Raw genomic sequence first — 56062 nt, 5'->3', positions numbered from 1 at the left:
TCCGCTGACTGCTTCCGCATACTTGCCGGCCACACTTCCTGCTATTATTTCAGCAGCTGTGATTATTTTTGCCTCGAGGCTTCCAAGTTGCAAAATACGGATAGTTCTTGCGTCGTTAATTTTTGCAAGTAACTCTCTTGCTGCTTCAGGGGTCAGGTTTACCTGATTTAGGCTAGCTAAAGCTATCAGATTCTCAGCCGTAAATGCACCGCAACTCGATCCGTCGTTCTGCTGATGAACTCGCAAATCAACTATTTCGGCAGTCGGTAGAATCTTTTTTATAGCCTCAATATACTGACCGCTCTCACTACTTATGCCACCAACAGAAGTACCAAATGAATCGTTGTAAAATACGATAATGTTACCGTCAGCTTTCATCCTGATTGCAATCCCCGTCCAGTGATTATTGCTTAAGTTTACCGGAATCAATGCTGGTTTTCCTGCTTGTGCCTCTGCTAAAGCTGCAGTTGCTGAGGCACTGATTAATTCAGAATTGTTTGGTATTGCAGGGGCAATATATACACTATCGCCAAGACGGCTTTTAATAACTGCTCTAATGTCATCATCCCCATACCAGTAACTGATATTGGCAATTTGCGGATTAACTCCGGCAGCAAACACCATGCCGTTGACTCCTGTAATGATCAAAGTAGGTATTACTAGAGCTACAAGAACTTGTCTGAAAAATAAAGTCATACAGTAACCTCCATTAAGCGGAAATTTTCGTTATTGCAGAACTGCTCAAGTAGATGCTGATAGTTCTGCTGTACCCAGTCCCTGATAAACAAAGTTGGAGCTCGTAGTTTTATAGTCCCTTTGGTGGTGAAAACCTCCATCTTCCAGATGGAAAAGCTTTAGCTTGTCTAATGCGCCATGATGCGGTAGCATCATAAGTCTATGACTTACTATAACAAAAGATCACATTCAGTTTTTTATCATCGTTATCATATAGTATGGATAACGAAATATCGCTATAAGGTACTTACTTACGACATAAAAAAACGTGTTCGGGAACTAGTGTTACAGGTAGCTGAGGAAATGAGTATAAAGATAGAAAATGGCGTTGTATCAAGCGACCATGTCCATATATTTGCAAATATTCCTCCGCATATTAAAATTAGTGAATTTGTTCAGAAAGCTAAGGGAAGATCATCTAAAAGAATACAGGAAGAATTTCCGATACTAAAAAAGAAATACTGGGGTAGACATTTATGGGGCAGAGGATACTTCAGTTCAACTAGCGGTAATGTTACAGATGATATGATTAACGAATATATCAACAAACACACTGACGCTCATGAGACCGACTTTACTTCAAATATTAGGCTAGAATGAGCTTTAGCTTGATAAGCGACTTCTAGTCGCAAAGATCAAACTTTCATCTCTCAGATGAAAGTGGTTGATTCTGATCAATTGACATAATAGTCGTTTTTGACGACATAATTATTTGAAGTTCATGGATATAAACTGAATCCTTATCTGTAATATGATCCTGCTCATAAATAGATCGTATTTCTTGAACAATTTGCCCTTTTTCCGCAGCAGTTATTTCTACATGAGTTGATAAATAAAGGTAAAACGTACCTTCTCTAATATCTGCTGCTTTGTATGCCCGGAGCAGATCGTAAGCTGTTTTAGGCGTAAGGCACGCTGCCAGCTTCTTCTTGAGTATCCCTTGTTGCGATGTCTGCTGGCTCTCTTCTATTTTACTTAAGTACTTTTCCCTTTCTCTATCTTCTATTTCTTCTAGGGTTAGGTTATTTCTAATTTTAAAACTATCATTATTGATTTTTACCGCATCCCTTTTTTCGTATGTCAGGGCCTTGGCCATGTAGTTTATGAAAACCTTTTTGCTTTTAAAGAAGCGATCTGTCAGGCGTTTTGACATATCAAGCAATATTTCATTCATCGCATTTAAGCTAAAACCCCGACCAGACAAGCTTTGTAACCGACTAGCATCGTCTTTATTTAATGGATAGAAGTCTTTCAATGGTTTAGCTTCATTAAAATCTAATCGAACAGGCTTTTTTACCGATTCTTCTTTTTTAAAAGAATTTTTACCAAAAATAGATTTACATTCTGTAGATCTATTTTTAAATATATTATTCTTATTTTCTTTATCTATTAAATGATCTCCTCCAAAATGAGGAGAGCCCCCCTCTCTTTTAGGCGCAGAAAAATCAGGTTTGACGGGATTGTTGATAGTTTTTAGCTCGGTAAATTTTTTATTATCGGCATAAGAACTTAAAAACTGAGGACTTAAGTGAATGAATAGCCTGTTGTTATAAGTCTGGCCTCTTAACTTAACATTGCGGAATTCTCTATAGCAAATACCCATTTGTTCTAGTTTGACAAAAATTCTCCGAAGTTTTTCCCGATTAAAGCCGAATTTTTTCTCGAAATGTTCATAAGAAGTTTGCCAGGCGTCTCCTAGAAACTTATTTACATAAGTAATATCGCCGGTTTGGTTATCTTTTACCTTTTTAGGACGATACCAATAAACAATTTCCGCAAGAACAGAAATTAAGGAAAGATCAGGCCTCCCTCGATTATTGGTAAATTTCTCGTACCAATCATGAGGCGTAATGTTCCCAGTTAATATAGGGTGATGAATAATTTTGTATTGCTTGTGTGCAACATTAGTAGCGAAAGTAGATTTACGTCCCATAATTACTCCTTATTTACGGAGTAAAACCTTGACTTTTAATCTCATTATGCCTATTATGAATAGTACTTATTTCTATTATTAGATAATGCTTGCAGGCTTATTTAATTTATAATAGGAAACATGGGGTTAAGCTTTTCTAGGTTTAACTCCTTTTTTATTATTTTTACTTGTTTTTCTTTATCATTGCTATTTTTTCCATAATTGCACTTGTAATCCAACTTGAGCGATCCTGTTTTGTTTCTTCTCTATAAGTATCTAATTCAATCAATAACCTTTCTGGGATGTTAATTGATATTTTAGTTTTTCCATCTGGGATGTTTGTTTTAGCCATAAGTTGCTATCTCTTTATACTTTACCGTTGATATGTACGCCAAAACACCGTATTGTTTAATACATATAGTAAATATAATACGAAATCAATACGTATTATTTAAAAACAACAATAAATATTATTTTTTTATCTAAATTGTATTATTTTTGTTTTATTAAAGTAATATATATTAAAAAAAAGAAATATAAGTGTATTACGTAAGTAATACATCTGTAATACATAAGTGATTAAAAAACCCTTTTATTCCAAAGAGAAAAGCTGTTTTATGAGGAACTTTTTATATAAGGCAAAAGTTTTTTAAGGTTATTGTCCATATTATCTGAGATATAATTTATTATACCCCTTATAACCTGAGAATCAGAATAACTCATTCTTTCATCACTATTATTAATTTTTGTTGTAATAGTTGATAAACTTATAAAATCAGCTTCTCTTAGTCTAAACGATTTAGTTTTAAACAAAGAAGATTTATTAGGCGATTTGATAAAACCAGTTTTTTCTATATTACTACCTTCTGTAATTTGTGTAAGTGTCTTAGAAAGTTTTGATTCTGATAGCGGATTTAATTTCTTATTAAGCATAATGGATAACCTCTTCTGTAAGGAGGTTAAAGTCTTGAGCACCTTTTGAAGAAGGGTTGAATACTTGTATAGGTAAGCTTGTTATCTGAGCCTGATTAATTGCTTCATTTTTCCTGATTGTCGTTGTAAATGTGTTGTCACTGAGCGATTTTAATTGTTCATGGATGTATCTGTTTGTTTGAGTATTTCTTTGTTCATATAAATTTTTTAAAACAAAAAAATTATATGTTTGACCTTCTTTTATTTCTTTGATTGCCCCAAGTAAGTCAGCCATTCCGTCTAGCGAATATTTACCAAAACTAGTAGGAACAATAATGGAAGTAGCGCAATATATAGCATTAATAGCTAATATCCCTAGGGTTGGTGGGCAATCAAGAATTATATAATCAAAATCATTTATAATTCTGTCAATATGATTTTTAAGAATTTTTTCTCTATAAAGAGCTCCGCTGATTTGCTCTATCACGGTTGCTAGTTTTATATTAGAAGGTATAATATTTAGTGTATCAATAGTTTGTTCTTGAACTATTGCTGGTAACATTATGTCTCTTAAGTTAAGTTTTTTATTTGTAAAAGCGGCAGAGATAGTTTTATCTGCGGGTATTGTAGGACAATAAATACAACTTGAGTGACATTGGGGATCTAAGTCAATAAGAAGAACTTTTTTCTTTTTTAAATGAAGGCCATAAGCAAGGTTTACAGAAATTGTAGATTTTCCTACCCCGCCTTTTTGGTTTATTATAGCAAGAATTTTACAGCTCATAATTTACGTTTGATTTTTTTGTGTTACATTTGTATTACTTTGGTAATGCTAATGTATTATATTAAATACTTTTTTTTACGCAAAGACTATTTTAATTTTAAATAAAAAACAAATCAAAAACAAAATAAATAAGTTAGTTAAGTAATACGAACGTATTACTTAACTAGTACAAATATACTACTGTAGTAATACTTTTTGATGTTTATAATTCAAGGGCTTATCAAAAAAAATATAAAATTTTTATATTTTACATTAGTTAAAGGTTGATCTTACAACCTTCTTAGACATTATATGGGATCTTAATATCAGCTCCTAATCCTTGAAAATCTTTGGTATTTCTAGTTATTAATAAGCTATCTGTGTATTTTGCAGTAGCCTAGATTATAGCATCTGGGATTTTTATTTTATTTTCCTTTCTTATATTAACTGCAATTTCAGCAATTTTGTCATTAAGAGGAATTATATTAAAACCATTCAAAAACTCCTTTATTATTTCTTCATTATCGGTTACCCCAACTAGTATTTCCATTTTTGTAATTATACTGATTTGAGGGGAATGATACTGCTCGATTTCTTTTTTGGCTAACAGATTACCAATTAAATAATCTATCAATATATTAGTATCAAATACAGCTTTCATGAGTCCCACTCATTCCTTAATTTTTGCTGATAGTCCAAACTGTCCAATTTTTTCCTTTTCCAAACCCCAAATGCTAATTCATAACTTTTTTTACTATTACTGTAGCTATTTATGTATTTTGTTAGAGCTTCCCTTATAAGACTTGCTCTTGATACATTTTTCTTTTTTGATACCTGATCTAGAATTTTTACTTGTGAATCAGGTATGTCAACAATAGTTCTCATATTAATACCTATTATACTTGTTATCATTATCTGATATAATATAATCTTAATTCTTTCAAGAAAAACCTACTTATTTCACCGGTCATTCTTCCCATTGCTTTATATATCTTAACTAACGCCAGTTTCGCATTAGAACATACATGAACACTAGTCTTTTCCTAGGATATCATTACTATAGGTAGGGAAATATAATATTTTATTTAGTAATACTTAAGTAATACATCTGTATTTCTTAAGTATTACAGATGTATTATAATATTTTTTATTCTAAGTTCTGATTTTGATATAGAAAATGTGGGTTCAGATTGTTATAGAATCATTTCCTCAAGTGGGGGCATTCTTGCACGCTTTTTAACAGTAGGTAATTCCTAATGTTCGTTAGTCATTAGTCATTAATTGTCAAAGTAAATGCAACAGTAACCCCTTTGTCTTGGTTCTGTTTAGCCCATATCTGACCGTTATGTGCTTCAATAACTTTTTTAGATAAGGCAAGCCCTATACCTCTTCCACCTGCAGGAGTTTTAGTATTTGAACTAACGGTAAATGGTTCAAAAACTTCAAATAGTTCATCTTTTGGAATGCCTATTCCTTCATCTTTTACACTAAAAACAATAGTGTGGTTTTGCTCCGGTTTCAGCTCAATTGTAATTGTTCCCTGCTTACAGTATTGAATAGCATTTACTATGATATTATCGATAGTACGTGAAATGTAGTACTGATCACATAAAGCGGTTAATTCATTATCTATTTGTAAGTTAAACCATAAGTCTTCTTGATCTTTATCCTGAATATACAGTTTTTTACATAGTTCTAACCTTTTATAAACTAAATCAGATAAGTTTACTTGAGACTTATTTAACTGGTAGTTAATATTATTAAGTTTTGATAAATCAATAAGATTATTTACTAAACTGGTTAATCTTTCGGAACTATCAGCAATATCTTTGGTTGCATTACGCCTTTGTTCTTCATTAAATTTATCGTAGTTAGCCCATAAAACCTGTCCGAGACTAGTAATACCGGTAATTGGGGTGCGTGTTTCATGTTCCAGGTTTCGTAAAAGCTCATTTTTAATTTCGTATAGCTTAGTTAGTTCTTTCTTCTGGTCTATTACTTTATGTTCTAGTATAGGAAATTCAAAATTTGCAACCAGAAAAATCATCAATCAGCTTTTTAAAAATTCGTTTAATAAATATGTAGTTACCAGCCACAATATTAGAAATTATCAACACTTTTACAAAAATCTCTGCCAGAATCTATCTAAAAATAGGTTCAGTTTTACAAATTATGTGGCCAAGACGTGAAAGAAGTGTTCGCCATAATGATGTTATCTAGGCGTTGATAATAATTCATTGGTTCTTATTAATAACAATGGCGGAGATAAACCGTAATAAACTTGCCGCAGATTCATACATTTATTGCAATTATAGCAAAACAGAGGATCTATTTTAAAATTCAACCAAATCATTAATCTCCAACTAATGAGCTTAGTTTTCTTATGAACGATTTGATTAATTGCCTTATATACGATAGGTAATTGTACGCCCCTAGTTCTATTAGATAAAAAACCGTAATACCTAATCATTCGAAAATAACGATCTGGTATATGCATAATCAGACTAGCTATGAACTGCATCACGGGCATAGTTATGCGATCAATTGTATTATTATAGTGATCAAGAAATTTAAACGTTACCTGCTTTCCGTCGTAATTTTCTATTCTTGTCTCGGAAATAGGGGGCGTTTTATATACCGCCCTAAATATTCTATGTTGCGTTTATGATCATCCGATGGTTTTTGTAAATAAACATACCAACTGATTTCGTATAAACTACTCATCCAGTTATTAAAATTCTCAGCATTTTGATATGCGGACGGCAACTTCAAATTACTTGAGATATATTGAAAGCGAAATAACTCAAGGACTCTATGTCTCCACATTTTTTTAATAGGTTCGGCAGGAAAAAATAATTTTTGCCACTTGCCTTTGCTATTTATACCGCCGCAAGTAACCGATAAATGGATATGAACATTGCGTTTTAAATCTCTACCGAAAGTGTGTAAGGCAGTAAATATACCAACCACAAGATTTTTCTTTGTAGCTATCTCCTTAATAATTCCTGCTGCAATACCGGAAATCAATCCAAACAGATCACGATTGAGCCAAAATATCGGCCATAAAGAGTCCGGCATTGTAAATGTAATGTGCTGCCATCGTGTTTTTGGTAGAACATTGCTAGCCTTACTCACCCATTGATCCGTTTGTTTCTTACCACAACGAGAACAAAACCTACCTTTACAGCTGAATGCTACCGATTTATTGCGGTTACAATCACGGCAGCTATAACGTTTAAATCCTAAATATTTCGTTCCACACGATATAACTTTAGTGACGTTGAAAATAATGCCGTATCTTAGCTTGCCGTATTTTTTAGCGAAATCGAGACCAATTACCACGGTCTAGAAAAATATGTTTTATAGATATTCCTTTACCGACTATTTCCATAAATTACTTATAGTTAATGTTTTCTTACCAAGGACTTCCTTTGCGTTCTAAATCAAATTCTTTACAATCAGGGCAATAGTAAACAGAATTATACTTATGATTGGGAGATATTTTTCGCAACATTATCCAGAAAGCCTTGGCTATTTCCTTATCTCCTTCGGAAAAAATCTTTTTGATCCTGCTGTAAGGAATTGCTTGCTCTTTAGAAATGGCCTTAAGAGTTTTTACCGCTAATTCATTGACCAAATGCTGCTCAGAGTGCAAGTTACTCATAACTCAATTATATATTATCTTATGTATGTCTAACATTCAGTCTTTATAACTCAAGTTATTAACCCACCAATTAAATACCCGACATAACTATTGCCAAGAAGGAAGGAATTTGTATAATGCAATAATGTCAAAAAGTGAAGATTTTAGGAAATTATCAATAAGCGCACAAGCGTCGATGAGAAAGATTGCTCTAAAACTAGTAAAAAGAGGAGAGAGTCAATCGTCGGTAGGTGAATTAATAGGAGTGAGTCGCCAGACAGTAAATGAATGGGTAAGGAGGGAAAAGAGAGGCGACAAGTACGCAATTAGTGGGAAGTTAAGAGGTAGAAAGATAGGAGAGAAAAGGCTTATAACCGAAGATCAAAGTAAAATAATACAAGGGTACGTAAATATCTCTAGACCAGAAGATCACAATATCAAATCAGCATTATGGTCAAGAAAATCAGTTAATGCACTCATCAAAAAACATTGTGGATTTTTTCTTCCCCTAAGTACAATAGGCGAATATTTAAGAAGATGGGGGTATACTGCACAAAAGCCAAAGAAGTTAGCATATGAGCAGCAACCCAAAAGGGTTCAATTTTGGTTAGATGAAGAATATCCGTCAATAGCCAAGCAAGCAGAATATGAAAAGGCAGAAATACATTGGTGCGACGAAGTAGGGATAAAACAAGAGTGTCAGGTATTACAAAGCTATTCTTTAAAAGGAAAAACCCCTGTTGTGATTCATAAATCGAAGAGATTTAGTATAAACATGATATCCACTGTTACAAATAACGGTAAGCTAAGGTTTATGCTGTACGAAGAGACACTAAAAACAAATGTATTTATAGAATTTTTACGGAGGTTGGTAAAATACTCCAAGAAAAAAATCTTCTTAATCCTAGATAATCTCAAGGTTCATCATAGCAAAAAAGTACAAATATGGACTCGGAAACATAAAAAGAAAATTTCTTTATTTTTTCTGCCTCCGTATACTCCGCAACATAATCCGGATGAATATTTAAACAACGATTTAAAAAGAAATGTAAATAGGAAACATATACCTCTTACAAAATCTGAACTCCAAGGGAATTTAAAATCTTACCTAAGGACTCTGCAAAATAACCCAGAACATATCAAAAGATTATTTCAGGCGAAAGAAGTAAAATATGCCGCCTAAGTCGGGTATTTAATTGGTGGGTTAATAAAACAAATCAAATACCAGTATTATAATCCTCCATAAATATTTATCGGTCAAGGGTATCTTCTTTTAAGCTGCCACCGATAGGTGGCTTATCTTGTAGTATAGGAATTTCAAAATTTGTAACCAGAAAAATTGTTAATCAAAACTTTGAAAATTCGTTTAATAAAATGTAGTTACAAGCCACAATATTAGAAATTATCAACACTTTTATAAAAATCTCTGCCAGAATCTATCTAAAAATAGGTTCAGTTTTACAAATTATGTGGCTAAGACGTGAAAGAAGTGTTCGCCATAATGATGTTATCTAGGCGTTGATAATAATTCATTGATTCTTATTAATAACAATGGCGGAGATAAACCGTAATAAACTTGCCGCAGATTCATACATTTATTGCAATTATAGCAAAACAGAGGATCTATTTTAAAATTCAACCAAATCATTAATCTCCAACTAATGAGCTTAGTTTTCTTATGAACGATTTGATTAATTGCCTTATATACGATAGGTAATTGTACGCCCCTAGTTCTATTAGATAAAAAACCGTAATACCTAATCATTCGAAAATAACGATCTGGTATATGCATAATCAGACTAGCTATGAACTGCATCACGGGCATAGTTATGCGATCAATTGTATTATTATAGTGATCAAGAAATTTAAACGTTACCTGCTTTCCGTCGTAATTTTCTATTCTTGTCTCGGAAATAGGGGGCGTTTTATATACCGCCCTAAATATTCTATGTTGCGTTTATGATCATCCGATGGTTTTTGTAAATAAACATACCAACTGATTTCGTATAAACTACTCATCCAGTTATTAAAATTCTCAGCATTTTGATATGCGGACGGCAACTTCAAATTACTTGAGATATATTGAAAGCGAAATAACTCAAGGACTCTATGTCTCCACATTTTTTTAATAGGTTCGGCAGGAAAAAATAATTTTTGCCACTTGCCTTTGCTATTTATACCGCCGCAAGTAACCGATAAATGGATATGAACATTGCGTTTTAAATCTCTACCGAAAGTGTGTAAGGCAGTAAATATACCAACCACAAGATTTTTCTTTGTAGCTATCTCCTTAATAATTCCTGCTGCAATACCGGAAATCAATCCAAACAGATCACGATTGAGCCAAAATATCGGCCATAAAGAGTCCGGCATTGTAAATGTAATGTGCTGCCATCGTGTTTTTGGTAGAACATTGCTAGCCTTACTCACCCATTGATCCGTTTGTTTCTTACCACAACGAGAACAAAACCTACCTTTACAGCTGAATGCTACCGATTTATTGCGGTTACAATCACGGCAGCTATAACGTTTAAATCCTAAATATTTCGTTCCACACGATATAACTTTAGTGACGTTGAAAATAATGCCGTATCTTAGCTTGCCGTATTTTTTAGCGAAATCGAGACCAATTACCACGGTCTAGAAAAATATGTTTTATAGATATTCCTTTACCGACTATTTCCATAAATTACTTATAGTTAATGTTTTCTTACCAAGGAATCTTTCTTCCTTTGCGTTCTAAATCAAATTCTTTACAATCAGGGCAATAGTAAACAGAATTATACTTATGATTGGGAGATATTTTCGCAACATTATCCAGAAAGCCTTGGCTATTTCCTTATCTCCTTCGGAAAAAATCTTTTTGATCCTGCTGTAAGGAATTGCTTGCTCTTTAGAAATGGCCTTAAGAGTTTTTACCGCTAATTCATTGACCAAATGCTGCTCAGAGTGCAAGTTACTCATAACTCAATTATATATTATCTTATGTATGTCTAACATTCAGTCTTTATAACTCAAGTTAAAACAAATCAAATACCAGTATTATAATCCTCCATAAATATTTATCGGTCAAGAGTATCTTCTTTTAAGCTGCCACCGATAGGTGGCTTATCTTGTTGATGTTTAAGGGGTTTTATAATAATTATTTTTCATAAGTTGTTAATCACTAATAGGAGATAATTTTCTGCAAATCTGATTTAGACACTTTAAGTCTGATCATCAGTGTCCACTAGCTTATATTTACCGTTAGTATTTAGCTGAATTGATAGCTTTTTCCCTTATTTCCAAGTTTTCTGCTTATTATTTTCTCTTGCAGCTTTTTTAGCCTGCCACTCTTTAAGAGATTTTCTAGCTATTTCAGCGTGTTCGGGAGTGACTTTTTCAACTTCTTCGCCTTGTAAATTAATTCTAGTACTACCTGCGGATTGCATGGCTTCTTTATATGCTACGCTACGAGTATACTTAGCAAGAAAACGTCTTACTACTTTTTGGTTTATACGTTCTTCTTCCGGTTTTGTAGCTTCTTCCGCTACTATTGCTTTATCAATACCGATAGCAAGAGGTTTGGGTGTTTCATTAAAACAATTTGGATATAGTTTACTAAAATAAGAGAAATGCTGTTTGTAAAAAGTAATAGCCTGCTCTTTCTGTTGTTTATGCAATTCAATTGCTTTGAGTTTTTTTTCTGATTCGTTTTGATTCAGTTTTGGCTTATGTGGTTTGTTGGTATTATTATTACCGGCTTTTACGTTAGTATTATCGACCTTAGGTAATTCACTTTTTGTTGTACCGGGTGTCCCTGCTAATTGTCGCAATTTGTTTTGTACCTCAGGAGATAACTTGTCGCCAAGACTTAATGTAGATTCTTCACTCATGCGGCTTCCGTCTTTATATTATTTTTAACAAGTTTATACTGTCCGCTTGTGTTATTTTCAAGCCATTTTCCCAGTTCATCCAGTGAGACATTTCTTTCAGTTGAATAGAGCCAGTTCAAAAGCATATTTTTGGGTATTGTAAAATCCTTATTGTTCATGGTAAAACAGTCCTGTTTGGTTAGTGAAACTATATATTGTCATAAGCAGTTGAGAATATAATCAAAAAGAGTTTAAAATAAATCCATACACTTGTGTTTTTGATGTGGCCTTACCAAAAACAAGTATATATAAATTACTTTGATAAAATTCCTTACAATTAGTCTCCTCTAAGTGATTTAACCTAGAGGAGTAGCTAAAATATATATGCAAAAAATTAATAATTAAATAAGAATAATATTAACTTTACAACTCTTTCTTAAAATACTAAATTTAAACCTCCTTAATAAAAATAAACTAATTAATTTGTAATGCAGGAAGAATTTGTTAATGTAATACTTGAGATATTATCGCCAATGTCTAATGTTAATGTGATAAAAAATAAAGGGCATATAGTTTTATACAAAGATGGAGCTATGTTTGGAAAGATAATTAAAAAAAGTGTTTTGTTCTTAAGTGATGGTAATAAATTTATAAAAATGGAAAGTAAACTAATATCTAGACTACTTGGGCCTAAAAATCAACTTGACCAATCAGACTTTGATACGTTTTTATTTGAAGCTAGCAAAGCGTGGTGGTTGGCTAAAGGAAAAACTATAAATATTTCAAATATGCGAAAAGTTTTAATAAAAACCTAACCGGTATTAAATTTCAATAACTCCAGCTATCTCTTCCGTAACAAGCCTAAGTTTATAGGAAATACTAAAGCTAAAAAATAGGAATTAGTTTTAACAAATAAGTTATCAACAATTTTGTTGATAAAAATGTAGAAAACCTTCGTTAACGGAATCTCTATAGTCTTTCCGTCAAAATTCTAAATTTTTGATGTAGTTTTAATAATTTTAAAAGTCAATCATCGCATTTTTATTTTTTTGGGGTATTTTTTTACCAAAAATATAAAATTTAGGTGCTATGATGGCAAAAATTCACAATTTACTCATGATTCTCTCTTGAGCAATGCTAATTGCTTAAATTATTAAGATTTTCGGAAAATTATTATGCGGTGGATTCTTTGAGAATATTAGTGATTCTACGCAAATTCAAGCCAACGGCAGAGATAAGCGGATTAACGATATCTCCAATTATTCCCTTAAGGTAGTTTCTACCCATACGACCAAAATTCTTTAGATGACCTATTATCGGTTCAATTGCACTTCTCCGCTTTTGCATCTTTTTGTCATCGGTTGATAAAGCTTTCTTGGTCTTGGCGGTAAAAACCTTGCCTTTTTCTTTGAAGTTATGGCCGGTGTAACCAAGATCTACAAAAATTTTGCTAGTCTCCGGACTTAGCTTGCGCAGCTCCGATACCGTTTGATCTAAAGTATGTCCGTCGTAGGGGTTACCGTGAAAAGATTTAACCCCAAGAATAAAGTTGCCTCGGCCGCTTACTGCAATCCCGACTTTGTTACCAAATTCGTAAGGTTTATTCATTTTACCCTTGCCGATACACTCTACCTCCGGAGCATGAAAGCTATAGACTATCTTATGCTCTTTTTTATAAATATCCTTGTCCTTTTTCTTAAGCACAGACTGGGCATGAATATTTTTAACTCTCGTAAAAATGGCGCTATCCTCAGCAGATAGTTCTAATTTTGATTTTTCTATACCTCTCCAGCATATACGGATCAACCTACCTAAGCGGACTTTTAAGCTTATCATTATTTTTCTACGTTGCCTTGCTTTACTATCTTCCTTGTACTTCCAAAGCTTGATCGTCTTATATTTAAAACTCTTGGCGTATGTCTCGTTAAGCGAAATACCAAGTCGTTTACAGAGATCTACTACTTTTGCTCTTGCGGTCTCCATTAAATGTACGTCATGTGGATGTTTGATATTCTTAATCTGTACAGTCGTATCTATAATCGCCGATTCCAAGTCTTTTTTTTTGAGTGCTCCGACCTTCAGTCCTATACGCAAAAGCTCTTTTAGAATCTCTTTATATCCTTCCTCTCCCAGAGCATTGCGGAATCTACGTATAGTCGCCTCCGATACGTCAATATCTTGTTGCATATACTCATAGCCGCAAAAATATTGCCAATATATATTTTCCTTTAATTCTTCCTCCGTAAACGAATCAGAACCGTTATACATAGCTTGCAGCATTGATAGTCCTAGCATTACTCTATGATCCTTCTTATTTCTACCGAATTGCTTGATTTCAACCTTAGCTAATGCCAGCGCTTCAAGTTCAGACCAATTTACCAAATCTCTCAGTTTATATAATTTGTTTTTGCGATTTAGTTGTATAGATAATTTTTCACCAAATAATCTTTCTTGTTTTTGAGAAAAACTAATATTTTCTATAGGCATATACTTTAAAATCCATAAGCTTTATGCGCTAATTATAACATTTTCTTATGGATTTCGTAAGCCATTTATAACATGAAACCCCTTCTAATTCAGGGGTAGAGAGTTTTGACGGAGAGACTCTATAAGTTCAAGAAGTGTTGCTTATATTTTAGGCAGTTGAAAAATCTGGCGTCAACTTCAATTTTTAACTTTCTGGTTTAAGTTTGGTAAAAATACGAGATATCCTTATCTAAAACTTTTGCTATTAAGGATAATCGTGCTGCGCTAATTCTATTTTTAGCATTTTCGTATTTTTGCAGTTGTTGAGCGGAAACACCAATCTTTTTGCCTAGTTCACTCTGAGACATATTATTATCTAATCGCAAGGAATAGATTTTTTTACCAATTATTTGGTCCACGTTATTAAAATAATTTTCTATATGCTGCATATGGTTATTTGAAAATTTTTAAAATCTCAGGAGAGGATTTAAATTCACTAATTTTAAACTCTTCAACTACTACTCGATAATCACTACCAAGTTTTAAAAAAAGTTCAGTGTATTTAAAGTCATTGTTCCTGTCAAAAACTTCGGTGCAGTAAAAATCATCATTAAAATCATATTGAGAGAATTTTCTTTTAAGAAAAGTACAAATTTCTTGCCATTCTTTTTGACTAATTTTTAGTTCATATCTTTTGTATTTTAAAAGGAAAAAGGCAAAGATATTCATCAAAATTAAAACATGAAGTAAGCCAGCGTTAAAATCGTTTAATATATGGTATTTTAAAATATTGTTAAAGAATAATAATCCTGTTAGAAGGGAAATCCAAAAGGGGGGAAATGGCAAATATCTTGATAAAAGTATTTGCATCTTAAAACTTAAATTCATAAATGTATTCCATAATTAGGCACTGCACATTATATATTATAAGTTGAACTCTAACAACAGTTTTTCATGAATTACCCAACGCCTTAAAGAGCGTTTGGCTTCTTGCTTAATAATATCATAACTAATGAAGAAAAATAACAGAGAACTATACAGCATAACCTAAAAATATTTATTTACTTCATCTTTTATCTTCTGTCTAGTCAATTTGATTTTTGGTGAATCTCCTAATTTTAGCCACAAAATAGCATGCTCGGATAAACCTGCAGAATTCAATTCTTTATTCACGATATTAGTGATTTCTTTTTCAATTTGTTCTTTTTGATTAGAAAAATTGCCTAAACTAAGTGTTTGACCTAATTGATTAAGAGAGTTTTGTATATTAGGTTGGACTACTTTTTTTACAAGTGTTTCTAAGTCTGATTTGTGAGTTATTAGCAATTCCAAAGCTTTATCTTTTGTTAAAGTAATATCAAAAATTAGATCGATGTAAAAAAAATATTCGGATTGCTGTTGACTATTTAGTAAGGTATCCTTATCTGGTCTAATACTTAATTTCCAATTATAAGTTTCCTTTTGAGGAAAAGTATATAAGTTACGTAGTAAATTTTTTGATAACGGAAGAAAGTGATCTCCAGCAGATAATTCCTTGATTTCATTGTGATTGTCTGGATTTCCTACAAAGGTGATTTCTTCTGGTTTTACAGTATAATAACCGGTATTGACGATAGAAACTATGTACCAAGTGGTAATTCCGCACATAACTAGTAATAATAAAAGATTTTGGATTATAATTGTTATACGATCTTTGCTGATTAGTAGCTCTATAAACCCTATAAATAGAATAATAGTCAAAAATATTAATACCATTGATAATATTATTAATAGAGGGGTTGGAAGAAATGAAAAAATAGAAAGTACAAAAACCAGCAACAATATACCACCTAGGGTTTCTGTGTATGATAGTGGTTCTTGAGGTTTTTTGATGTTCTTTGTTTGAGTATTTATGGCTTTCATAATATTACCTATTTGGATTAATTGATTAATTGCGGACGCAAATCAAGAGGGTAAAGTATAAATGCAGTTATCAGGTCACTGATGTTGGTTAGATTTCTCTTATTTTTGCGGCACTTAAAATCACAGTAGTATTTAGTGTAGTATGATGAATTGAATTCCTGATCTTTAGTTCTTAGTTCTGCTAGTTTAAGCGAATTGGTCGGATTTGTATTTGGTTCAAATTTTTTAATAAAATTTTTTGTTCTGTTATCTATTTCATCAGCAAAAAAGGAAATAGAACAGGGCATCTGTTCATTTTTTAAATCGTATTTCATTTTTACTTTTTCAACAAATGAGTTAAAAAATCTGGGGGTAGGGGTAGCCATTTCCATAATCAAAGGTTCTCCTACAATTGCTTCTAGTTCTTTGTTAGGAACAATCTTAATATTCAAATTAATGTTTCCATTTTCAGTAATTATTTTTAAAGGGAACTCAGTATTTTGAGTAGAATTAGGATGAAAGAATATTATGGATTCATGGTTATTAGGTTCTGTCCTGTACTCTTTAAATATTAAACTGGATGGATTTATACTTTCAATGTGGCGAATTTTACCTGATGAGCAGAGTTTGACATAACTTAGGTCATTATCTCCTATTTCAACGTTTACAATTCGGTTTTTTGGGGCATCTTCTAGAGAGCGTGCCAGATTTTGCGGTATTGTATGAGGAATCAAGTATGTAAGGCATAATACAATACAAATCGTAATATAAGCAGAAATCAGACCTAGTATAATGTTCATATAAGTTTCCTGTTTTTTTATATAATTAAAAGGTTGAGCGAGGGTTAAGAAATTACCTTTTCTGATCAATTTGATCTAAATTTAAAATAAAGTTTTTACCATCAGTAACTTTAGGTAAAACACCATCCCATCTTTCAAGGAATTTAAGTTTTATTAACTCAGGAGTAAGAGATTTAGCGAGTTTTTCGTTAGCTTCTGCCTCTGCTTGAGCAGCTATAAGTCTGCTTTTAGCTAATCCTTCACTTGTTGCTATCTGCTTTTTTGCTTCGGCTTCCGCTTCCCTTAACTCGTTTTCTCTTTGTTCTGCTCTCTGTATAGCTTCAATTTTTCTATTTAAAGCTTCTGTGACAATAGATGGAACATCAAAATTGCCAATAATATAAACTTTATGTAAATTAAAACCTATCGGCTTTAATTCCTCATGAAGGATATTTTTGACCTTATAAAAAAATTCTTCCTTTTTCTCCCCGTATAAATCTTCTACCCTCATCTTTGAGGCAACTATATTAATAGCATCCCTTACATTATTTTTTATGAATGTATCTGTGATTTCTTGTATTCCTAGCCTATACTTAGCAAAAAGAATAGGTATTTTCTCCGGTTCTAATGAAAAAGTAATACCTATGTTACTTGATACTTGTAGCCCTTCCTGCGTTTGGAATTTAATATCTTCCCAAGTATGGTTCTGATCAAAAGTAGGAAATTTATACACCTCTTTCCAAGGTGCAATAAAATTAACACCTACTTTTAATGATTTTTCTTCTACGCCTTTGTTTTCTCCAAGTAAATTAACTACTATTCCTATTTGTCCGGGATTAATTCTGTATACTGTAAATAAAACAATAAGAACCAAAAAAATTGCACTTAGTAAAATAGTTAATTGTGTCTTAATACTTAAACTGTCTATAAAATTTATCATTGTTCCTTCTGTTTTATTTATTTTATAGTATAGGAAATTCAAAATTTGCAACCAGAAAAATCATCAATCAGCTTTTTAAAAATTCGTTTAATAAATATGTAGTTACCAGCCACAATATTAGAAATTATCAACACTTTTACAAAAATCTCTGCCAGAATCTATCTAAAAATAGGTTCAGTTTTACAAATTATGTGGCCAAGACGTGAAAGAAGTGTTCGCCATAATGATGTTATCTAGGCGTTGATAATAATTCATTGGTTCTTATTAATAACAATGGCGGAGATAAACCGTAATAAACTTGCCGCAGATTCATACATTTATTGCAATTATAGCAAAACAGAGGATCTATTTTAAAATTCAACCAAATCATTAATCTCCAACTAATGAGCTTAGTTTTCTTATGAACGATTTGATTAATTGCCTTATATACGATAGGTAATTGTACGCCCCTAGTTCTATTAGATAAAAAACCGTAATACCTAATCATTCGAAAATAACGATCTGGTATATGCATAATCAGACTAGCTATGAACTGCATCACGGGCATAGTTATGCGATCAATTGTATTATTATAGTGATCAAGAAATTTAAACGTTACCTGCTTTCCGTCGTAATTTTCTATTCTTGTCTCGGAAATAGGGGGCGTTTTATATACCGCCCTAAATATTCTATGTTGCGTTTATGATCATCCGATGGTTTTTGTAAATAAACATACCAACTGATTTCGTATAAACTACTCATCCAGTTATTAAAATTCTCAGCATTTTGATATGCGGACGGCAACTTCAAATTACTTGAGATATATTGAAAGCGAAATAACTCAAGGACTCTATGTCTCCACATTTTTTTAATAGGTTCGGCAGGAAAAAATAATTTTTGCCACTTGCCTTTGCTATTTATACCGCCGCAAGTAACCGATAAATGGATATGAACATTGCGTTTTAAATCTCTACCGAAAGTGTGTAAGGCAGTAAATATACCAACCACAAGATTTTTCTTTGTAGCTATCTCCTTAATAATTCCTGCTGCAATACCGGAAATCAATCCAAACAGATCACGATTGAGCCAAAATATCGGCCATAAAGAGTCCGGCATTGTAAATGTAATGTGCTGCCATCGTGTTTTTGGTAGAACATTGCTAGCCTTACTCACCCATTGATCCGTTTGTTTCTTACCACAACGAGAACAAAACCTACCTTTACAGCTGAATGCTACCGATTTATTGCGGTTACAATCACGGCAGCTATAACGTTTAAATCCTAAATATTTCGTTCCACACGATATAACTTTAGTGACGTTGAAAATAATGCCGTATCTTAGCTTGCCGTATTTTTTAGCGAAATCGAGACCAATTACCACGGTCTAGAAAAATATGTTTTATAGATATTCCTTTACCGACTATTTCCATAAATTACTTATAGTTAATGTTTTCTTACCAAGGAATCTTTCTTCCTTTGCGTTCTAAATCAAATTCTTTACAATCAGGGCAATAGTAAACAGAATTATACTTATGATTGGGAGATATTTTTCGCAACATTATCCAGAAAGCCTTGGCTATTTCCTTATCTCCTTCGGAAAAAATCTTTTTGATCCTGCTGTAAGGAATTGCTTGCTCTTTAGAAATGGCCTTAAGAGTTTTTACCGCTAATTCATTGACCAAATGCTGCTCAGAGTGCAAGTTACTCATAACTCAATTATATATTATCTTATGTATGTCTAACATTCAGTCTTTATAACTCAAGTTAAAACAAATCAAATACCAGTATTATAATCCTCCATAAATATTTATCGGTCAAGGGTATCTTCTTTTAAGCTGCCACCGATAGGTGGCTTATCTTGCAAAAATTAACTAGAAAATCAGTTAAGATTGAAGAACTAACTGACATTGTTGGCTTTAGAATTATAGTAAGGGAAGAAGACGAATGCTATACAACACTAAAACTCATTCAGGAAATTTACAAGGTAATACCAGAAAAGTATAGAGATTATATTGACAATCCAAAGACTAATGGTTATCGATCCCTGCATACTGTTATTCTTTTAGGTTCATATGGATTACCTGTTGAAATACAAATACGCACTAGGGAAATGCACAATATAGCTGAAAATGGTGAAGCTGCGCATAGTAGATATAAACAAAATCAAGAACAACAGACTGTTACTCCTAGAGAACTTAACCTTTTAACGAAAGCTTATGAAATTTTAGATCAAGGTAACTTAACAGAATCTGCTTTATTTGCTTATTTACAAAAGATACAGATTATTTGGAATGTAGCTTTGTAGCACTTCAAAAGAAAACTAATAACGATAATTGTTATAAAAACCCTTAAACACCAATAAAACTATGGAACTTCTAAAGGTTTTGTGATATAATACTTACAAGTATTTATGATAGTGATTATGGAAAAAATATCACCTCGAGTTGACTTGGCCTTCAAGAAAATCTTCGGAGTAGAAGAGAATAAGGATTTACTTATTTCTCTTATAAACTCTATCGTTGGTCAAGATGATCAGGTAGAAGATATTACTTTACTGAATCCCTATAATCCTAAAAACTTCAGACAGGACAAATTATCGATACTCGATATTAAAGCAAAAGGTATAGACGGCAAAAGATTTAACATTGAAATTCAGATCAGCGATGAGGCAGACTATGATAAGCGAGCCTTGTATTACTGGGCAAAATTATACACGGAGCAGCTAAAAGTAGCCGAAGATTACTCCAAGCTTTCAAAAGCTATCGGCATTCATATTTTAAATTTCACCTCAATAGTCGAAGCAAAGAATTATCATAATGTTTTCCATATTACGGAAAAAGATAACGGTTTTGCCTATTTTAAGGATTTGGAATTACATACTATAGAGCTGAATAAATTTACTAGCGATTCAAATGAGGAATTACAGGATATAGTTGCAAAAACCAAGAATGCCCTTGATATATGGGTTGCTTTTTTAACTAGGCACGATTTACTAACAGCAGATCGATTACCGAAGGAACTGGATAACGACACACTGAAGAAAGCTTTGCATGTATTAGATGTGTTGAACTTTAGCGAAGAGGAAAGGGAACTTTACGAAGATCACCTTAAATGGCTAAGAATAGAGGCTAATACTTTAAAAAAAGCTACAGAGAAAGCTAAGGAAGAGGGAATTGTTCAAGGTATCTCCATCGGTAAACAGGAAGGCATCTCTATCGGTGAAGCTAGAGGTATTGAGAAAGGAGAAACCAAAAAAGCTATAGAAATCGCCAAAGCTATGCTAATAAAAAATAAACCTATGGAAGAAATAGTAGAATTTACCAGCTTAACTGTTGAAGAAATAGAAAAGTTAAAATGACCATGAGTAACGATGCACATCCCATTTTGATTAAAACAGCAATTAATATGATAAACCAGAAGCTAGATGATAAACTGATTTCTTCCGTAACAGGACTTAGTTTAGAAGAAATATCAAAGCTAAAAAGTAAAGCTTAAAAATATGAGCTGCAAGACCCTCCGTGACTTTGAATACCTTAAAAAAAACTATGAACCCAGCGAAATACAAAAACTTTTAAATAACAGTAAAATTAAAAGAGAAGTGTATCAGGAATTGAAGGTATCCAAGTATGTTTTGAATAATTACATAAAGCATTATAGGCTTTCTAATATACACAAAAATGGACAAAGACCATTAAATAAAAACAATATAGGAAACAAGAAACCAAAGAAAGTGTCGGTTGACAATTCTATCTTTCGAGAAATTGAAGACCCTGTAGGGAGATTCCAAGAAATACTGGCTAGAAAGAAGGAAGCAAGAACACTACAGGATTTAAGAGATCCTTATTATTGAACACAGAAATATATTGTAAAGAATAGCTAATTATGTCTAATACTAGACATAATCACCAATTAACTAATTAAAGGCTTAAAACCATGAACAAATCAGAATTTATCACCCACATCGCAGACCAACACCAATGTACAAAAGTAGAAGCTGAGAAAGTAATAGACATGTTTACCTCATCGGTAATTGATGCTATGGGACAAGGTAAGGAAATATCCCTTCTTGGCTTCGGTAATTTTACTGTTAGTAAAGTTGCAGCAAGAAACGGACGTAATCCAAGGACTGGGGCGGAGCTAAAAATAGCCGCCTATAATCAACCAAAGTTTAAGGTCGGTCAGAAACTAAAGGATGCAGTAAATCAAAAATAATAATATTTAAGGAGTAATAATATGTTAAAGCAATTCAATTTACTAATGATTTTAAGTGTAAGTGTTTTTCTCTCAGGCTGCGCAGCTGATTCAGGTAATACAAAACTGGCTAAAACTAATAATGAGCAAATCAATTCTGCTTTTGTAAAAGGAAAAACAACGCAGGCGGAAGTTAAAGAAGCATTTGGAGAGCCTAACGATACAGATATAATGAGTGATGGCCAAGTAAAATGGGTATACTCTCATATCAAACGTTCTGCAATGGCTAGAAACTATGTACCTGTTGTAAACTGGTTTTCAGCAGGTACAGATGATACCACTAAAAAATTAGTTCTAATTTTTAAAGATGGTATATTAGTAGATTTTTCTTCATCCACAGCTAAAGGAGAGACCAAAGCTGGAGTTCTTAGCTAACTTCATTTGATAAGCTGGAAGACGATAAGGATTTTTTAATATCCGATATCGTCTTTTTGCTTACGGATAATTCTTTGCTAATCCAATCGTAACTTTTTCCCGCCTTTAAGAAGATCTTTATTCTCTCAGCTTTGTATATACTATTCTTATTTATTTTACCAACAGGTCTACCAAACTTTACTCCATCAAGCCTTGCTTTTTCTATTCCTGCTTTGGTTCTTGATTCAATCATACCTCTTTCTAGTTCTGCAAAAACACCTGCTATCTGAAAGAATGCCCTACCCATAGGAGAAGTAGTATTAACTCTATCCCCTGAATCAAGAGAGACAAGATGTACTTTTTTCTCGTTAAGTGATTCTACAATTTCTATAAGGCCTTTTAATGATCTGGCATTCTATCAATTTTATATACGACGACGATATCACCCTCTCTAAGCAATTCAATCATTGCTTTTAGCTGGGTTCGATTATTATCTTTACCGCTAACTGATTCGCTAAATATTTTCTGACACCCTGCTTTTTCCAATACGTCTTTTTGCAGTTCAATATCTTGAGTTATACTACTGACTCTTGCATATCCAATTTTCATAAGTTACTTCCGTACTATTTAGTCTAAAAAATTTAATTGTACTACGATAGTACAAAGAAGTCTAATACTTTATATTAATAGTATGTAAGTTTTATAATTAAATGGCGTAAATTTTATATAAATAAATGACGGATTTTTTGCCAAAATTAGATGTTTTAATCTTTTCTTAAAGGTGTAACGTTTTCTTCTTTTAATATTTTATATATAGCAGCACGGCTAATATTCATTTCTCTAGCAATTGTAGTAGCTCCATGCCCAGAAAGCTTTAGGCCTAGCAATATATCCCTATTAATAAAGCGCTTACGACCAAATGTAATGCCTTTGAACCTTGCCTCTACTCTACCTTCACTAGTGCGTTCAACTAGCCTGCTTTTTTCTGCTTCTGCTACAGCTGCAAGAATTGTAATTACCATTTTTCCTGTAGCGCCTTCAGTGCTTATGCTGTTCTCAAGAAAACGGATACCTACATTCAATGCGTTAAATTTGTTTATTAGGTTTATCATATCTATAGTGTCCTTTCCCAACCTATCTAATCTTGTGACCAGAATTACGTCCCCATCTTTTACTCTAGCTATTAACCCACCAATTAAATACCCGACTTAGGCGGCATATTTTACTTCTTTCGCCTGAAATAATCTTTTGATATGTTCTGGGTTATTTTGCAGAGTCCTTAGGTAAGATTTTAAATTCCCTTGGAGTTCAGATTTTGTAAGAGGTATATGTTTCCTATTTACATTTCTTTTTAAATCGTTGTTTAAATATTCATCCGGATTATGTTGCGGAGTATACGGAGGCAGAAAAAATAAAGAAATTTTCTTTATGTTTCCGAGTCCATATTTGTACTTTTTTGCTATGATGAACCTTGAGATTATCTAGGATTAAGAAGATTTTTTTCTTGGAGTATTTTACCAACCTCCGTAAAAATTCTATAAATACATTTGTTTTTAGTGTCTCTTCGTACAGCATAAACCTTAGCTTACCGTTATTTGTAACAGTGGATATCATGTTTATACTAAATCTCTTCGATTTATGAATCACAACAGGGGTTTTTCCTTTTAAAGAATAGCTTTGTAATACCTGACACTCTTGTTTTATCCCTACTTCGTCGCACCAATGTATTTCTGCCTTTTCATATTCTGCTTGCTTGGCTATTGACGGATATTCTTCATCTAACCAAAATTGAACCCTTTTGGGTTGCTGCTCATATGCTAACTTCTTTGGCTTTTGTGCAGTATACCCCCATCTTCTTAAATATTCGCCTATTGTACTTAGGGGAAGAAAAAATCCACAATGTTTTTTGATGAGTGCATTAACTGATTTTCTTGACCATAATGCTGATTTGATATTGTGATCTTCTGGTCTAGAGATATTTACGTACCCTTGTATTATTTTACTTTGATCTTCGGTTATAAGCCTTTTCTCTCCTATCTTTCTACCTCTTAACTTCCCACTAATTGCGTACTTGTCGCCTCTCTTTTCCCTCCTTACCCATTCATTTACTGTCTGGCGACTCACTCCTATTAATTCACCTACCGACGATTGACTCTCTCCTCTTTTTACTAGTTTTAGAGCAATCTTTCTCATCGACGCTTGTGCGCTTATTGATAATTTCCTAAAATCTTCACTTTTTGACATTATTGCATTATACAAATTCCTTCCTTCTTGGCAATAGTTATGTCGGGTATTTAATTGGTGGGTTAATAATAATGAATTAATACCAACCTTATTGGCACTACTACTGCCGGTGGCTTTGTCAAAAAATATCCTTGACTCCCTAACTCCCTTAGTTTTTATAGCTTGTTTTTGCGTTTCCAGCGATTGCTGCGAAGATGATACCCGTGCGTAACCAAATAATCTCATTTTCAATGCTTTATAATGTTCAAATATTCGAGTAATACCAAAATAAACTGTTCACTTGTACACTCAATTTATCAGCGGGAGGCAGTACTTGACTGGCATTATATTCCAATAACCAAGCATTCTCTTGCTGCAAGTACTATTTCCTTTGTTATAGTATTTACCATGTTAACTTTCATTATACGCTCAATTTGTTTCAGCAACCTATTGAGCAATCTGAAATTATGCCTTGTAGCTTGCATAATAGCAGCTATAGTCTCATGGTCTGTAAAATCTTTTGGGTCAATATTAATACCAAATTTCGTAAGATAATTGCTCATAATAAATAACATTTCGTCTTTAGATAGCGGCTTAAATTCATGTACAAAGCCCACTCTAGAGTATAATTGGGCATATCTGGATAGTTTCTTTTCCATACCCGGCATTCCTATCAAGATTAACCCGCAGTCTTTCTGGTCATAATAATCTCTGATTTGCTCTAAAGAAGTCAATTTTAACCTATCTGATTCATCAATAATTAATAGCTTGATAAAAGGGTTGGAAAGATGGTTAATATAGTCTTCTATTCTCTTGTGATTGTATTCACTTTCCTGATATTCTTTTTCTTTTACTGATTGACAAAACTTAGCGTCGTATCTAACTTGCTGCACTTTATTTACGCAGGCATTTAATGAACTTAAAATCCTTGAAGGGCTATTTGCAACTTCTGCAGTATAAAAGATTGTATCATGCTCTTTAAGTTCATAAGGTACAGGTTTAGTTGGCTGACTACGTTGATAATCCAATCTGGAATATTCTTCTATTAAACCCCATCTACTATAATATTTAGCTGATAAAGTCTTACCGACACCTGGCGGCCCATAACATAAACCAATATATTTATAACGAATGCAAGCTTCACAAAATTCTCTAAAACGTTTATACTCTTTGGTAACTAAAAATTGGTCTTCACCGTCATCATCAATCGTTTTCATATAATTTTAACTTTGTAATCTTAACAGGAGCCTCTTGTTTTACTATATTTGAGGGGCTTGATTCACCAGAGGCAGTAGGTTGGACGCCTAATAACTGATCTACTAATGATCTGCGCTTAGCAATAACTTCTTTTAATTCTTTTTTTCTTTGGTTGCGTGCATGAATTATATCTTTTAAACTAATAACTTCTCCAGCAAGTTCTTGGCAAATAGCACGACAAAGGAATTTATTTTGATAGAAAACTCTAATCTCTGCTACATCTCTTGGATCATAGCGAATCACGATTGATTCTCCGACATATGCTGCTAATACTGGATCTAGATAACGTAAGCTTTGAAAATAAATGCCATCCTGGTGAATTTTCCTAGGTTTTGCTACAGTTAATAACAATAAATCTAATTTCTCTAAAGATGCAGGAAGTTGTGGTAAAAAACCATTGTGACTCCATCGATCTACAGGTGATTCTTTGGTTATACTATGAGGTTTCTTATGATAATATTTAAGTAAAAAATTTTTCAGTTGAATTTCAAATTGAGTGAGCGTTAATAAAGATTTAGTTTCTATTAGATGATTTTTAGTTATATAGCCAGGTAACCTGCAAAGTAGTTTTTGATTAACTGTATTAAAAAACCGTTCTATCTTGCCACGTCCTCTAGGTTTTCCCACATTTGAGAAAATAAGTTGAACTTTCAAATCTGCACATACCATTTCTATATGTTTAGACGTAAAGTCACTCCCGTGATCAACATATAATTGCTCAGGAATACCGCATATTTGCCATTCAAGTTCACTTTTACTCCATATGGCCTGTCTAAGTGCAAGAGCTGTTTGTAATGCTGAAGGAGCTTCAAAAAAAAGATAATAACCCGCTATTGCTCTGCTATAATCATCTATAATAATAGTTAACCACGGTCTTACTGGCTTACCGTCACTGTCAATTAAATATATGTCTAGTAGTGTATGATCAGCTTGCCAAATTTCATTAGGATGGTTTGCATCGCGTCTATATAATAAATCAAAAGTCTCTTCGTAAATTCTATCGCCTTCTTGCGCTAAAACTATCATGCTTTTTGGTAGGTTATTTATGATTTTGAGAACTGTATTATATTTTATACTTTGTTCATTTAATATTTTTGCGATTTCATTAGCTTTGTCGCATATTGTAGCAATTGATAATTTAGGTTGTTTTAAAGCAAGTCCTTCTATAAAATGTAAGAGCTCTTGAGGTATATTACGATATTTCCCTTTATCAGAACGCTGTTGTTGTTTGAGCCCTTCAAGCCCTTTGATCCTATAATTTTTACACCATCTTTGTAGTGTGCGTAGTGGAATGTTATGAGCAGATGATATACTGCTAATGGATACTCCATCTTCAAAAAAAGGTTGGATAATTTTATACCTAGTATAACTATCTTTGAACATTATTCAATACTTGTAGAATCTTCCTGTACCGAGCTTCGCCCCCCCGGTAAATATCGATACAGAGTAGAAGGATCAACTTTTAATCTTTTAGCGACTTCCTTAACTGTTATTTTCTTATTTCTGAGTAAAGCTTTAGCATCTCTTAAATCTTCAGCTTCTAGAGCTTGCGGTCTTCCTCCTTTTTTTCCCATAGCTTTTGCTGCTTTTAGTCCTGCCATGGTTCTTTCTTTAATTAAAATACGTTCAAATTCAGCTAATGCTCCAAATATATGAAAAACTAATCTTCCACCTGAAGTTGTAGTATCAATGTTTTCAGTAAGTGATTTAAAGCCTATTCCTTTTTTTTCTAATTCCTCAATAGTATCTATTAATTGCCTAAGTGATCTATTAACCCACCAATTAAATACCCGACATAACTATTGCCAAGAAGGAAGGAATTTGTATAATGCAATAATGTCAAAAAGTGAAGATTTTAGGAAATTATCAATAAGCGCACAAGCGTCGATGAGAAAGATTGCTCTAAAACTAGTAAAAAGAGGAGAGAGTCAATCGTCGGTAGGTGAATTAATAGGAGTGAGTCGCCAGACAGTAAATGAATGGGTAAGGAGGGAAAAGAGAGGCGACAAGTACGCAATTAGTGGGAAGTTAAGAGGTAGAAAGATAGGAGAGAAAAGGCTTATAACCGAAGATCAAAGTAAAATAATACAAGGGTACGTAAATATCTCTAGACCAGAAGATCACAATATCAAATCAGCATTATGGTCAAGAAAATCAGTTAATGCACTCATCAAAAAACATTGTGGATTTTTTCTTCCCCTAAGTACAATAGGCGAATATTTAAGAAGATGGGGGTATACTGCACAAAAGCCAAAGAAGTTAGCATATGAGCAGCAACCCAAAAGGGTTCAATTTTGGTTAGATGAAGAATATCCGTCAATAGCCAAGCAAGCAGAATATGAAAAGGCAGAAATACATTGGTGCGACGAAGTAGGGATAAAACAAGAGTGTCAGGTATTACAAAGCTATTCTTTAAAAGGAAAAACCCCTGTTGTGATTCATAAATCGAAGAGATTTAGTATAAACATGATATCCACTGTTACAAATAACGGTAAGCTAAGGTTTATGCTGTACGAAGAGACACTAAAAACAAATGTATTTATAGAATTTTTACGGAGGTTGGTAAAATACTCCAAGAAAAAAATCTTCTTAATCCTAGATAATCTCAAGGTTCATCATAGCAAAAAAGTACAAATATGGACTCGGAAACATAAAAAGAAAATTTCTTTATTTTTTCTGCCTCCGTATACTCCGCAACATAATCCGGATGAATATTTAAACAACGATTTAAAAAGAAATGTAAATAGGAAACATATACCTCTTACAAAATCTGAACTCCAAGGGAATTTAAAATCTTACCTAAGGACTCTGCAAAATAACCCAGAACATATCAAAAGATTATTTCAGGCGAAAGAAGTAAAATATGCCGCCTAAGTCGGGTATTTAATTGGTGGGTTAATAGCTAACCTATCAAGTTTCCATACTACTAAAGTATCATCTTCATTAGTACGCATATATTCTAATGCTGCTTTTAATTCAGGGCGATCACGTTGTGCCCCTGAAGCTTTTTCTGTAAATATTTTTTTACATCCTGCTGCTTGTAGAGCATTTATTTGTAATTCTAAGTTTTGTTCCTGTGTTGAAACTCTGGCATATCCTATTAACATTTTCTCTATTTTTTTTCTTATAACTCATTAGCTACTATACATTTTAAGAGACTTTATTTCAAGAGATAGTTTTAAGATGAAAATTGAGCAATTTAGCAAAAAATTTTCAATTTTTTTATCTACAATAAGTATCTCTTTAAAACGAGGGTTTTTAAGAGGTAATAAGGTTATGGTTTTTGACAATATTAAATTAGTATACACTAATTTATATTAGTGACATAAATTAAATAATATGGTACAATTCTTTATATTATTAACTAATATATAATAAGGTCATATGAAAGCTATAAGGACAAAATTAGGAAAAGGTGGAAGGGTAATAATTCCTACAGCTTTTCGTCAAAATCTACACCTAGAAACCGGAGATGACATTATATTGCATATGGAAGATAATCTATTATACCTTACTACAGCAGAGCAAACTTTACAGAAATTACAAAAAAAGGTAAGGAATTATATAAAAACCACTGATCGGAATATTTCGCTTGTTGACGAATTAATAACTATGAGACGAAACGAGGCTAAATATGAATAATAAAGTCATACTAGATGCTTCTGCTTTATTAGCCCTTATTCAAGAAGAAACCGGTGCAGAAATCATAAAACCATTGTTAAAATTTTCTGTTATGTCTGCTGTAAATGTTACGGAAACTCTAAGCGTATTACAGCGAACAAATATTTCTCCAGAAGAAGGACGTACCCTAATTACGGATATTATTACAACTATTGTGCCTTTTGACTTAGAACAAGCTGAACAAGTAGCGAAGCTACATCCTCTTGTTCAACCTCAAGGCCTTTCTTTAGCTGATCGCGCTTGTATTGCTTTGGGGATGAAATTACAGATTCCAATTTATACTGCTGATAAAATATGGGGCGAACTGCAAATAGATAATGCTAATATTAAATTGATTCGTTAGCTTCTCATATTTATAAAAATAGTATTATCCAAATATCCTTATGTGCCATTTATTTATATAAAATTTACGCCATTTAATTATAAAACTTACAATAGTACTACTATTGTTTTCTACTGTGGTAGTACAGTAATAGGTGACTTTTGTTGTACTATATAATGTACATATTTTTATATATTAATAATTATTAAGTTTAATAACTAATTAGTTACACTACTGTTGTATTATTTATTTTAATAATTTAATTAATAATGTATTTGTTTATTATTTAATTATTAAGTAGTTTATTTTAATTACTATTGACTTTATGTATTATTAAATATATACATTATTAAATGCAATAAAACAATAATTATGAAAATAATTAAATTAGTTAGTATATGGAATCCCAAAGGGGGACAAGGTAAAAGTACACTTGCAATTAACCTTGCAGCTGCTTCGGTAGAGTTAGGATTAAAACCTCTCATTATTTGTCAAGACCCCCAAGGAACTTCCCTGTTATATTATAAATCAGGCAACTTACCTTTTGAGGTTGTTGATAGCGTACCCACTGATCGCCCTGACGCAGATATAGTCATATTCGATCATCAGGCTAGCGATTGGGAAGTACCTAAAAACCATTTAATCGTAATGCCATTGAAACCTGCAAGAGATCAGTATGCTACTTACATTGATGCTTATAGAAGAGCTGAGCTGTTAGGCAAAAAAATCATTACTGTAGTAACTGATGGACAGGAACATCGAGCTAACGAAAAAGATACTATTGATTATTTAAAAAGCAAAGGGGCTTGTGTTATTCCATCTAGTGGGGTATTTAGCCGTGCCGCTAGTGAATATATAACAATCTTTGATCAAAAGATGAATAAAGCTTACAAAATAAGGGAACGTAGAATGGAAATTAATAAAATTCTAGCCGCAATATTAATTGAAAATGAGGAAACAAAAAATGATAACTAATAACTGGATAGATGAAGAGAACGCAAGAGCAACCGAATTAGTAAAGACAGGTAATACTACAAACAGTAGAGCCCCGCTATTAATAAAAAATACAAAACAACCGACTCCAATTCGTCGTATTAGAAGTATCTATATTCAAGAATCGCACGGCTTGGCTTTTGACAAACTAGTATTTGAACAGAAAATAACAAAAGGGAAAAAAGCTCCAGAGCTAATGGAAGAAGCAATTGAGTTATTAATTGAAAAGTATAGCTCAAAAGAATAAGTAAGGAATTTTTCGCATAGTTAACATAAAAACTTATCATGAACAAAATATAAAAATGCAGAACTTTGTAGATATACCAGATGAACATAAAATTGAAGCAAAACCTAATAAATCATTTCCAGTCCCACTAAATGAATATGAATTATCATTACTGCAACAAGTCTCTCAAAATCTAGATAAGTCACAAAGATATACATCAAGGATGATCTTAGTTAGAGCACTGGAAATTGAATTAAAAAGATATAAATTAAATTTGACGCCATATTTTTCAACTGCCCAAAATATAAAAATCCAAACCTTTGTAGATATACCAGATAAACATAAAATTGAAGCAAAACCTAATAAATCATTTCCAGTACCGCTGAATGAATATGAATTATCATTACTGCAGCAAGTATCTCAAAATTTAGATAAGTCACAAAGATATACATCAAGGATGATCTTAGTTAAAGCACTGGAAATTAACTTAAAAAGATATAATTTTGATAGGAGCTTAGTTAAAGCACTCATTGATGACCTTATTCCGTTTTAGTTTTTAAGTGATTAAATAGAAAAAATAGCATGAACATAAATAAAATTAAAAAACCATTAAAACCTCTTGTTTTGAAATTCCTTAAAGTCGTCATGTTATTGGTATGCCTGACTGGTTTTATTAAAACAGATGTTACAGCAGAAAAAGTTGCTTTTATAGTTTTCAGCGGGATGTTTTTTATCCTTTTATGGAGCGACCTTATCCATAAGCAATTTGTACAAAACAAAACCTTATACACGAAAATAGCTAAAAATGTTTCTATAGCCGTAACACTTGCAGTCTGGTTACCCATGATAACTATATTATTTTGGGACAAGGATATGGATTTATAGTCCCTTTGGTGGTGAAAACCTCCATCTTCCAGATGGAAAAGCTTTAGCTTGTCTAATGCGCCATGATGCGGTAGCATCATAAGTCTATGACTTACTATAACAAAAGATCACATTCAGTTTTTTATCATCGTTATCATATAGTATGGATAACGAAATATCGCTATAAGGTACTTACTTACGACATAAAAAAACGTGTTCGGGAACTAGTGTTACAGGTAGCTGAGGAAATGAGTATAAAGATAGAAAATGGCGTTGTATCAAGCGACCATGTCCATATATTTGCAAATATTCCTCCGCATATTAAAATTAGTGAATTTGTTCAGAAAGCTAAGGGAAGATCATCTAAAAGAATACAGGAAGAATTTCCGATACTAAAAAAGAAATACTGGGGTAGACATTTATGGGGCAGAGGATACTTCAGTTCAACTAGCGGTAATGTTACAGATGATATGATTAACGAATATATCAACAAACACACTGACGCTCATGAGACCGACTTTACTTCAAATATTAGGCTAGAATGAGCTTTAGCTTGATAAGCGACTTCTAGTCGCAAAGATCAAACTTTCATCTCTCAGATGAAAGTGGTTGATAGTCCCTTTGGTGGTGAAAACCTCCATCTTCCAGATGGAAAAGCTTTAGCTTGTCTAATGCGCCATGATGCGGTAGCATCATAAGTCTATGACTTACTATAACAAAAGATCACATTCAGTTTTTTATCATCGTTATCATATAGTATGGATAACGAAATATCGCTATAAGGTACTTACTTACGACATAAAAAAACGTGTTCGGGAACTAGTGTTACAGGTAGCTGAGGAAATGAGTATAAAGATAGAAAATGGCGTTGTATCAAGCGACCATGTCCATATATTTGCAAATATTCCTCCGCATATTAAAATTAGTGAATTTGTTCAGAAAGCTAAGGGAAGATCATCTAAAAGAATACAGGAAGAATTTCCGATACTAAAAAAGAAATACTGGGGTAGACATTTATGGGGCAGAGGATACTTCAGTTCAACTAGCGGTAATGTTACAGATGATATGATTAACGAATATATCAACAAACACACTGACGCTCATGAGACCGACTTTACTTCAAATATTAGGCTAGAATGAGCTTTAGCTTGATAAGCGACTTCTAGTCGCAAAGATCAAACTTTCATCTCTCAGATGAAAGTGGTTGATTGAAAATAACAGGCGCTGTGAACGATAGTTTGCGAGGGTTATTTGTTCATGTATTCGGAGCATTTATAATAATAGGACTTTTTTTTAGTGAAATATTTTTTCTAAAAACATGTAAGCTAAGTTTTAGTTATCCCACAACATTTAATTTTATCATTACCGCAGGCTTGATTCTGTTATATATCATTTGTAATGAGCTAAAAGTTTTAGATGGTGCTGCAAATCTTTTTTTAACATTTAGCATATATATCTCTTTAGTAGCAAGCGGTTTAGGTATGTTTATATTAGTAATAACCTTATTTATTTTAAGTGTTGTAAAAACTATGACGGCAAAAACTATGAATTTAAAAAATTAATCAATTAATCTAAATAGGTAATATTATTATGGAAGCCATAAATACTCAAACAAAGAACATCAAAAAACCTCAAGAACCAATATCATACATAGAAACCCTAGGTGGGATATTGTTGCTGGTTTTTGTATCTTCTATTTTTTCATTTCTTCCAACCCCTCTATTAATAATATTATCAATGGTATTAATATTTTTGACTATTATTCTATTTATAGGGTTTATAGAGCTACTAATCAGCAAAGATCGTATAACAATTATAATCCAAAATCTTTTATTATTACTAGTTATGTGCGGAATTACCACTTGGTACATAGTTTCTATTGTCAATACCGGTTATTATACTGTAAAACCAGAAGAAATCACCTTTGTAGGAAATCCAGACAATCATAATGAAATCAAGGACTTATCTGCTGGAGATCACTTTCTTCCATTATCAAAAAATTTACTACGTAACTTATATACTTTTCCTCAAAAGGAAACTTATAATTGGAAATTAAGTATTAGACCGGATAAGGATACCTTACTAAATAGTCAACAGCAATCCGAATATTTTTTTTACATCGATCTAATTTTTGATATTACTTTAACAAAAGATAAAGCTTTGGAATTGCTAATAACTCACAAATCAGACTTAGAAACACTTGTAAAAAAGTAGTCCAACCTAATATACAAAACTCTCTTAATCAATTAAGTCAAACACTCAGCTTAAGTAATTTTTCTAATCAAAAAGAACAAATTGAAAAAGAAATCACTAATATCGTGAATAAAGAATTGAATTCTGCAAGGCTATCTGACCATGCTATTTTGTGGTTAAAATTAGGAGATTTAAATATTTACCAACGAAAGCCGTAAATATCCATGGGGATATAAGGCCAGTTTAAATTGACCGAATATAACTATCGCGCATTAGAAAACCTGTTGTTAAAGTTCAACTTTCAGTATATAATACGCAGTGTTTAATTATAGAATATATTTATGAATTTAAGTTTTAAGATGCAAATACTTTTATCAAAATATTTGCCATTCCCCCCTTTTTGGATTTGCCTTATAGGAGGATTACTATTTGTTAATAATATTTTAGAATACCATATATTAAACAATTTTAATGCCAGCTTACTCTATGCCTTAATTTTGTTGAACATCCTTGCCGTCTTTCTTCTGAAATACAAGAAATATGAACTAAAAATCAGTAAGGAAGAATGGCAGGAAATTTGTACCTTTCTTAAAAGAAAATTCCCTCAATATAATTTCGATGATGATTTTTACTGCACGGAAGTTTCTGACCAGAATAATAACTTCAAATACACCGAACTTTTCTTGAAGCTTGGTAGTGATTATCGAGTAGTAGTTGAAGAGTTTAAAATTAGTGAATTTAAATCATTTCACGAGATTTTAAAGATTTTTAAATAAATATTATATATAATATACAGAAACATGTATTGTATAGTATTGTAGTATATTGCAAAGTGTGGTAATGTTAGGTACATTATATAAAAATTATTTATGAAAACAATAGCAGTAACAGGAGATAAAGGTGGAGTAGGTAAATCTACTGTCGCTGGGTTGTTGGCGCAGTGGTTTGAATTCAAAAATTATACTGTAAATATTCTAGATGCTGACCCTAATAGAACTATTTATACATGGTTAGAAAAATGTAAAGGCAATAATTATGACTTTTGTAATACAAAAGAGCCAAATCTGTTGGTTATAGACACGGCTGGTACCGCTGGATCTAGCCTTATAAGGTATGTAAGAGAAGCAGACATTATTGTTGTTCCATTTCAACCACATATTGCTGATTTGGAAATTGTTATTGGATGGTTTTTATCAATTAATGAATCTTTACAAATAAAGAGTTATTTTTATTCCTAATAGGAAAGAAGGAACTAATGAACAAAAAGAAGGCATCTCACAAGTATCAAAAATTATAAAAGAACAAGGAAGAGGAATTTTACTAAATGGACTAAGTAATAGACCAGCGGTATACCCCACTTTACTTAACGCTCTTTTAGAGAACTATTTTATTACATTGAAAGATAAAAAAGTATTTGATGAAATTAATAATGATTTTTCAGTTATACATGAATTATTATACGGTAAAAATTAGTGGAAATACTATCCGCAAAAAACAAGTCTCTAGAAAAATCTCCAAAAATAGGTTTATCCAGCAATACTGAGAATATTAATAATAAAAAAAATTGTATTATCTCACTACGTATCAACACATTACTATACAATACCTTACATAACTATTTATCAGCTATGCATAATGTATCTGACTATACGTTTAGTTCTATATCAGATGTATTGAGGTATATTATAGTACAAATAGAAGAAAATGGATTTAGTACTGATCAAATAATTAACGATAAAGAAACAGATTACACAGAAATAATTGTTAGAGTTACCCACAAGCAAAAACAATTTTGGCAAGGTTTACCTAATAGAAATAGAAGAAAAATAATGGAAAAAGCAATTTTAGCATTTACAAAAAACAAATCATAATAATATTATACATTACATTACGTTACATATAATTATTTTATCCCTTCTGTTTATTCTAAACTTAAGCTGGTAATTTTAGATACTTTTTTGTATAATCGTTGCTAAAGTTTATTGCTTTATTATATCATAATGTATAGTAATACACAAAGATACTTATTATAACAGATTTACTGGATATTAAATTTTTGTTAAAATTTCTTTTATATTTGAAATAGTTATAGTTCTTCCTTTAGCTAACCACCACGCCTTAGTAACCTCAAATAAAAACGTATCAAGGTCATATTGATTCAGTTGATTTTTAGGTCTAAGTAACCTAGTTATTAGCTCAGTTTCTACTTCAATAAATTTATTACCATTACTTAACAAGTAAACACTTTGCTCGATTATCCTACCAAAGATAACGTTATCTTTATATAGACCTACAAATCCTTGGCTCTTTACTGTAGTAATATTTGATATCGGTGATAATATATCAAGTATTGTATTAACAAATTCTTCTTGTACCATAAATTAATTGGTTTATTTTTATTAAAATATTTTCAAGATAAGCCACCTATCGGTGGCAGCTTAAAAGAAGATACCCTTGACCGATAAATATTTATGGAGGATTATAATACTGGTATTTGATTTGTTTTAACTTGAGTTATAAAGACTGAATGTTAGACATACATAAGATAATATATAATTGAGTTATGAGTAACTTGCACTCTGAGCAGCATTTGGTCAATGAATTAGCGGTAAAAACTCTTAAGGCCATTTCTAAAGAGCAAGCAATTCCTTACAGCAGGATCAAAAGATTTTTTCCGAAGGAGATAAGGAAATAGCCAAGGCTTTCTGGATAATGTTGCGAAAAATATCTCCCAATCATAAGTATAATTCTGTTTACTATTGCCCTGATTGTAAAGAATTTGATTTAGAACGCAAAGGAAGAAAGATTCCTTGGTAAGAAAACATTAACTATAAGTAATTTATGGAAATAGTCGGTAAAGGAATATCTATAAAACATATTTTTCTAGACCGTGGTAATTGGTCTCGATTTCGCTAAAAAATACGGCAAGCTAAGATACGGCATTATTTTCAACGTCACTAAAGTTATATCGTGTGGAACGAAATATTTAGGATTTAAACGTTATAGCTGCCGTGATTGTAACCGCAATAAATCGGTAGCATTCAGCTGTAAAGGTAGGTTTTGTTCTCGTTGTGGTAAGAAACAAACGGATCAATGGGTGAGTAAGGCTAGCAATGTTCTACCAAAAACACGATGGCAGCACATTACATTTACAATGCCGGACTCTTTATGGCCGATATTTTGGCTCAATCGTGATCTGTTTGGATTGATTTCCGGTATTGCAGCAGGAATTATTAAGGAGATAGCTACAAAGAAGATCTTGTGGTTGGTATATTTACTGCCTTACACACTTTCGGTAGAGATTTAAAACGCAATGTTCATATCCATTTATCGGTTACTTGCGGCGGTATAAATAGCAAAGGCAAGTGGCAAAAATTATTTTTTCCTGCCGAACCTATTAAAAAAATGTGGAGACATAGAGTCCTTGAGTTATTTCGCTTTCAATATATCTCAAGTAATTTGAAGTTGCCGTCCGCATATCAAAATGCTGAGAATTTTAATAACTGGATGAGTAGTTTATACGAAATCAGTTGGTATGTTTATTTACAAAAACCATCGGATGATCATAAACGCAACATAGAATATTTAGGGCGGTATATAAAACGCCCCCTATTTCCGAGACAAGAATAGAAAATTACGACGGAAAGCAGGTAACGTTTAAATTTCTTGATCACTATAATAATACAATTGATCGCATAACTATGCCCGTGATGCAGTTCATAGCTAGTCTGATTATGCATATACCAGATCGTTATTTTCGAATGATTAGGTATTACGGTTTTTTATCTAATAGAACTAGGGGCGTACAATTACCTATCGTATATAAGGCAATTAATCAAATCGTTCATAAGAAAACTAAGCTCATTAGTTGGAGATTAATGATTTGGTTGAATTTTAAAATAGATCCTCTGTTTTGCTATAATTGCAATAAATGTATGAATCTGCGGCAAGTTTATTACGGTTTATCTCCGCCATTGTTATTAATAAGAACCAATGAATTATTATCAACGCCTAGATAACATCATTATGGCGAACACTTCTTTCACGTCTTGGCCACATAATTTGTAAAACTGAACCTATTTTTAGATAGATTCTGGCAGAGATTTTTGTAAAAGTGTTGATAATTTCTAATATTGTGGCTGGTAACTACATATTTATTAAACGAATTTTTAAAAAGCTGATTGATGATTTTTCTGGTTGCAAATTTTGAATTTCCTATACTATTAAATAATCCACCGCGACCAAATAATTCAGATGGATCTGCTTTTGATAGTAATTCTTCGACTAATTTAGTATTTATATCTACTTCTTTTTCTGCTAATTTTTTAGCCATTTTTTCCTCTGTGTTTAAGTTGCTTTTTTATAGTATTTTCTACTATACCCTTTTGCAACTTACACAAACTATATTACAGACTCATTAAAACAAAGGAGATTAAATCTCAACTACTCCACTTAAATTCTACCCTCAAATTTTATCAAAAAATGGGCCATAGCTTCTCCCCAATTTTGAATAGGCATACTCCCATTCCTGCTGTTCTCCGTTTCTCCTCTACCATACCTGCTATAGCCAAGATGCTCGTCCATTTCTGCTTTTAAAGCCCTTTCAAATAGATTTTTTGTAAGCTCTTTTAACATCCCGTCTTTAGCAAAAAAACTTGTTAAATCTGTGTCTTTATCTATTAACAAATCTACCGCTTGCTTTATTTTTTCTTGATCGCTCTTACTCATGTTATTTCTCTAATAAATTATATTAACAATACTTAAATTCCTAAAAACCACCCAAATAATCACTCTAATGTCGGATTTGGCCTCTACTTGTCATAATACCCAATTATCATGTTTTTTAATTCTGACCTTACCTTTTTGTTTGGTATATAGAGTCTCATACTTTTTCAATTGTAAAAAAAGAGTAGTTTATCCCAGCTTCCTAATATTCGCTAGACCACCTTCACCGTGGCATTACTTTTAAATCTAAGTAAGTCTGATTGTACTTTGTTCATACCTCTCTGAACTTTCATGTACTAGCATACTAATCTGGTATTTTGTACTGATCTAATCCGATCTAATATCATCAATTCCTCGTAAAGTTGAGGTAATACCGAGTGTGTTTGCGTTCGCCTATTTTGTATAATACTCCCTTCTGTACTAAATCAACTAAATCCCTTGTAGTTGTAGGTTGGGTAGCTTTAGTTATACTTATATAATTATTTGCACTTAAACCACCTTGAAAACCCTCGTGCCCTGCTTCAAATATTCTAAGTAATGCCTTCTTCTGACGGCTATTAAGCTCTCCTTCTAGCCTATTTAATATTTTTGCTTTTTCTATCAAAAACTCTATTGCTTTTTGAGTATAAGCTAGTGCTTCTAATATAGTATTTGCAAAATATATAAGCCATTCTGTAATTTCATTATTTTTATTTGCTCTTTCTAAAGCATCATAGTACCGCTTTTTATACTTGTTGATAATTGTAGATAAAGCTAATAGTGTGGGTTGCCTTAATCCTTGCGCAAGCACTTTTTCTGATAAAACCCTACCAATACGGCCATTGCCATCCTCAAAGGGATGTATAGATTCAAAATAAAGGTGTGTGATCCCAGCTCTAGTTAGAGTTGGAACAGTTTTTCTAAATCTATTTTGTGATTCATTAAACCATTCAATAAAAATCTCCATTTCATTTTTTACCCTTTCAGATGGAGGGGCTTCAAAATGTATTGTAGGCTCTCCAATACGGCCAGAAATAACCTGCATTGGCTCTTCACCCCCTCTGTAACAACCTATATATTCTAAGTCGTTTCTATGGCCCAATAATTTACTATGCCAATCATATAATTTTTCATGAGTGAGAGCTGTATTGTAAGTCTTGTATAAATCAATCATTAAAGCTGCGATACCATTTTCTTCAGGCTTAATTTTACTGGTATCTACCTGAAGCCCAAAATAACGTCTAATAGATGATTGCAAGCTACTTCTATCTAAATATTCACCTTCTATTTCTGATGTTTTGAGAGCTTCATTACTAATAAGCTCGACCTTCAACCATTCTTTATCTTCGCTAGTTAAATGCTTATATGCTCCAAATAATATTCCCGACTGATGTAATAGCTGTTGTTCAAGCTCTAAAAGCTTTGTTGTATCATATGAAAAACTAGGCCAATCCTTCTGCTGCCAATTCCATTTCATGATCAATAGATTCTTTTTTTATTAATCACTTTAACATAAGATTATGATTAATAACAGAGGTTTTTATAGTGTTACACAAGTTAAATTCGCTGATCTATTGGGTATAAAACTTGTTACTTATCAAAAATGGGAGCAAGGTGTAAGAAACCCTTCCAGTCCTTCTGCTTTTTCTCCTATGCTTCCGACGGCACGCCAGCAGCATATTCGGCATCAGGTGATTTTACTAAGGCCCTAGCGTGAAGTAACGCTGCATTTACTTCTTCTCCTTCATCATCTGATTGCTCTGCCAATAGTGCTTGTGAACTATCCATTTCTCTTGATAATATCTTACTAATTAGACTCCTCGCAAATAGTTCGTGGTATACGCTTGCTATATTAGAAATAATTTCAATCACAATCTCTGCTTTATTACCCTTTACATTGTTAAATTCAAAATTCTGACTTTTAAAACCTTCGTATCTAGCTAGTCTCTTAAATTATCATAATGTTGTCTAATTCTCGATCAAAGCTAGGCCAACCAGTGCCAGAATAGAACTTATCTTTACTGCTAAACAATCCTATACCACAATTTCTACAAAGATAAGCTCCATCTTTCAGAAGTTGCTGTGTAGCAAGTTTCTGTCCCCTTATGGATTATAATTTTCTTTTCTTCTGTAGTTAAGCTGCTAGTTTTTATCATTTTTGTACTGTTTTTGTTGTTTTAAAAAAACTTTTGGATTTTGCTCTGCAAGAGTTAGTAGAGATACTGCAGAAGTACAAGGATTACGATGCCCAATTTCCCAGTTTCTATAAGTATCATAAGATATATCTAGTAATATGGAAAAAGCTACTTGTGTTAAACCATATGAGGCTCTAATAGACTTAATCCTCTTAGGACTCATTTCTTTAGCTTGATCTAATAATTCATCTGTTTCCTTTTCTAGCCATTTATGCATCTTTAATTTTTGGTAATGTTTAAGGTGGCCCAATTTGTCTAGACTAAAAATCAGAAATTATGAGATATAATTTGCGTTATAATATTAGCCAATAATTTTTGTTAAATACACCTGTTCTGGAGTTAAATATTCCAAGGATTGGTGCATCCTTTTACTATTATAAAAAGTTATGTAATCTGTTATAGCATTTTTTACCTCCTTGACAGTATTTAAAATTATCAAATATATTTTTTCTTGTTTTAATGAACGCCAAAATCTTTCAATAAATACATTATCTAAAGCCCTACCTTTACCGTCCATGCTAATCTTGATTTCACGTTTAACAAGTTCGTAGATGAAATTTTTTGACGTAAATTGAGAACCTTGATCGGTATTAAAAACCTCAGGTTGACCGTGCTTTTCTAGGGCTTCTTCTAGTGCGTCGATGCAAAAATCACTTTCTAAGCTAATAGAAACCTTCCAGCTCAGAATATAACGGCTAAACCAATCAATAATGGCTACTAGATATACAAATCCTTGTGCCATTCTAATATAAGTTATATCGGTGCTCCATACCTGATTTGTCTTAGTAATTTCAACGCCTTTTAAAAGATAAGGATATACCTTATGAGCTTGGTTGCGCTTGCTTAAATTCATTTTAGGATAAATGGCTTCTATTGACATTATTCCGTAATAACGACTTACCGCTTTGCGACCAATAACAATTCCAAACGGTACAAGATGCTTGGACATTCTTCTGGCCCCGAAATACGGATGCTCTGTATAGATTTCATCAATTACTTTCATTATTTCTAAGTCTCTTGTAGTTATTCCTTTTGCCTTGTAATAATAAGTAGATTTATTAATTAAAAGTAGATCGCATTGCCTAACAATGCTTAGATTTATACAATTATTATCAATCATACTTTTCCTAGTTTCCAAGTCCAAACAATGTAGATTTTTTTTTCAGCCAGTCACGCTCAACGCTTAACTGTCCTATTTGTTCATATAATTGTTTTATCAAATCTTGATTGTCTGGATCTTTTGTTGCCGGCTTAACTTGAAAACCACTAACTAAATTTTCTATACCTCTTTTTTTCCATGCTTGTATTTGAGTTGCATGAACCCCGTACTTACTGCTTATTTGTGCTATTGTCATTTCAGCTTTTATTGCTTCTATAACAATTTTTGTTTTTTCCGTCGCACTATATTGCTTCGCTTTTTTAGACATATAATTTCCATTTCCTTGTTGTGAAATTATATCTCATTCTTCATTTTTAGCAGTCCAGTTTTTGGGTACCATTATAGTTTTTTCTCTGTTAGTACTACGTCAATGACGTAATACTACTATAATAAAAATACATTTAATCTAACTAATTAACAAGCTATTAAAAAATTCTTATAAAAATTATTTACATCCAAACACGGTATCTTTTATCTTAGCAGTGACATTTAGACATGGGTAGTACATCAAGGGGATTTTCGATGATTAAGTTAAAAAAGCATAACCAAAATAGGTTAAAATTGCTTTTTTGTTTTTTAGAATTAGTATGAATGCAATATAGATGGTATAATACTACTATATTTTAATTAAATTGTTTTGTATTTTTGATTATGGCATTATCGAAGTTTCTTGATCCTAAAAATGATGTGGCTTTTCGGAAAGTCTTTGGTTCTGAACAGCATAAGGATATAGTCATTCATTTTATTAACGATATTCTTGAACTTAAAGACAACGATCAAATAGAAAATGTTGAGTTTTTATCACCTATTCAAAACCCAGAAATTGCCTCTAAGAAACAAAGTATAGTAGATGTACTTTGTAAGGCAAAGAATGGTATACAAATCATAGTAGAGATGGTGCGACCTGAAAGGTCTATGGTGTATTGTTCAAGTGGCGAAGAATTCATAGAATATACAAAAAGAAGAATACTTAGCCTCATTGAACCTGCTGTTTTGCCAGTTGAGCCTACCGATCGGCGCAAACCGGGTAACTAGTTTGTGCTAAGCGATCGGAACAATGCTACCCACTAACATTAGTAAATCACAAAAGAAGTGAGAAACTGCAAGCATCGTGCGGTTTGGGGGCTAGGCTAGTGGTAAGGTGAACAAAAGTGAAGTTCTAAAAAGCGTCGTAACGATTGAATAAGCTAAAGATGCTGATAAGCTTAAACCAAAAGGTGCGTGGCGAGGATACGTCTTTCATTTCGAGGCGTACGCAAACGTAAAAGCCACCGGCGTAGAGGAAACACCTAACCCACTGATGTATACCATAGGCAACAGGGTAAGCCTGTATTTTGTCCTTGCAAGGTTTTGCTAGGTAGGCTGACAGTAATGAAAGCTGAAAAGGTGTAGGTAAAGGAGGATGGAAAAAGCGAATGCTATTTTGTAATGAGATAGATAGAGTTTGAACAAAAACAATGTAACATTAACTCATACGAAAGTAGGCAGACTTCCATTAGGTTCCGAATGACAAGAGAGTTTGTAAAACTTAATTAAATAAGGAAAGCAGATGATTACACCAGAAAATGATGTAAGTGCGCCTATCAACAATCATGAGGCATGGAACCACATTAAGTGGAACAAATGCAACGAAGTTGTTTTTAAGCTACAAAGGCGTATTGTCAAGGCAGTAAAAGAAAACAGATGGGATAAGGTCAAAGTTCTACAACGTCTGTTAACAAGATCTTTTAGCGGCAAAGCCTTAGCTGTTAAAAGGGTCACTGAGAATCAAGGCAAAACAACTGCGGGAGTTGACGGCCAGGTGTGGTTCACTCCTAACATGAAACTTCAAGGAATCAAGCAGTTAAAGCAAAGGGGATATAGACCAAAACCACTCAAAAGAGTTTATGTTGGTAAGAAAGACGGTACAAAGCGACCTCTTGGAATACCCACGATACGAGATAGAGCGATGCAGGCATTGTATCTACAAGCCTTAGATCCTGTCTCAGAAACGATAAGTGATAAGCATTCTTATGGGTTTCGACCTAAAAGATCTTGCGCGGATGCCATCCAAGCATGTTATTTGTTATTAGCAAGAGGGGGTAGACCAAGCTGGATTCTAGAAGGAGATATCAAAGGATGCTTTGATAACATAAGCCATGAATGGTTGATGAAAAATATCCCTATGGAGAAAAATATTCTCCATAGTTGGTTAGATGCTGGAATCTTGGAATCAAAAACACTCTATCCAACAACGGCAGGCACGCCACAAGGTAGCGTGTTGTCTCCATTGTTAGCCAATATGACCCTAAATGGTATTGAGAAGATGCTAGAAAGGGAATTTGGTAAACTAGGAAGTCGAAAAAGGGCAAAAAATGGAGTACATATGATAAGGTATGCAGATGACTTTATAATTTCTGGAAAGACAAAAGAAATTCTGGAAAACGATGTAAAACCACTCATATCAAAATTCTTGCAAGAGAGGTCGTTAGAGCTATCAAGCAAGAAAACCAGGATTACAAGTATTAATGACGGATTTGATTTCCTTGGTCATAATATACGTAAATACAACGGAAAATATATTACAAAACCATCTAAAGATAGTATTTGTAAATTACTTCTAAATTTACGTAAGCTAATAAAGGACAACATATCAAACACACAATTGATAATAATTAAGCTCCTGAACCCTAAGCTCAGGGGGTGGTCAAATTATTATAGATATGTATGCGCGAAAAAGACCTTTAGTAAGGTTGACCATGAAGTTTGGTGTGCGCTATGGAGGTGGGCAAAACGAAGGCATCCCTATAAAAGTGTGAAGTGGGTAAAGGATCGCTACTTCACAACGACCAGTAGGTCATGGGTGTTTGCAACTCACACAAATAGCAACGAGAGAGTGTCTTTACTCAAGATGAGTGATACACCTATAAGACGTCATACAAAAATCAGGGCAGATGCCAATCCATATGATCCTGATTGGAAGATATATTTTGAAAAAAGAATAAGTCATACAAAGAAAATGATAAGTTTTATATCAAAAGAAAATCATGTATTACCCCAGTTCGGGATAAGGATTGCATAAAAAGAAAATTTCTTTATTTTTTCTGCCTCCGTATACTCCGCAACATAATCCGGATGAATATTTAAACAACGATTTAAAAAGAAATGTAAATAGGAAACATATACCTCTTACAAAATCTGAACTCCAAGGGAATTTAAAATCTTACCTAAGGACTCTGCAAAATAACCCAGAACATATCAAAAGATTATTTCAGGCGAAAGAAGTAAAATATGCCGCCTAAGTCGGGTATTTAATTGGTGGGTTAATAATTTTTTAGTAATGCCAGGATTTTCTTTAATAATATTAAATTCTTCAGTTGTTTTTATTTTATTGAGAAACTCTTTTTTTTTCTTCTCCTCTATTATGTAAAATACATGCAATTATATCTATTTCTCGATATGTAAATTTTATACCCTCTATTAAATTTAATTCTTTGTTATATATTTCTTTTTTTTGTATTGAAACCTGATACTAGATTCATATTAATAACTCTGCATCAGTTTTAGATAAAAACTTTGCTGTTATTTGCATTTTTTTTGAATTATCATTAATAATAGTTATTATACCAGTCGATTATGATAGTATGATGTTTTTATCACTGTAAATCAAAAAAGGATCGGTAATTTACTTAAATAAATAATCCTGAAATTAGGAGCTATTTACCTTTTAGAAATTTAAAAAATATAATCTTAGGTTAAGGGATAGAATATGAACAGAAAAAAACAAATATTTTTTATATTTATAATATTTTTTTTTGAATTTGCTTACGCATCGGGTTCTAATGATAATATAGCTGAGATCAAGAAGATAAATACAATTCAAGCAGCTAAAATAAAAGATTTGGCTAAAAAAAGGTCTGTATTAGAGAATAAATTATCTGCACAACAGAAAAAATTACAAGAATTAGAAAATAATATTTCTGCAAGTTCTTCTGGAGAAGGTAATAATTCCTCAACCCATTTAGGTAATAATTCTATACAAAATACAATCGGTGCTAATGAGCCAGAACAATATAGTGGCATGAGAATTACTAATTCACGAAATAGTTCTATATCTGAAATGGAAGATAAAAAAACAAGTAATAATACCAATCTAGAATATGAAGAGTTATCAAAAGAAATTTCTAGTAGTCCTAAATCTAGCAGTACTTCAAAGTCAAAAGAAAATATTTTAGACGAACAATCTGTATCTGTAGATCAATTAGAAGAAACAAATTTACAGGAAAAATCAACAAACTTTTTGGAAGTAGCAGAGTTAAGGAATGATATTGCTCAAATACAAGAAAATTTAGCAGACTTACAAGGACAAAAGGAGCAGTTAGAAATTGATTATGAACAAGAAAAAAAACGTTTTGAAGAAATAAAAGAATTAAGAAGCACTTTGAATGATGAAATAGTTAAAGAAAAGTCTTTATTTCAGTTACAAACAGAAGTAGAGAAGCAACGAGAGTTGTTAAGAGAGGGTAAGGAGGAAGCGGAGAAAGCAAAGGCACTTGCGAAGATAGAATCCGATAGGGTAATAGAGGCGTTACGGGAGAAAGTAGAAATAGCTGAGAAGGAGTCTGAATTAAAAGCTTTAAGGTTGAGTGATATAGAGAAAGATTTACTGGCTCTAAGAGATACAAAGGGATTACTTAACTCGCAACTAGAGAATGCTAGGTTAGAAGCACAAAAAGTTGGAAATGATAATGGTAAGCTAAATGATGAAGTTAAGAATTTAGCCCAACAATTATCTGCTAAGATATTAGAAGTAGAACAAAAAGAAGTTTTGTTTAAACAAAGTAAGGAAGAAGCAAATGAAGCAATACGAATAGTGAAAATGCAATCTGATAAGATGATAGAGGCATTAGAGGTGCGTGCAACAAAAGCTGAGAAGGAATTACAACAAAAACAACTAGATTTAGCAAACGTTCAAAATAACTTATTAGCACTAAACCTTGATAAGGAACTATTAAGGTCGGAACTAGAGAAAACTCATTTGAAAGCTGAAGAAGCTGGAGGCAAAAATGATTTATTAAATACTGAAGTTGAACGTTTAACAAAAATACTATCTGATAAAAATATGGAAGTAGAGAAGCAACGGGAGTTGTTAAGAGAGGGTAAGGAGGAAGCGGAGAAAGCAAAGGCACTTGCGAAGATAGAATCCGATAGGGTAATAGAGGCGTTACGGGAGAAAGTAGAAATAGCTGAGAAGGAGTCTGAATTAAAAGCTTTAAGGTTGAGTGATATAGAGAAAGATTTACTGGCTCTAAGAGATACAAAGGGATTACTTAACTCGCAACTAGAGAATGCTAGGTTAGAAGCACAAAAAGTTGGAAATGATAATGGTAAGCTAAATGATGAAGTTAAGAATTTAGCCCAACAATTATCTGCTAAGATATTAGAAGTAGAACAAAAAGAAGTTTTGTTTAAACAAAGTAAGGAAGAAGCAAATGAAGCAATACGAATAGTGAAAATGCAATCTGATAAGATGATAGAGGCATTAGAGGTGCGTGCAACAAAAGCTGAGAAGGAATTACAACAAAAACAACTAGATTTAGCAAACGTTCAAAATAACTTATTAGCACTAAACCTTGATAAGGAACTATTAAGGTCGGAACTAGAGAAAACTCATTTGAAAGCTGAAGAAGCTGGAGGCAAAAATGATTTATTAAATACTGAAGTTGAACGTTTAACAAAAATACTATCTGATAAAAATATGGAAGTAGAGAAGCAACGGGAGTTGTTAAGAGAGGGTAAGGAGGAAGCGGAGAAAGCAAAGGCACTTGCGAAGATAGAATCCGATAGGGTAATAGAGGCGTTACGGGAGAAAGTAGAAATAGCTGAGAAGGAGTCTGAATTAAAAGCTTTAAGGTTGAGTGATATAGAGAAAGATTTACTGGCTCTAAGAGATACAAAGGGATTACTTAACTCGCAACTAGAGAATGCTAGGTTAGAAGCACAAAAAGTTGGAAATGATAATGGTAAGCTAAATGATGAAGTTAAGAATTTAGCCCAACAATTATCTGCTAAGATATTAGAAGTAGAACAAAAAGAAGTTTTGTTTAAACAAAGTAAGGAAGAAGCAAATGAAGCAATACGAATAGTGAAAATGCAATCTGATAAGATGATAGAGGCATTAGAGGTGCGTGCAACAAAAGCTGAGAAGGAATTACAACAAAAACAACTAGATTTAGCAAACGTTCAAAATAACTTATTAGCACTAAACCTTGATAAGGAACTATTAAGGTCGGAACTAGAGAAAACTCATTTGAAAGCTGAAGAAGCTGGAGGCAAAAATGATTTATTAAATACTGAAGTTGAACGTTTAACAAAAATACTATCTGATAAAAATATGGAAGTAGAGAAGCAACGGGAGTTGTTAAGAGAGGGTAAGGAGGAAGCGGAGAAAGCAAAGGCACTTGCGAAGATAGAATCCGATAGGGTAATAGAGGCGTTACGGGAGAAAGTAGAAATAGCTGAGAAGGAGTCTGAATTAAAAGCTTTAAGGTTGAGTGATATAGAGAAAGATTTACTGGCTCTAAGAGATACAAAGGGATTACTTAACTCGCAACTAGAGAATGCTAGGTTAGAAGCACAAAAAGTTGGAAATGATAATGGTAAGTTACAAGTACAAAAAGGATTAAAAAGAGTAGAAGTAAAAGCACAAGAATTAGTGTTAAAGGAAAAAGAACTACAACAAAAGTTTAAAAAGATAGAAACACAAGAACAAGAGTTGGAATTAAAACAATTACAAGTACAAAAAGGATTAAAAAGAGTAGAAGTAAAAGCACAAGAATTAGTGTTAAAGGAAAAAGAACTACAACAAAAGTTTAAAAAGATAGAAACACAAGAACAAGAGTTGGAATTAAAACAACCGCAAATCAAAAAGGAGCTTACTAAGATAGAGCAACAGGAAAAGGAAATAGATTTAAAGAAACCGCAAATCAAAAAGGAGCTTACTAAGATAGAACAACAGGAAAAGGAAATAGATTTAAAGAAACCGCAAATCAAAAAGGAGCTTACTAAGATAGAGCAACAAAAACTTATTTCACAACAAGAGTCAAGTGTTATAAAAAAAGAATTTAAAAAACTAGAGAAACAAAAAACAGAAACCATTCAGATTGGACAAGAAATAAAGGCAAAATTTAAAAAATTAGAGAAAGAAAAACAACAATTACTTTTACAAGAGCAAATGAAAAACAGCTTTTTGATGGCGAATAAGATGAAACAGCAACTTATGCAGGAGAAAGTAAATCCTTCTATGTTAATGAGAAATAATAAACGTTCTCATTCCATTTCCTACAATAGTAATAGCACTTCTTCTGTATCTAAAGAGTATAAGGATAGTTTACCTGAACAAAAAAAGATAATTGCTGTTAAAAATAGAGAAACCAATACACAAAAACATATCAAGCCATATACTACTACTATTCAAACTGAAGTTAGCAGACCAAATTTAGAAAGGCAACATCGTGCTGTTATTACTTTTTATAAAAAATAGATGTAATATCTAAATTATTACCAGACTGATTTTTCAGAGAACTAATAACAAACTCATAAAATTATGGTATAAGAATGTATCATTTTGGCAAAAACTTTACTAAATTTATTTCTAATGCAATCTTTAATAATTATAAAAAATTTACGTCAAAAATTAATATTTACAGTTTCTATAGTAGGTAGAAAAATAATAAGCTACAAATATTTTCTGCTATTTACTACTTTTGCAATTTTTATAGGAATTATTTTTCTGAAGAAAATTTTTATTGTAGAAGAGATATCTCAACAAGATGAGGTAAAACAAGTTATTCCTGTTGAAGTAGTTAAAGCCGAATATTCATTAGGAATTAATAATAAACTTACAACTAATGGTAAAACTATAGCATATGAAACACATCCAGTAAAATCAAATATCACTGGAAAAATCACAGAACTTGATTGTTCTGTTGGTACTTATGTCAAAAAAGGTGATATTTTAGCTATCTTTGATACTGAACAAATAGATTATCAAATTGAGCTTACAACTCAAGAATATGAGATAAAAAAGAAAAAACTAGATTCGCTACAAAAACTACTAGATAAAGATTTAATTAGCTATACGGAATATGCCAATCATGAAATAGAATATTTAGAGGTAAAACAGCGTTATCATAGACTATTAGACGATAAAACCAAACATTATATCGTTGCACCTTTGAGTGGAATTGTAGAGGAAAAATTTGTTGTTGCTGGAGAGTTTGTAACTCAAAAGGATAAAATTGTTATGATACATGATATTCAAATAATCAAAATTGGTTTTAATATTGATGAACTTGATTATCAGAAATTTAAGAGTGCTGAAAATAGTTATATATACGTATATATTCCAGCTCTAGATTTGTCTTTTACACTCAATGATTTTAAGACCTCAGAAATTGCTCAAGAGAAGAATCACTCAGTTTATATTGAGGCATTCATTCCAAATGATGATAATTTAATTACACCTGGTTTATTTGTTAATGTTGATGTGATTTTTAGCGATGATCAACAAGTAATTAAATTGCCAAATTCTGCAATTTTTTTTGAAGACCATTATTTTTGCTATGTAATTGAAAATGATATAGCAAAAAAAGTAGCAGTTGAAATAAGTGATAGTGATAACACTAATATTAGTGTGATTTCTACCATTATAAAATCTGGTGATCAGGTGGTAGTTTCTGGAAAAAAAGGATTATACGACGGTGCTAAGGTTTTGATTGACAATACTTTAGTAGTTTCTCCGTGATTTATGTACAATAAAATTTGCCTTTTAGACTGATGAGATGATGATAAAAAGGATATTAGAACACAGTAGTATTTTTATTGTAATGAATATTGTTATTGTGATACTTGGTATCTATTCATACCTACAACTTAAAATTCAGCTTTTACCAAATCTTCCAGTTTCAAATATTTATATTTCTATTATTAATCCAAATGTCAAACCTGAGTTAATAGAAAAATATACCACAAGACCTTTTGAAGAAATATTCTCACATGTTGATGGAATAATCTCTATTCTTGCCGATAGTGAATTGGGCGAAAGTAAAATAACATTAACTATTGCGGATAAAATTCCTATTAACCAAGCAATAAACCAAGTACGAGACTTGATAATAAAGAATAGATCGCTTTTACCGGAAGGAGCCAAGGACCCTATTGTTTCTACTGAAAGTTTCTCAAACCTACCAATGATGTATATTGGGTTGATGAGTAATAATAGTTTACCTAGTGCTGATGAGATTGATTTAATTAAGAAAAAACTAAAATATGTTGATGGGGTAGCAAGTGTTTCTAGCTTTGGTATAACTGAAAAGGCTGTTTATATTAATATTGATCCAGCAAAGTTAGCTAAATATCATATCCCTCTGGAAAATGTCCTTGCCTCTCTAACATTACAGAGTATTGATTTTTCAGGCGGTAAACTATCAAATCAGTATAAAACGGAGTATATTTCATTTGATTCCGTAATAAATAAAATAAGCGATTTTGACAATATAAGTTTGGACAGTAATAATGTTGCCGTGAAATTAAAAAACGTTGCAAATATTGCTATTTCGGATAAAGAAGCAACAAGTTTTGCATATTTAGGCATGAATAAAATTGTTTTACTAGGTATTTTTACTAAATCAAATTCAAATCCAATTGATGTTGCAAATAGTGTAAGAGAATTTTTAGACAATTACGAAAGGACAAACAAGCAATTTAAGTTGCAAATTATTATTGATAATAGTCAAGATATTCTACAAGCGTTTCAAGAAGTAAAAAAGACTTTACTAGAAGCGGTGGTGTTAGTATCTGTTATCGTTTTGCTTTTAATGGGTTCGGTACGATATTCTATTATTGCAATTTGCTCAATTCCCATTTCAATTGCAGCCTGTTTTATTGTTATATATTTACTTGGCCATACTATAAATACGATAACAATGTTAGCAATTGTATTATCAATAGGTTTAGTGGTAGATGATTCAATTGTAGTAATTGAAAACGCCGAGCATTATTATCATAAAAATAGAAACGCATTGGAAAGTATATTGCAAGCGATGCGTACACTTTTTTTATCGGTTTTGATCTTAATGGTTACCCTTATAGTAATTTATATTCCAATATTTTTTATTAAAGGAGCAGTCGCTAAGATTCTACAGGAATTTGCATCTTCCGTAATTGCGTGCTTAGTTACATCGTTTATTGTAGCATTTACATCGACTCCAGTACTATTCCTAAAGTTAGCCAACAACAGTCATGAGAACAGATTTGCAAAAATTGTGAACCTTACATTATCATTAATAATGCGCAAATATACTAGTTCTCTGTTCTTTATAATCAGAAATATAAAAACATTTCTGTTTTTGGTAGTTATAGTTACACTCAGTGGTATATATATTGCAGTTAATAAGATAAAAATTGAAGTAGAACCTTTTGAAACAACTGATACGATAATCATCACAAATATCTTTGCTACTAATACAAATCTCTCCTACATTCATCATTACATGGAAAAAATTACCAAAATAATTAAGGATGATGATAACATTAAATACATTTTAAGAATTGAAGAATCTCCAAGATCAATAATTTACGTGATCCTGAAAGATAAGAGCAAAGCACTCTTAACTTTCAATAATATTGAATCTAAGCTTAAAAAAGTAGCTGTTGCTGGCGATCTATCAGTAAAATTTGCTCAAAGCAAAAATGCTGGCTCTGTAACTGGAAACGTTGAATTGAACTTTTACGTCAATAACCAATCTTCCATGAAAAATAACTGGGAAGCTATACATTTTATACGAGAAAATTCTAAAAACTTATTCTCGAATGTAATTGCAATAGCTCCGTCATTAGTTCAGGATTATAAATTTTTATGTGACCAAGATAAATTATTCCAGTATGGGCTTACACAAAGGGACATATCAGATACTCTAGATATTCTGTTTAATGCTAGAAAGATCAGTAACTTTAAACATTATGATAATATTTATGATGTTATAGCTAGATCAGACATAAAATTTGGTCAAATGCTTAGGAATGTTCAAAATATGTTGATCTCAGTCCCTAAAAATAGTGAAAGTATTATACAACTCAAGGATATATGTATGATTACTAAGGTTAATACAGTAAGCCAAATTCTTCGTTATAATGAACAATATTCCATTGAAGTTATTGCTACTGCAAAAGCTGGGATTAAATTACAAGAAGCTGTCAATTTTCTTGATCAGTTAAATAGGAAATTACCAAATGATACTAATATTATCTACACTGATCAAACTCAAATGTTAATTGATTCAACATCCTCATTTACAATACTCATTACTATAGCTGTTTTAGGGCTTTATTTATTAATGTTTGGAAGATTTAATAATTTGGTAATTTCACTGATTATATTAGTGGGTGGAATTCCTGCTGCTCTAAGTGTAGCAATGCTCAGCTTATATTTTACTCAAGGTGGTTTAAATATATATACTGAAATATCACTTATCACGCTAGCTGGATTAATAACAAAACATAGTGTTTTATTATGCAGTGCAATATATCAGACACAGCAAGAAGGTGAGATGTATTTGAAAGCTATAATAGCAGGTTCGGTTTCAAGAATTAGAGCTATATTAATTACTTCTCTTGCCATGAGTATAGGTTTATTATCACTTTTTTTTGATACTGGAAATTATTCCAATAGCCGTTTCCAAATGGCTATGGTTCTAGTTACCGGAATTGTGGCCGGATCAATATTAACAGTTTATATAGTACCATGTTTTTACACAATTTATTCCAGTTTTATTATCAAAAGTAGTAATAGTACCCACTAGCTCTGTAGGTAGAGATGGTATAAAAATGGCAATATAGACTCTATGTAGCTGTTGTGCGCCAGGTATACTAGTCCACCCCTGCGCCAGATGAGAAGTCCACTATATACTAACTTTTTTGTATCATATTGTCATCCTCCATTTTAAATTTTGGCGTAAAGTTTTTTCGGTAAGAATCACCCTCTAATACTACTCTATACGAATTATTAACTATTCTATCCAAAGCAGCGTTAGCCATAACAGGATCAAAAAATATTTCCGCCCATGTTTCAATTTTCCTATTTGTGGTAATGATCAGACTAGCATTTATATGCACGGCCGCTATTAAATCATATAAATTACCTCAGTTCGGGATAAGCGCGTAGTTTAGAGATAAATCAAAACTATAATTTATTGAAGGTTTATTTTTTTTAAAGCAATATGATATAAACGTGGATAGTATATGCACAAAGGCATTGATTGGTGATCTATTAACCCACCAATTAAATACCCGACATAACTATTGCCAAGAAGGAAGGAATTTGTATAATGCAATAATGTCAAAAAGTGAAGATTTTAGGAAATTATCAATAAGCGCACAAGCGTCGATGAGAAAGATTGCTCTAAAACTAGTAAAAAGAGGAGAGAGTCAATCGTCGGTAGGTGAATTAATAGGAGTGAGTCGCCAGACAGTAAATGAATGGGTAAGGAGGGAAAAGAGAGGCGACAAGTACGCAATTAGTGGGAAGTTAAGAGGTAGAAAGATAGGAGAGAAAAGGCTTATAACCGAAGATCAAAGTAAAATAATACAAGGGTACGTAAATATCTCTAGACCAGAAGATCACAATATCAAATCAGCATTATGGTCAAGAAAATCAGTTAATGCACTCATCAAAAAACATTGTGGATTTTTTCTTCCCCTAAGTACAATAGGCGAATATTTAAGAAGATGGGGGTATACTGCACAAAAGCCAAAGAAGTTAGCATATGAGCAGCAACCCAAAAGGGTTCAATTTTGGTTAGATGAAGAATATCCGTCAATAGCCAAGCAAGCAGAATATGAAAAGGCAGAAATACATTGGTGCGACGAAGTAGGGATAAAACAAGAGTGTCAGGTATTACAAAGCTATTCTTTAAAAGGAAAAACCCCTGTTGTGATTCATAAATCGAAGAGATTTAGTATAAACATGATATCCACTGTTACAAATAACGGTAAGCTAAGGTTTATGCTGTACGAAGAGACACTAAAAACAAATGTATTTATAGAATTTTTACGGAGGTTGGTAAAATACTCCAAGAAAAAAATCTTCTTAATCCTAGATAATCTCAAGGTTCATCATAGCAAAAAAGTACAAATATGGACTCGGAAACATAAAAAGAAAATTTCTTTATTTTTTCTGCCTCCGTATACTCCGCAACATAATCCGGATGAATATTTAAACAACGATTTAAAAAGAAATGTAAATAGGAAACATATACCTCTTACAAAATCTGAACTCCAAGGGAATTTAAAATCTTACCTAAGGACTCTGCAAAATAACCCAGAACATATCAAAAGATTATTTCAGGCGAAAGAAGTAAAATATGCCGCCTAAGTCGGGTATTTAGTTGGTGGGTTAATATGTCTCGTGTGTTCAAGGTTCATTTTATTTTTTAAATAATCAAATACAGTTTCAATTATATTTCGTTTGCGTAGTAAGATTTTTTCGTTTAAATCCATTAATTTATTTGGCATATTCTTTTTAATTCCATGCACCATTTTCAATCCTCTTTCATATAAATTAATGAATAGATTTTGCTTAATATAACCTTTGTCGGCGTATATAAAACCAGTTAAATCCGTTGTTAGATCAAGCACAGGAACTCTATCATCTACGTTTCCCTTAGTCATTTTTAGCGCGATAAATTCACCTTTTTCGTTGATCACTAAATGTAATTTAAACCCATAAAAAAAGCCCATA

The 56062-nt window shown here is 32.3% G+C and carries 65 protein-coding genes and 11 pseudogenes (2 of these 76 only partly in view); 33 read left to right on the top strand and 43 right to left on the bottom strand.

Annotated features, from left to right (window positions below):
* The 3 genes in view from N3Z16_RS09830 to N3Z16_RS09825 are tightly spaced (each overlapping or abutting the next) and all read right to left on the bottom strand, a layout consistent with a single transcriptional unit that may run on beyond the window.
* Positions 1–696, bottom strand: partial view of an autotransporter domain-containing protein gene (locus N3Z16_RS09830; RefSeq protein ID WP_282487028.1) — the 5' portion only. It extends 1017 nt beyond the left edge of the window; the window shows 696 of its 1713 coding nt (coding positions 1–696); the start codon lies at positions 694–696; the stop codon falls past the left edge of the window.
* Entirely contained in the window at positions 693–782 is a 90-nt protein-coding gene (locus N3Z16_RS11525; RefSeq protein ID WP_410519650.1) for a hypothetical protein, read from the bottom strand. The genes N3Z16_RS09830 and N3Z16_RS11525 overlap by 4 nt, the downstream gene beginning before the upstream one ends.
* Positions 742–891: a hypothetical protein gene (locus N3Z16_RS09825; RefSeq protein ID WP_282487027.1), complete on the bottom strand. Its 150-nt coding sequence runs from the start codon at positions 889–891 to the stop codon at positions 742–744. The genes N3Z16_RS11525 and N3Z16_RS09825 overlap by 41 nt, the downstream gene beginning before the upstream one ends.
* A gap of 6 nt (positions 892–897) precedes the next feature.
* Here N3Z16_RS09825 and tnpA (N3Z16_RS09820) point away from each other — a divergent pair, with 6 nt between their 5' ends.
* Positions 898–1335: an IS200/IS605 family transposase gene (gene tnpA, locus N3Z16_RS09820; RefSeq protein WP_282485546.1), complete on the top strand. Its 438-nt coding sequence runs from the start codon at positions 898–900 to the stop codon at positions 1333–1335.
* A 43-nt stretch (positions 1336–1378) separates the two neighbouring features.
* Here the strand turns inward: tnpA (N3Z16_RS09820) and N3Z16_RS09815 are convergent, their stop codons facing one another.
* From N3Z16_RS09815 to N3Z16_RS09775, 9 genes and pseudogenes are all read right to left on the bottom strand, one after another.
* Complete coding sequence (locus N3Z16_RS09815; RefSeq protein ID WP_282487026.1) at positions 1379–2668, bottom strand: hypothetical protein; 1290 nt, start codon at positions 2666–2668, stop codon at positions 1379–1381.
* A gap of 163 nt (positions 2669–2831) precedes the next feature.
* Complete coding sequence (locus N3Z16_RS09810) at positions 2832–2999, bottom strand: hypothetical protein (RefSeq protein WP_282487025.1); 168 nt, start codon at positions 2997–2999, stop codon at positions 2832–2834.
* 263 nt (positions 3000–3262) lie between these two features.
* Positions 3263–3580 (bottom strand): hypothetical protein, encoded by a 318-nt coding sequence (locus N3Z16_RS09805; RefSeq protein WP_282487024.1) that lies wholly within the window; start codon positions 3578–3580, stop codon positions 3263–3265.
* Positions 3573–4343 (bottom strand): ParA family protein, encoded by a 771-nt coding sequence (locus tag N3Z16_RS09800; protein ID WP_282487023.1) that lies wholly within the window; start codon positions 4341–4343, stop codon positions 3573–3575. Before N3Z16_RS09800 ends, N3Z16_RS09805 begins: the two co-directional genes overlap by 8 nt.
* Positions 4344–4719: 376 nt before the next feature.
* Entirely contained in the window at positions 4720–4983 is a 264-nt protein-coding gene (locus N3Z16_RS09795; protein ID WP_282487022.1) for a PIN domain-containing protein, read from the bottom strand.
* A complete protein-coding gene (locus tag N3Z16_RS09790) occupies positions 4980–5234 on the bottom strand; it encodes a ribbon-helix-helix domain-containing protein (RefSeq protein ID WP_282487021.1) in 255 nt (84 codons plus the stop codon). Before N3Z16_RS09790 ends, N3Z16_RS09795 begins: the two co-directional genes overlap by 4 nt.
* 358 nt (positions 5235–5592) lie before the next feature.
* The gene (locus N3Z16_RS09785; protein ID WP_282487020.1) at positions 5593–6369 is read right to left on the bottom strand and encodes a sensor histidine kinase; all 777 of its coding nucleotides are present in this window, start codon (positions 6367–6369) and stop codon (positions 5593–5595) included.
* Between the two features lie 165 nt (positions 6370–6534).
* Positions 6535–7664 (bottom strand): annotated as a pseudogene (locus N3Z16_RS09780) (IS91 family transposase).
* A 73-nt stretch (positions 7665–7737) separates the two neighbouring features.
* Complete coding sequence (locus N3Z16_RS09775) at positions 7738–7986, bottom strand: hypothetical protein (RefSeq protein WP_282487019.1); 249 nt, start codon at positions 7984–7986, stop codon at positions 7738–7740.
* Positions 7987–8110: 124 nt separating this feature from the next.
* Between N3Z16_RS09775 and N3Z16_RS09770 the strand changes: the two genes are divergently transcribed.
* Complete coding sequence (locus N3Z16_RS09770) at positions 8111–9148, top strand: IS630 family transposase (RefSeq protein ID WP_282485609.1); 1038 nt, start codon at positions 8111–8113, stop codon at positions 9146–9148.
* Positions 9149–9472: 324 nt separating this feature from the next.
* Here the strand turns inward: N3Z16_RS09770 and N3Z16_RS09765 are convergent.
* The 4 genes and pseudogenes from N3Z16_RS09765 to N3Z16_RS09750 all read right to left on the bottom strand — a co-directional run bounded on the left by N3Z16_RS09765 (position 9473) and on the right by N3Z16_RS09750 (position 11998).
* A pseudogene (locus N3Z16_RS09765) lies at positions 9473–10602 on the bottom strand (IS91 family transposase).
* Positions 10603–10704: 102 nt separating this feature from the next.
* Complete coding sequence (locus N3Z16_RS09760) at positions 10705–10929, bottom strand: hypothetical protein (RefSeq protein ID WP_282487018.1); 225 nt, start codon at positions 10927–10929, stop codon at positions 10705–10707.
* A gap of 314 nt (positions 10930–11243) precedes the next feature.
* Positions 11244–11840, bottom strand: a complete 597-nt coding sequence (locus N3Z16_RS09755; protein WP_282487017.1) for a ProQ/FinO family protein — start codon at positions 11838–11840, stop codon at positions 11244–11246.
* The gene (locus tag N3Z16_RS09750) at positions 11837–11998 is read right to left on the bottom strand and encodes a hypothetical protein (RefSeq protein WP_282487016.1); all 162 of its coding nucleotides are present in this window, start codon (positions 11996–11998) and stop codon (positions 11837–11839) included. The genes N3Z16_RS09755 and N3Z16_RS09750 overlap by 4 nt, the downstream gene beginning before the upstream one ends.
* A gap of 309 nt (positions 11999–12307) precedes the next feature.
* Here N3Z16_RS09750 and N3Z16_RS09745 point away from each other — a divergent pair, with 309 nt between their 5' ends.
* Positions 12308–12634 (top strand): hypothetical protein, encoded by a 327-nt coding sequence (locus N3Z16_RS09745; protein WP_282487014.1) that lies wholly within the window; start codon positions 12308–12310, stop codon positions 12632–12634.
* A gap of 358 nt (positions 12635–12992) precedes the next feature.
* Here the strand turns inward: N3Z16_RS09745 and N3Z16_RS09740 are convergent, their stop codons facing one another.
* The 8 genes and pseudogenes from N3Z16_RS09740 to N3Z16_RS09705 all read right to left on the bottom strand — a co-directional run bounded on the left by N3Z16_RS09740 (position 12993) and on the right by N3Z16_RS09705 (position 19572).
* Entirely contained in the window at positions 12993–14306 is a 1314-nt protein-coding gene (locus N3Z16_RS09740) for an IS5 family transposase (protein WP_282485558.1), read from the bottom strand.
* Between the two features lie 197 nt (positions 14307–14503).
* On the bottom strand, positions 14504–14734 hold the full coding sequence (locus N3Z16_RS09735; RefSeq protein ID WP_282487013.1) for a helix-turn-helix domain-containing protein: 231 nt from the start codon (positions 14732–14734) through the stop codon (positions 14504–14506).
* 4 nt (positions 14735–14738) lie between these two features.
* On the bottom strand, positions 14739–15173 hold the full coding sequence (locus N3Z16_RS09730; protein ID WP_282487012.1) for a hypothetical protein: 435 nt from the start codon (positions 15171–15173) through the stop codon (positions 14739–14741).
* Positions 15174–15332: 159 nt separating this feature from the next.
* Positions 15333–16187, bottom strand: a complete 855-nt coding sequence (locus N3Z16_RS09725) for an SPFH domain-containing protein (RefSeq protein ID WP_282487011.1) — start codon at positions 16185–16187, stop codon at positions 15333–15335.
* 17 nt (positions 16188–16204) lie between these two features.
* Entirely contained in the window at positions 16205–17035 is an 831-nt protein-coding gene (locus N3Z16_RS09720) for a hypothetical protein (RefSeq protein WP_282487010.1), read from the bottom strand.
* Positions 17019–17819, bottom strand: coding sequence for a prohibitin family protein (locus N3Z16_RS09715; protein ID WP_282487009.1), 801 nt, complete (start codon positions 17817–17819; stop codon positions 17019–17021). Before N3Z16_RS09715 ends, N3Z16_RS09720 begins: the two co-directional genes overlap by 17 nt.
* 295 nt (positions 17820–18114) lie before the next feature.
* Positions 18115–19244: pseudogene (locus N3Z16_RS09710) on the bottom strand (IS91 family transposase).
* 73 nt (positions 19245–19317) lie between these two features.
* Positions 19318–19572: a hypothetical protein gene (locus N3Z16_RS09705; RefSeq protein WP_282485543.1), complete on the bottom strand. Its 255-nt coding sequence runs from the start codon at positions 19570–19572 to the stop codon at positions 19318–19320.
* A gap of 149 nt (positions 19573–19721) precedes the next feature.
* Here N3Z16_RS09705 and N3Z16_RS09700 point away from each other — a divergent pair, with 149 nt between their 5' ends.
* From N3Z16_RS09700 to N3Z16_RS09675, 6 genes are all read left to right on the top strand, one after another.
* The gene (locus N3Z16_RS09700) at positions 19722–20168 is read left to right on the top strand and encodes a nucleotidyltransferase family protein (RefSeq protein ID WP_282487008.1); all 447 of its coding nucleotides are present in this window, start codon (positions 19722–19724) and stop codon (positions 20166–20168) included.
* A 117-nt stretch (positions 20169–20285) separates the two neighbouring features.
* Positions 20286–21221, top strand: coding sequence for an Rpn family recombination-promoting nuclease/putative transposase (locus N3Z16_RS09695; RefSeq protein ID WP_282487007.1), 936 nt, complete (start codon positions 20286–20288; stop codon positions 21219–21221).
* A gap of 2 nt (positions 21222–21223) precedes the next feature.
* Entirely contained in the window at positions 21224–21358 is a 135-nt protein-coding gene (locus N3Z16_RS09690) for a hypothetical protein (RefSeq protein ID WP_282487006.1), read from the top strand.
* 4 nt (positions 21359–21362) lie between these two features.
* The gene (locus N3Z16_RS09685; protein WP_282487005.1) at positions 21363–21713 is read left to right on the top strand and encodes a hypothetical protein; all 351 of its coding nucleotides are present in this window, start codon (positions 21363–21365) and stop codon (positions 21711–21713) included.
* 83 nt (positions 21714–21796) lie between these two features.
* The gene (locus N3Z16_RS09680) at positions 21797–22075 is read left to right on the top strand and encodes an HU family DNA-binding protein (protein WP_282487004.1); all 279 of its coding nucleotides are present in this window, start codon (positions 21797–21799) and stop codon (positions 22073–22075) included.
* Between the two features lie 21 nt (positions 22076–22096).
* Complete coding sequence (locus tag N3Z16_RS09675) at positions 22097–22489, top strand: hypothetical protein (RefSeq protein ID WP_282487003.1); 393 nt, start codon at positions 22097–22099, stop codon at positions 22487–22489.
* On the opposite strand, the pseudogene N3Z16_RS09670 reads toward N3Z16_RS09675, so the two are convergent.
* From N3Z16_RS09670 to N3Z16_RS09645, 6 genes and pseudogenes are all read right to left on the bottom strand, one after another.
* Positions 22482–23077 (bottom strand): annotated as a pseudogene (locus N3Z16_RS09670) (recombinase family protein). The gene N3Z16_RS09675 and the pseudogene N3Z16_RS09670 overlap by 8 nt on opposite strands.
* Positions 23078–23232: 155 nt before the next feature.
* Positions 23233–23652 carry a recombinase family protein gene (locus N3Z16_RS09665; RefSeq protein ID WP_282487208.1) on the bottom strand — a complete coding sequence of 140 codons (420 nt, stop codon included), beginning with the start codon at positions 23650–23652 and terminating at the stop codon, positions 23233–23235.
* Positions 23653–23848: 196 nt separating this feature from the next.
* On the bottom strand, positions 23849–24937 hold the full coding sequence (locus N3Z16_RS09660; RefSeq protein WP_282487002.1) for an IS630 family transposase: 1089 nt from the start codon (positions 24935–24937) through the stop codon (positions 23849–23851).
* A gap of 98 nt (positions 24938–25035) precedes the next feature.
* Positions 25036–25908, bottom strand: a complete 873-nt coding sequence (locus N3Z16_RS09655; RefSeq protein ID WP_282487000.1) for an AAA family ATPase — start codon at positions 25906–25908, stop codon at positions 25036–25038.
* The gene (locus N3Z16_RS09650) at positions 25895–27331 is read right to left on the bottom strand and encodes a Mu transposase C-terminal domain-containing protein (RefSeq protein WP_282487091.1); all 1437 of its coding nucleotides are present in this window, start codon (positions 27329–27331) and stop codon (positions 25895–25897) included. The genes N3Z16_RS09655 and N3Z16_RS09650 overlap by 14 nt, the downstream gene beginning before the upstream one ends.
* Positions 27331–27717 (bottom strand): annotated as a pseudogene (locus N3Z16_RS09645) (recombinase family protein); the annotation flags it as partial. The pseudogene N3Z16_RS09645 and the gene N3Z16_RS09650, both read right to left, overlap by 1 nt.
* Between N3Z16_RS09645 and N3Z16_RS09640 the strand changes: the two are divergent.
* A complete protein-coding gene (locus N3Z16_RS09640) occupies positions 27638–28822 on the top strand; it encodes an IS630 family transposase (protein WP_341850349.1) in 1185 nt (394 codons plus the stop codon). The pseudogene N3Z16_RS09645 and the gene N3Z16_RS09640 sit on opposite strands and share 80 nt — an antisense overlap.
* 26 nt (positions 28823–28848) lie before the next feature.
* Here N3Z16_RS09640 and N3Z16_RS09635 read toward each other — a convergent pair.
* A pseudogene (locus tag N3Z16_RS09635) lies at positions 28849–29055 on the bottom strand (recombinase family protein); the annotation flags it as partial.
* A 277-nt stretch (positions 29056–29332) separates the two neighbouring features.
* On the opposite strand from N3Z16_RS09635, the gene N3Z16_RS09630 reads away from it, so the two are divergent.
* From N3Z16_RS09630 to N3Z16_RS09610, 5 genes are all read left to right on the top strand, one after another.
* The gene (locus N3Z16_RS09630; protein WP_282487199.1) at positions 29333–29590 is read left to right on the top strand and encodes an AbrB/MazE/SpoVT family DNA-binding domain-containing protein; all 258 of its coding nucleotides are present in this window, start codon (positions 29333–29335) and stop codon (positions 29588–29590) included.
* On the top strand, positions 29583–29972 hold the full coding sequence (locus N3Z16_RS09625; RefSeq protein ID WP_282487198.1) for a type II toxin-antitoxin system VapC family toxin: 390 nt from the start codon (positions 29583–29585) through the stop codon (positions 29970–29972). Before N3Z16_RS09630 ends, N3Z16_RS09625 begins: the two co-directional genes overlap by 8 nt.
* Positions 29973–30323: 351 nt before the next feature.
* Positions 30324–30926, top strand: coding sequence for a ParA family protein (locus N3Z16_RS09620; RefSeq protein WP_282487197.1), 603 nt, complete (start codon positions 30324–30326; stop codon positions 30924–30926).
* The gene (locus N3Z16_RS09615) at positions 30916–31191 is read left to right on the top strand and encodes a hypothetical protein (RefSeq protein WP_282487196.1); all 276 of its coding nucleotides are present in this window, start codon (positions 30916–30918) and stop codon (positions 31189–31191) included. Before N3Z16_RS09620 ends, N3Z16_RS09615 begins: the two co-directional genes overlap by 11 nt.
* A gap of 55 nt (positions 31192–31246) precedes the next feature.
* Positions 31247–31723 carry a hypothetical protein gene (locus tag N3Z16_RS09610; protein WP_282487194.1) on the top strand — a complete coding sequence of 159 codons (477 nt, stop codon included), beginning with the start codon at positions 31247–31249 and terminating at the stop codon, positions 31721–31723.
* Here N3Z16_RS09610 and N3Z16_RS09605 read toward each other — a convergent pair.
* Complete coding sequence (locus N3Z16_RS09605) at positions 31710–32135, bottom strand: hypothetical protein (RefSeq protein ID WP_282487193.1); 426 nt, start codon at positions 32133–32135, stop codon at positions 31710–31712. The two genes, N3Z16_RS09610 and N3Z16_RS09605, sit on opposite strands and share 14 nt — an antisense overlap.
* Before the next feature lie 6 nt (positions 32136–32141).
* Here N3Z16_RS09605 and tnpA (N3Z16_RS09600) point away from each other — a divergent pair, with 6 nt between their 5' ends.
* From tnpA (N3Z16_RS09600) to N3Z16_RS09570, 7 genes are all read left to right on the top strand, one after another.
* Complete coding sequence (tnpA, locus tag N3Z16_RS09600) at positions 32142–32579, top strand: IS200/IS605 family transposase (protein WP_282485546.1); 438 nt, start codon at positions 32142–32144, stop codon at positions 32577–32579.
* 157 nt (positions 32580–32736) lie between these two features.
* On the top strand, positions 32737–33174 hold the full coding sequence (gene tnpA, locus N3Z16_RS09595; protein WP_282485546.1) for an IS200/IS605 family transposase: 438 nt from the start codon (positions 32737–32739) through the stop codon (positions 33172–33174).
* A 68-nt stretch (positions 33175–33242) separates the two neighbouring features.
* On the top strand, positions 33243–33596 hold the full coding sequence (locus tag N3Z16_RS09590; RefSeq protein ID WP_282487191.1) for a hypothetical protein: 354 nt from the start codon (positions 33243–33245) through the stop codon (positions 33594–33596).
* Positions 33597–33624: 28 nt separating this feature from the next.
* Positions 33625–34248, top strand: a complete 624-nt coding sequence (locus N3Z16_RS09585; RefSeq protein WP_282487190.1) for a hypothetical protein — start codon at positions 33625–33627, stop codon at positions 34246–34248.
* A gap of 320 nt (positions 34249–34568) precedes the next feature.
* Positions 34569–35003, top strand: a complete 435-nt coding sequence (locus tag N3Z16_RS09580; RefSeq protein ID WP_282487189.1) for a hypothetical protein — start codon at positions 34569–34571, stop codon at positions 35001–35003.
* Between the two features lie 93 nt (positions 35004–35096).
* Positions 35097–35465, top strand: coding sequence for a ParA family protein (locus tag N3Z16_RS09575; RefSeq protein ID WP_282487188.1), 369 nt, complete (start codon positions 35097–35099; stop codon positions 35463–35465).
* Positions 35466–35699: 234 nt separating this feature from the next.
* Positions 35700–36098, top strand: a complete 399-nt coding sequence (locus N3Z16_RS09570; protein WP_282487187.1) for a hypothetical protein — start codon at positions 35700–35702, stop codon at positions 36096–36098.
* A gap of 177 nt (positions 36099–36275) precedes the next feature.
* Here the strand turns inward: N3Z16_RS09570 and N3Z16_RS09565 are convergent, their stop codons facing one another.
* Positions 36276–36605 (bottom strand): hypothetical protein, encoded by a 330-nt coding sequence (locus N3Z16_RS09565; protein WP_282487185.1) that lies wholly within the window; start codon positions 36603–36605, stop codon positions 36276–36278.
* Positions 36606–36790: 185 nt separating this feature from the next.
* Between N3Z16_RS09565 and N3Z16_RS09560 the strand changes: the two genes are divergently transcribed.
* From N3Z16_RS09560 to N3Z16_RS11520, 3 genes and pseudogenes are all read left to right on the top strand, one after another.
* On the top strand, positions 36791–36922 hold the full coding sequence (locus tag N3Z16_RS09560; RefSeq protein WP_282486222.1) for a hypothetical protein: 132 nt from the start codon (positions 36791–36793) through the stop codon (positions 36920–36922).
* 195 nt (positions 36923–37117) lie between these two features.
* On the top strand, positions 37118–37534 hold the full coding sequence (locus N3Z16_RS09555) for a transposase zinc-binding domain-containing protein (protein ID WP_282487184.1): 417 nt from the start codon (positions 37118–37120) through the stop codon (positions 37532–37534).
* Positions 37489–38246, top strand: a pseudogene (locus tag N3Z16_RS11520) (IS91 family transposase). The gene N3Z16_RS09555 and the pseudogene N3Z16_RS11520 overlap by 46 nt, the downstream one beginning before the upstream one ends.
* 23 nt (positions 38247–38269) lie before the next feature.
* Here the strand turns inward: N3Z16_RS11520 and N3Z16_RS09545 are convergent.
* The 3 genes from N3Z16_RS09545 to N3Z16_RS09535 form a co-directional block, all read right to left on the bottom strand.
* Positions 38270–38560: a hypothetical protein gene (locus N3Z16_RS09545; RefSeq protein ID WP_282487182.1), complete on the bottom strand. Its 291-nt coding sequence runs from the start codon at positions 38558–38560 to the stop codon at positions 38270–38272.
* A gap of 119 nt (positions 38561–38679) precedes the next feature.
* Positions 38680–38955: a transposase gene (locus tag N3Z16_RS09540; protein ID WP_410519648.1), complete on the bottom strand. Its 276-nt coding sequence runs from the start codon at positions 38953–38955 to the stop codon at positions 38680–38682.
* Between the two features lie 343 nt (positions 38956–39298).
* Positions 39299–40408, bottom strand: a complete 1110-nt coding sequence (locus N3Z16_RS09535; RefSeq protein ID WP_282487180.1) for a Fic family protein — start codon at positions 40406–40408, stop codon at positions 39299–39301.
* 43 nt (positions 40409–40451) lie between these two features.
* On the opposite strand from N3Z16_RS09535, the pseudogene N3Z16_RS11515 reads away from it, so the two are divergent.
* Positions 40452–40553: pseudogene (locus N3Z16_RS11515) on the top strand (helix-turn-helix domain-containing protein); the annotation flags it as partial.
* Between the two features lie 326 nt (positions 40554–40879).
* On the opposite strand, the gene N3Z16_RS09530 reads toward N3Z16_RS11515, so the two are convergent.
* From N3Z16_RS09530 to N3Z16_RS09515, 4 genes are all read right to left on the bottom strand, one after another.
* Entirely contained in the window at positions 40880–41005 is a 126-nt protein-coding gene (locus N3Z16_RS09530) for a peptide-methionine (R)-S-oxide reductase (protein ID WP_282487207.1), read from the bottom strand.
* Positions 41006–41073: 68 nt separating this feature from the next.
* Positions 41074–41376: a helix-turn-helix domain-containing protein gene (locus N3Z16_RS09525; protein WP_282487178.1), complete on the bottom strand. Its 303-nt coding sequence runs from the start codon at positions 41374–41376 to the stop codon at positions 41074–41076.
* Between the two features lie 51 nt (positions 41377–41427).
* Positions 41428–42246 (bottom strand): IS3 family transposase, encoded by an 819-nt coding sequence (locus tag N3Z16_RS09520; RefSeq protein ID WP_282485683.1) that lies wholly within the window; start codon positions 42244–42246, stop codon positions 41428–41430.
* A 7-nt stretch (positions 42247–42253) separates the two neighbouring features.
* Positions 42254–42553 (bottom strand): transposase, encoded by a 300-nt coding sequence (locus N3Z16_RS09515; RefSeq protein WP_282485684.1) that lies wholly within the window; start codon positions 42551–42553, stop codon positions 42254–42256.
* 383 nt (positions 42554–42936) lie between these two features.
* Here N3Z16_RS09515 and N3Z16_RS12110 point away from each other — a divergent pair.
* The 6 genes and pseudogenes from N3Z16_RS12110 to N3Z16_RS09485 form a co-directional block, all read left to right on the top strand.
* Positions 42937–43182: pseudogene (locus N3Z16_RS12110) on the top strand (PD-(D/E)XK nuclease family transposase); the annotation flags it as partial.
* A gap of 652 nt (positions 43183–43834) precedes the next feature.
* Positions 43835–45346 (top strand): group II intron reverse transcriptase/maturase, encoded by a 1512-nt coding sequence (gene ltrA, locus N3Z16_RS09505; protein ID WP_282487177.1) that lies wholly within the window; start codon positions 43835–43837, stop codon positions 45344–45346.
* Complete coding sequence (locus N3Z16_RS09500; RefSeq protein ID WP_282487176.1) at positions 45339–45566, top strand: transposase; 228 nt, start codon at positions 45339–45341, stop codon at positions 45564–45566. Before ltrA ends, N3Z16_RS09500 begins: the two co-directional genes overlap by 8 nt.
* 467 nt (positions 45567–46033) lie before the next feature.
* A complete protein-coding gene (locus tag N3Z16_RS09495) occupies positions 46034–49807 on the top strand; it encodes a hypothetical protein (RefSeq protein ID WP_282487174.1) in 3774 nt (1257 codons plus the stop codon).
* A gap of 84 nt (positions 49808–49891) precedes the next feature.
* Positions 49892–51070, top strand: a complete 1179-nt coding sequence (locus N3Z16_RS09490; RefSeq protein WP_282487173.1) for an efflux RND transporter periplasmic adaptor subunit — start codon at positions 49892–49894, stop codon at positions 51068–51070.
* A gap of 37 nt (positions 51071–51107) precedes the next feature.
* Entirely contained in the window at positions 51108–54125 is a 3018-nt protein-coding gene (locus N3Z16_RS09485) for an efflux RND transporter permease subunit (protein WP_282487171.1), read from the top strand.
* 106 nt (positions 54126–54231) lie between these two features.
* Here N3Z16_RS09485 and N3Z16_RS09480 read toward each other — a convergent pair whose 3' ends face one another.
* Positions 54232–54447, bottom strand: coding sequence for an ATP-binding protein (locus N3Z16_RS09480; RefSeq protein WP_282487205.1), 216 nt, complete (start codon positions 54445–54447; stop codon positions 54232–54234).
* 18 nt (positions 54448–54465) lie between these two features.
* Positions 54466–54594, bottom strand: a pseudogene (locus N3Z16_RS12105) (IS982 family transposase); the annotation flags it as partial.
* 64 nt (positions 54595–54658) lie between these two features.
* Between N3Z16_RS12105 and N3Z16_RS09475 the strand changes: the two are divergent.
* The gene (locus N3Z16_RS09475; protein ID WP_282485609.1) at positions 54659–55696 is read left to right on the top strand and encodes an IS630 family transposase; all 1038 of its coding nucleotides are present in this window, start codon (positions 54659–54661) and stop codon (positions 55694–55696) included.
* A gap of 17 nt (positions 55697–55713) precedes the next feature.
* On the opposite strand, the pseudogene N3Z16_RS09470 reads toward N3Z16_RS09475, so the two are convergent.
* Positions 55714–56062: pseudogene (locus N3Z16_RS09470) on the bottom strand (IS982 family transposase) (its annotated part continues 425 nt past the right edge of the window); the annotation flags it as partial.

Origin of the sequence: Candidatus Megaera polyxenophila (assembly GCF_029982035.1) — a bacterium.
In the GTDB taxonomy this organism is placed as follows: Bacteria; Pseudomonadota; Alphaproteobacteria; order Rickettsiales; family Rickettsiaceae; genus Megaera; species Megaera polyxenophila.
This window is presented reverse-complemented; position numbering and strand designations above follow the sequence as displayed.

Excerpts from the sequence above, each read along its gene's own strand:
- N3Z16_RS09795 (WP_282487022.1), bottom strand. The coding sequence starts at position 4,983 with ATGAAAGCTGTATTTGATACTAATATATTGATAGATTATTTAATTGGT.
- N3Z16_RS09760 (WP_282487018.1), bottom strand. The coding sequence starts at position 10,929 with ATGAGTAACTTGCACTCTGAGCAGCATTTGGTCAATGAATTAGCGGTA.
- N3Z16_RS09565 (WP_282487185.1), bottom strand. The coding sequence starts at position 36,605 with ATGGTACAAGAAGAATTTGTTAATACAATACTTGATATATTATCACCG.
- N3Z16_RS09810 (WP_282487025.1), bottom strand. The coding sequence starts at position 2,999 with ATGGCTAAAACAAACATCCCAGATGGAAAAACTAAAATATCAATTAAC.
- N3Z16_RS09650 (WP_282487091.1), bottom strand. The coding sequence starts at position 27,331 with ATGTTCAAAGATAGTTATACTAGGTATAAAATTATCCAACCTTTTTTT.
- N3Z16_RS09630 (WP_282487199.1), top strand. The coding sequence starts at position 29,333 with ATGAAAGCTATAAGGACAAAATTAGGAAAAGGTGGAAGGGTAATAATT.
- N3Z16_RS09615 (WP_282487196.1), top strand. The coding sequence starts at position 30,916 with ATGATAACTAATAACTGGATAGATGAAGAGAACGCAAGAGCAACCGAA.
- N3Z16_RS09805 (WP_282487024.1), bottom strand. The coding sequence starts at position 3,580 with ATGCTTAATAAGAAATTAAATCCGCTATCAGAATCAAAACTTTCTAAG.
- N3Z16_RS09545 (WP_282487182.1), bottom strand. The coding sequence starts at position 38,560 with ATGGCTAAAAAATTAGCAGAAAAAGAAGTAGATATAAATACTAAATTA.
- N3Z16_RS09475 (WP_282485609.1), top strand. The coding sequence starts at position 54,659 with ATGTCAAAAAGTGAAGATTTTAGGAAATTATCAATAAGCGCACAAGCG.
- N3Z16_RS09745 (WP_282487014.1), top strand. The coding sequence starts at position 12,308 with ATGCAGGAAGAATTTGTTAATGTAATACTTGAGATATTATCGCCAATG.
- tnpA (WP_282485546.1), top strand. The coding sequence starts at position 32,737 with ATGACTTACTATAACAAAAGATCACATTCAGTTTTTTATCATCGTTAT.
- N3Z16_RS09735 (WP_282487013.1), bottom strand. The coding sequence starts at position 14,734 with ATGCAGCATATAGAAAATTATTTTAATAACGTGGACCAAATAATTGGT.
- N3Z16_RS09800 (WP_282487023.1), bottom strand. The coding sequence starts at position 4,343 with ATGAGCTGTAAAATTCTTGCTATAATAAACCAAAAAGGCGGGGTAGGA.
- N3Z16_RS09580 (WP_282487189.1), top strand. The coding sequence starts at position 34,569 with ATGAATTTAAGTTTTAAGATGCAAATACTTTTATCAAAATATTTGCCA.
- N3Z16_RS09750 (WP_282487016.1), bottom strand. The coding sequence starts at position 11,998 with ATGAACAATAAGGATTTTACAATACCCAAAAATATGCTTTTGAACTGG.
- N3Z16_RS09790 (WP_282487021.1), bottom strand. The coding sequence starts at position 5,234 with ATGATAACAAGTATAATAGGTATTAATATGAGAACTATTGTTGACATA.
- N3Z16_RS09685 (WP_282487005.1), top strand. The coding sequence starts at position 21,363 with ATGAGCTGCAAGACCCTCCGTGACTTTGAATACCTTAAAAAAAACTAT.
- N3Z16_RS09605 (WP_282487193.1), bottom strand. The coding sequence starts at position 32,135 with ATGATGCTACCGCATCATGGCGCATTAGACAAGCTAAAGCTTTTCCAT.
- N3Z16_RS09815 (WP_282487026.1), bottom strand. The coding sequence starts at position 2,668 with ATGGGACGTAAATCTACTTTCGCTACTAATGTTGCACACAAGCAATAC.
- N3Z16_RS09825 (WP_282487027.1), bottom strand. The coding sequence starts at position 891 with ATGATGCTACCGCATCATGGCGCATTAGACAAGCTAAAGCTTTTCCAT.
- N3Z16_RS09485 (WP_282487171.1), top strand. The coding sequence starts at position 51,108 with ATGATGATAAAAAGGATATTAGAACACAGTAGTATTTTTATTGTAATG.
- N3Z16_RS09755 (WP_282487017.1), bottom strand. The coding sequence starts at position 11,840 with ATGAGTGAAGAATCTACATTAAGTCTTGGCGACAAGTTATCTCCTGAG.
- N3Z16_RS09585 (WP_282487190.1), top strand. The coding sequence starts at position 33,625 with ATGGAAGCCATAAATACTCAAACAAAGAACATCAAAAAACCTCAAGAA.
- N3Z16_RS09640 (WP_341850349.1), top strand. The coding sequence starts at position 27,638 with ATGTTTTCAGTAAGTGATTTAAAGCCTATTCCTTTTTTTTCTAATTCC.
- N3Z16_RS09515 (WP_282485684.1), bottom strand. The coding sequence starts at position 42,553 with ATGTCTAAAAAAGCGAAGCAATATAGTGCGACGGAAAAAACAAAAATT.
- N3Z16_RS09540 (WP_410519648.1), bottom strand. The coding sequence starts at position 38,955 with ATGAGTAAGAGCGATCAAGAAAAAATAAAGCAAGCGGTAGATTTGTTA.
- N3Z16_RS09775 (WP_282487019.1), bottom strand. The coding sequence starts at position 7,986 with ATGAGTAACTTGCACTCTGAGCAGCATTTGGTCAATGAATTAGCGGTA.
- N3Z16_RS09535 (WP_282487180.1), bottom strand. The coding sequence starts at position 40,408 with ATGAAATGGAATTGGCAGCAGAAGGATTGGCCTAGTTTTTCATATGAT.
- N3Z16_RS09680 (WP_282487004.1), top strand. The coding sequence starts at position 21,797 with ATGAACAAATCAGAATTTATCACCCACATCGCAGACCAACACCAATGT.
- N3Z16_RS09625 (WP_282487198.1), top strand. The coding sequence starts at position 29,583 with ATGAATAATAAAGTCATACTAGATGCTTCTGCTTTATTAGCCCTTATT.
- N3Z16_RS09695 (WP_282487007.1), top strand. The coding sequence starts at position 20,286 with ATGGAAAAAATATCACCTCGAGTTGACTTGGCCTTCAAGAAAATCTTC.
- N3Z16_RS09725 (WP_282487011.1), bottom strand. The coding sequence starts at position 16,187 with ATGAAAGCCATAAATACTCAAACAAAGAACATCAAAAAACCTCAAGAA.
- ltrA (WP_282487177.1), top strand. The coding sequence starts at position 43,835 with ATGATTACACCAGAAAATGATGTAAGTGCGCCTATCAACAATCATGAG.
- N3Z16_RS09610 (WP_282487194.1), top strand. The coding sequence starts at position 31,247 with ATGCAGAACTTTGTAGATATACCAGATGAACATAAAATTGAAGCAAAA.
- N3Z16_RS09740 (WP_282485558.1), bottom strand. The coding sequence starts at position 14,306 with ATGCCTATAGAAAATATTAGTTTTTCTCAAAAACAAGAAAGATTATTT.
- N3Z16_RS09730 (WP_282487012.1), bottom strand. The coding sequence starts at position 15,173 with ATGAATTTAAGTTTTAAGATGCAAATACTTTTATCAAGATATTTGCCA.
- tnpA (WP_282485546.1), top strand. The coding sequence starts at position 32,142 with ATGACTTACTATAACAAAAGATCACATTCAGTTTTTTATCATCGTTAT.
- N3Z16_RS09770 (WP_282485609.1), top strand. The coding sequence starts at position 8,111 with ATGTCAAAAAGTGAAGATTTTAGGAAATTATCAATAAGCGCACAAGCG.
- N3Z16_RS09495 (WP_282487174.1), top strand. The coding sequence starts at position 46,034 with ATGAACAGAAAAAAACAAATATTTTTTATATTTATAATATTTTTTTTT.
- N3Z16_RS09705 (WP_282485543.1), bottom strand. The coding sequence starts at position 19,572 with ATGAGTAACTTGCACTCTGAGCAGCATTTGGTCAATGAATTAGCGGTA.
- N3Z16_RS09675 (WP_282487003.1), top strand. The coding sequence starts at position 22,097 with ATGTTAAAGCAATTCAATTTACTAATGATTTTAAGTGTAAGTGTTTTT.
- N3Z16_RS09690 (WP_282487006.1), top strand. The coding sequence starts at position 21,224 with ATGAGTAACGATGCACATCCCATTTTGATTAAAACAGCAATTAATATG.
- N3Z16_RS09520 (WP_282485683.1), bottom strand. The coding sequence starts at position 42,246 with ATGATTGATAATAATTGTATAAATCTAAGCATTGTTAGGCAATGCGAT.
- N3Z16_RS09655 (WP_282487000.1), bottom strand. The coding sequence starts at position 25,908 with ATGAAAACGATTGATGATGACGGTGAAGACCAATTTTTAGTTACCAAA.
- N3Z16_RS09620 (WP_282487197.1), top strand. The coding sequence starts at position 30,324 with ATGAAAATAATTAAATTAGTTAGTATATGGAATCCCAAAGGGGGACAA.
- tnpA (WP_282485546.1), top strand. The coding sequence starts at position 898 with ATGACTTACTATAACAAAAGATCACATTCAGTTTTTTATCATCGTTAT.
- N3Z16_RS09660 (WP_282487002.1), bottom strand. The coding sequence starts at position 24,937 with ATGAGATTATTTGGTTACGCACGGGTATCATCTTCGCAGCAATCGCTG.
- N3Z16_RS09560 (WP_282486222.1), top strand. The coding sequence starts at position 36,791 with ATGAGTAACTTGCACTCTGAGCAGCATTTGGTCAATGAATTAGCGGTA.
- N3Z16_RS09785 (WP_282487020.1), bottom strand. The coding sequence starts at position 6,369 with ATGATTTTTCTGGTTGCAAATTTTGAATTTCCTATACTAGAACATAAA.
- N3Z16_RS09575 (WP_282487188.1), top strand. The coding sequence starts at position 35,097 with ATGAAAACAATAGCAGTAACAGGAGATAAAGGTGGAGTAGGTAAATCT.